This is a genomic window from Bifidobacterium sp. ESL0790, assembly GCF_029395435.1.
Taxonomy (GTDB): Bacteria; Actinomycetota; Actinomycetes; order Actinomycetales; family Bifidobacteriaceae; genus Bifidobacterium.
The window spans coordinates 980,416-1,038,086 of the sequence record NZ_CP113915.1 but is presented as its reverse complement, the minus strand read 5'-3'; the positions used below and the strand labels follow the sequence as shown (position 1 = coordinate 1,038,086).

Here is a 57,671-nt window from a genome sequence, read left to right as displayed (position 1 = left end):
CTGCTGGCCGTCGCCGAGAAGGCCTTCAAGTCGACCAACAAGATCAACGCGATTTTCGCCGGCAAGCAGCCCGCCGCCACCTGGCAGACCCTCGACGAGGCCCGTGCCGAGCTCGAGAAGGGCGCGGCCGAGTGGAAGTGGGCCTCCACCGCCAAGAACAACGACGAGACCCAGATCGTGCTCGCCTGCACCGGCGACGTGCCGACCCTCGAGCTGATGGCCGCCAGCGAGAAGCTGCAGGAGTTCGGCATCAAGTTCAAGGTCGTCAACGTGGTTGACACCCTGAAGCTGCAGAGCCCCAAGGAGAACGACGAGGCGCTGAGCGACGAGGAGTTCACCGAGCTCTTCACCGCCGACAAACCCGTCCTCTTCGCCTACCACTCCTATGCCAGCGACATCCGCTCCATCATCTACGACCGCCCGAACCACGACAACTTCAACGTTCACGGCTACAAGGAGCAGGGTTCCACCACCACGCCTTACGACATGGTGCGCGTCAACGACATGGACCGCTACGAGCTGACCGCCGAGGTGCTGCGCACGCTCGACGCCGACAAGTACGGCCATGAGATCGACAAGCTCGAGCAGTTCCGCAAGGACGCCTTCGACTTCGCCGTCGAGAAGGGCTTCGACCACCCGGACTACACCGGCTTCGTCTACGCCGACGTGAAGAATCAGGACAGGGAGGCCACCGCGAAGGCCGCCATGAGCACCGGCAGCGACAACGAGTGATGCGCTGATCGGGTTCGTTCCCGCACGCTGATGTGGCGTGTATGCAATAGGGCGTCAGGCTTCGGCCTGGCGCCCTTTCGCATACAACACAACAATCCCCGCCCACGTCACGCCTCGGCCTAAAATGAAGGGGATCGATATCAAAGTTGATCACCGTAAAGGTGCCGGAACGCACAAAGGAGTTTGATCGTGGCAAACGAAGTCATTTACATCGCCAGTCCCGAAGGCAAGAACGGACGCAACGTCGTGGCCTATGGGGTGGTGAGGGCGCTCTCGGCCCAAGGCAAGACCGCCGTCTTCCGTCCCGTCGCCTGCAAGAAGGAGCAGCTGACCGGCGAGCTGGCCAAGGCCGCCAACGCCGGGCAGAGCGCCGACGAGGCACGTGGGTTGTGCCCCAAGCACGCCCGCGCCGACAAGGCCGCCGCGCGTGGCGACATCGTCGCGGCATACAACGCCGAGCTGGAGCGCACCAATCCCGAGGCGATGGTGATCGTCGGCGCCGACGGCTCCAAGGTCTTCGACCCCGACGCCTTCACCTTCGACGCCGAGATCGCCGCCGACCTCAAGGCCAAGACGTTCCTGGCCGTGTGCACCATCCCGCGTGACGGGCAGCAGGTCAAGGCCACCGTCGAGGCCTGCACCAAGAGCGTCGAGGATGCCGGCGGCAAGGTGGCCGGCGTCTTCGTCACCGGCTGCACGCCCGAGAAGGCCGCCGACGCCAAGGAGGCCTTGAGCGACTCCCTCGTTCCGGTCTGGACGATTCCCGCCGCCACGTTCCCCGACGACACCGATCCCGAAGCCGCGGGCAAGGCCGCGAAGGCGTTCGACGACAACGCCCCGGCCAGCGAGGTCGTCGCGGCCGCCCGCGCGCCGTTCGACGCGCCCACCACGCCGTACGCCTTCCAGAACGACCTGCTCGTCAAGGCGAAGGCCGGCAAGAAGACCATCGTGCTGCCCGAAGGTAGCGAGGACCGCATCATCAAGGCCGCCGACTATCTGCTCGAGCGCGGCATCGTCGACCTCATCATCGTCGGCGACAAGGACGCCATCCTCGCCCGTGGCAAGGAGCTGGGCCTCAACTCACTCGACAAGGCCAGCTACCAGCCGATGGACGACGAGGAAGTCCTGAAGCCCATGGTCGCCAAGCTTTGCGAGCTGCGCGCCAAGAAGGGCATGACCGAGGAGCAGGCCCGTAAGCAGCTGACTGATCCGAGCTACTTCGGCACCATGCTCGTCGTGCTCGGCAAGGCCGACGGCCTGGTCTCCGGCTCCATCAACTCCACCGCCAACACGGTGCGCCCGGCGCTGCAGGTCATCAAGACCAAGCCCGGCGCCTCGCTGGTCTCCGGCGCGTTCCTGATGTGCTTCAAGGACCATGTGGCCGTCTTCGCCGACTGCGCCATCAACCTCAACCCGAACGCCGAGCAGCTGGCCGACATCGCCATCCAGTCCGCCGAGACCGCCCGCGCCTTCGGTGTGGACCCCAAGGTGGGCATGCTTTGCTACTCCACGCTAGGCAGCGGCAAGGGCCCGGACGTCGACCTGGTCGAAGAGGCCACCAAGATCGTGCACGAGAAGGCACCGGACCTACCGGCCGTCGGCTCCATCCAGTTCGACGCCGCCTGGTCGCCCACCGTGGCCGCCACCAAGGCCAAGGGCAACGACGTGGCGGGCCATGTCAACGTGTTCGTCTTCCCGAGCCTGGCCGCCGGCAACATCGCCTACAAGGCCGTGCAGCGCACCTCCGGCGCCACCGCCATAGGCCCGGTGCTGCAGGGCCTCAACAAGCCCGTCAACGACCTCTCGCGCGGCGCCCTGGTCGAGGACATCATCAACACGGTGGCCCTCACCGCCGTCGAGGCGCAGCAATAATAGAGATTTATCATCCTCATGCGGAATCCTGCCATACTTGTTATATGGAGTATGGCAGGATTTCGCATATTCTGAACAGGACTGTACCCATAGATCTGCAACACCTCGGATATTCGTATCAAAAAGCCTGCGCTTTCATCGCCCTGACTCTTGTAACAGCTCGTGAGTAAACTAACAATTTGGTAGCCGTGGTAACATCTACGGATCAATTTATCTATTTGGAGGATGCACACAATGGCGAAAACCGTCCTTGTCATCAATTCCGGTTCCAGCTCGATCAAGTATCAGCTGGTGGATCTGGGAAGCGGGGAAGCTCTCGCGAGCGGCCTCGTCGAGAAGATCGGCGAACCGATCGATGGCCACTACAAGCACGAGTTCAATGGCATCAAGCATGAGCTCGAGGAGCCCATCAAGACCCACGCCGACGGCCTCAAGCGCGTCCTCGGCTTCTTCAAGGAATACGGCCCCGACCTTCAGGAATCCGGCATCGTCGCCGTCGGCCACCGCGTGGTGCAGGGCGGCTCCGTCTTCCCGCAGCCGGCGCTCGTCAACGCCAAGACCATCCAGCAGGTCAAGGACCTCGCCGTGCTCGCCCCGCTCCACAACGGCCCCGAGGCCACCGGCGCCGAGGTCATGGAGCAGCTGCTGCCCGACGTGCCGCAGATCTTCGTCTTCGACTCCTCCTTCTTCTTCCAGCTTCCCAAGGAGGCCAGCACCTACGCGCTCAACAAGGAAGTCGCCGAGAAGTACAAGATCCGTCGCTATGGCGCCCACGGCACCAGCCACGAGTACATCGGCGGCGTGGTGCCCGGCGTGATCGGCAAGCCCGCCGAGGGCCTCAAGCAGATCGTGCTGCACATCGGCAACGGCGCATCCGCCTCCGCGCAGATCTCTGGCAAGCCAATCGACACCTCCATGGGCCTCACCCCGCTCGAGGGCCTGATGATGGGCGGACGCACCGGCGACATCGACCCGGCCGCAGTCTTCCACCTCATCCGCAACGCCCACATGAACGTGGACGAGATCGACGAGCTCTTCAACAAGAAGTCCGGCATGACCGGCATGACCGGCTACGGCGACATGCGCGAGGTCGACCGCCTGATCAACGAGGGCAACGAGGACGCCATCCTCGCCATGGACGTCTACATCCATCGCATCGTCGGCTACATCGGCAACTACACCGCGCAGATGGGCGGCGTGGACGTGATCACCTTCACCGCCGGCGTCGGCGAGAACGACGACAAGGTGCGCGCCCGCGTCTGCGAGCGTCTCGCGCCCTTCGGCGTCAAGCTTGACAAGGAGAAGAACGCGACCCGCTCCAAGGAGCCGCGCGTCATCTCCACGCCCGACAGCTCCGTGGTCATCGCCGTCATCCCCACCAACGAGGAGCTGGCGATCGCCCACAAGGCCGACAAGATCGCGACCGCGGGCAAGGATTCCTACGGCAACGTCTTCGAGAAGTGATTTCAGGTTGGCACTTTCGGTTGGATAATCTCTTGATTATTTGACCGGCAAACAACCCAAAGGCCCGTTTCGCATGATTTGGATTTCATACGAAACGGGCCTTTGCCGTATCTTGTTCAGCCATCACGAGGTGGCCGGAACCATTCAGCCAAGCATGTCGTGCCACATGCCTGGGAAATCGGGGATGGTCTTGCGGGTGGTGGCGATGTTGCGGATCTCGACGCCCGGTACCGCCAGGCCGATCATCGCCGCGAACGTGGCCATGCGGTGGTCGGCGTAGGTCTCCATGACCGCGCCATGCAGCTGGCCCACCGGTTTCGGCTCGATGAGCAGCCCATCCGGCCGCTCCTGCGCGCCCGCCCCGATACGTGTGATCTCGTTGACCAAGGCCTCCAGACGGTTCGTCTCATGGCCACGCAGATGGCCGATGCCCTCGAGGTCCGAAGGCGAATCCGCGAGCGCAGCCAGCGCGGCGATGCTGGGCGTAATCTCGCCGGCCGCCGACAGATCGAACGTGCCCAGCCCGTGAATCGGACCATCCATGGAGACGGCGAGTGTGGCGTTGCGGGGCACGTCTCCCCCAAGCTTGGCCGCTTCCATCGCCTCGTCGTAGGGCCGCCCGTCGTAGGTCACCTTCGCGCCCATGCGCTGCAGGATATCGGGCAGCAGGCCTCCGGGCTGGGTGGTCGAGGCGGGCCAGTTCGGCACACGCACCTCGCCCCCGGCGATCATGGCGGCTCCCAGGAACGGCGCCGCGTTTGACAGATCGGGCTCGACAACCACGCCTTCGGGCAGGCGCAACGCGTGATGTGGGGCGATCCAATGGCCGACCTCCGGCATGGCCACTTCCCCACCGGCGGCGTTCACGTCGGCCATGGTCATGCGGATATGCGGCATGCTTGGCAGCTTCGCGCCGTTGTGGCGCAGATCGAGCCCTTGCGGCAGACGAGAACCGATGAGCAGCAGCCCCGAGATGAACTGGGACGAGGCCGAGGAATCGATGGTGACCTGTGCCGGAGCCTGAGACGCCACGCTCTCCCTCACGGGAGGGGTGAGGGTGAACGGCAGAAATCCTTCGGAACCTTCGTATTCGATGTGCGCGCCGAGCTGTGTCAACCCTTCCAGCAACGGGTGCATGGGCCGGGCGTAGGCCTGCTTGTCACCGTCGAAACGCACCGGCCCGTCGGCGAACATCGCCAAGCCCGGCACAAAGCGCATCACCGTGCCCGCCAGCCCGCAATAGACGGTCGTGCCGCCACGGAAGACGCCCGACGTCGGTGGCGTCACCGTCACACGGGTCTCGTCCGCCTCGTCATAGGAGACCTCGACACCCAGCGCACGCAACGCGTCGGCCATCAGGTCGGTGTCTCGGGAACGCAGCAACCCTGAGATCGTCACGGGGCCGTCCCCGAGCGCGGCCAGGATGAGGTATCGGTTCGACAGCGATTTGCTCCCGGGAATCGTCACTGTGGCGTCCAACGCATGGCCGGCCACCGGTGCCGGCCACGGATCGCGGGGCTCTGAATGTTGGGGAGATTGTGCGGAACGGGCCACACTCGAATGGGCTTCAATGCTTGTCATAGTGGCGATTTTAATGGAACTCCCCTACAGTCGCCAGCGATGATCGCCCATGAATCCAAAACGTGATATGCAAGCGCGTCTCCCCCGTCTTGCCAGGCTCACCTCTAGTGGGCACGCCCACACAGACTGTCCAGCGCGTCCATCGCGTCGTATTCCGAACGCGCGTTGGTGCCGAAATTATCCATGTAATCGTCGAAGATGCCCGCGGGCTTGTGATTCGTGTTGTCCTGCAGACGCGAAAGGAGCTCATAGTATTGCTTACTATGCGCCCCGTTGCCCGCCTCGTCGGCGGAGCCCAGCCCCTTCATCTGCTCGACGATCCTGGAGGTCAGGGAGAGGTTGCCCGACATGCTGGTGTAGAGGTCCTGGGCCTTGCCGTCCTTGACCTCTTTGAGCGACTGCAGGCTGGTCGAACAAGCGGTGACATAGTTGGAATACTGAGTGTAGCTGGGGTCCGAGGGGACCTGCACCGGCAGCGTGGAGCAGGCCGCATCCGCGTTCGAGACGGCCAGCATGCTGGAGGCGTATCGGGTGATCAGCGCCTTGTCTTTGGCGGAGGCCGCGAGATAATCCTTCAGATCCTTATCGCCCTGTTGGCCGTCGGCCTTCATCTGCGCCTCAAGCACGTCGTTGGCCTGCTCGGCGGCTTTGAGCGCCGCGTTGAGGTCGTCGACATCGGAGGGCTCAAGGCTCTTCTCCCCATCCCCGGTGACCGCGCTCATCGTAGAGTTCAGCACCGTCAATCGCCTGGCGACATCCCGCAGCGCTTTGGCGGTCGCCTTGGCATGCTGGTCGTCCATGGACTGCCCAGGCCCGTCCTCGAGGAACGACTTGCTGAGACTCTCGCCATCCTCCTGGGAATCCGCCTGCGCCTGTTGGGTGTCGCAGACACGGTAGAACGCCCATTTGATATGCAGCGCGTCGCGTTCCGCCGCCAGGTCACGGCCGTATTGCTTGACGTCGTCGGCCACGCGCTTGGACGGGCCGACATCCTTCCGGGAATCCTTCTTGCCATTCTGGCCTTGCTGCGATCCGGTCGTGCCATTCGCGTCATTGTTCGCCGCCGGGTTCTTGACAACGGCGTCGCTGGCCTGCAAGGCGGAGTTGACCGAGGCGACCAGCGTCTTCATCGCGGGGTCGTTCGAATCGGCCAAGGGTTGCAGCATGGCCTGGCACGACGCCATCATCTGGTCGTGCACCGAGGTGTCCTTCTCGCCCGCCACGTCGTTCCAATCCGCCCCGCAGGTCTTGTACATCGTCGATATGGCCGCGGCGTGGCTGCCGTAGTCCTGCAGAATCGCCTTGTCGGCGGCGTAGGCCCGGGAATAGCGGTCGAGCTGGGGTTTCACCGCGGCGGCGTCCATGCCTTTGATTCCCGTGAGTTTGGCGTTGTTGGCATCGGCCTCGGCGATGAGCTTGTTGAGCTGCGCGACGTCATGCCGGCCCACATGCTTGCTCTCGACCATGAGCTTCAACGTGGATTGAAGGTCGGAACTCGTGGCGTCGAAGGCCTTGCGCTGCCCTCGCACCGTGTTGGCCTTCGGCGGGCCGAGCTCCTCCTCGAGTTGCTGCGCGATCTTCTGGTTGCGCTGGTGTTTCTGGTACGCCCTGTGGCCGAGGACGCCCGCCAGCACCACGACGATCGCCAGGATGATCACGATGAGGACCGCGACCGCGTTCTTGAGCCTCGTGGTCTTCTCATCCTCCTGGTCGTTGGGCTGGGAAGTCCGCAGGAACGCGTTGGGCGAAGACGGACGTCCGGCATCGTCCACCACCCACTGCGAAGGCGCGGCGGAACCCGCATCGGCACCGGCCGCCGGATTCTGGCCATTGGGCGCAAAACCACCCGCATTCCGGTCATGGGAATATTTCGGGGCGTTGTCGTCGAGGAACTCCTGCTGATCATTGCCAGACATACGATACAAACCTACCCATCAATTGCTAGTCATTTGTCTAATAATATGCCATAAAAACAAAGCACCTCCGCCATCTGAGTGGACACGAATTGAATCCATGACTGCTCACGATGGCAAAGGTGCTTTATCCGATTGTCGGGCGTTAGAACACCGAGCCGCGCTTGGCCCTCGCGCCATTGTCGACGGCGGTCTTGAGCGTGTTCAGCTTGCTCGTCGGATCGATGCCATCGACGTCCTTGGTGATGGCATCCTGCAAGGTCGTCGCGCTTTCGGTCGGCGGTTGGATGGCGTTGAACTGATCGACGAGGGCGTTGACCTGGTCAATCTGGGCGTTGGAGGTGAAGGTGTCGGGATCGCCCAGCGCCTCCATCTGCTTCAACACGCCATTCTTCTTGTTGAGGTAGTCCTGCATGCTCTGCATGAAATCAGCGACGGGCTTGTTGGGCACCTTGCCGGCATCCTGGATCTTGGCCTGGCAGCCGGAGATATAGGTGTCATAGGCCTGGTAGAAGTGGTTGCTGACGGTCTCGCTCTCGACGTTGTTGGTGCAGGCGTCCTTCATGTTCGACAGGTCCTGCATGGACTTGATGAGGTCGCCCATGTAGTCGTTGAAGCTGTTGGCCTTCGGCACGTAAGCGTCGTAGGCGGCCTTGACCTTCGGGTCCTTCATCACCTTGAGGCTCTTGAAGGTCTGGTTGGCCTGCTCGTTCTTCTTCATGCTGCTCTTGAACTGGGTGAGCTCGTCCTGGCTGATGCCGTCACCACCGGCGGAATAGGAGGCGGTGACGAAGTCGGCGGTCATCGAGGTGAACGTGTGCTCCATCTGGCTGATCTCGGCCTGCGCGGCCTTGTAGTCCTTCTCCTTGGGGCCGCCGATGACGCCGGCGACGTCGAGGCCCAGCACCACGGCCACCACCACGACGACGGCGATGACGGCGGTGATCACGATCTTGGCCGTCTTGCTCATGCCCTTCTTGGGCTCGACGGGCATGCCACCCTGCATCGGCGGGACACCGTCGGCGCCGGGCATCATGCCTTCGGGCGCGTAGCCCGGCTGACCCGGCTGACCACCTTGGGGAGCTTGGGCGTCATAGGGAGCGGCGGCGGGCTGGCCCGAATAGGGCATCTGGCCCTGCGGCGGCACCTGGCCGGCCTGGTCGGGCATCGTCGGCTGCGGCGGCACTTGATTGTTCACCGGCGCGTCCTGCTGTGGAGCGCCATAAGGACTGCCCTGAGCACTGGCGTCGAAAGGCACCTGGCCCTGGCCCATCGCGGGCTGGGGGTTGTTGGTTCCCGGATTCTCTCCGGCGGGGGTGTTGCCTCCCATATTCTGTGGATCTGCCATCTGATCTCTCCTCTTCGATGCCGTGTTGCCTCGTAATTAGACAACAACGGCTATGTAACAAAAGCAACTGTTTAATTATCCCACGGAAAAAACGATTAATCCAGCTGTGTTCACCATACTTCGACACTGTTGGCCGACGCCGACAAACACCGACTTGGCATGACAGCGAAAACCGCGAATCCCGTGCCCCCACGCCCTGGAATCATCGTACGGACATGACATCGGCGCGCAGTTGCTCGACCGACTTGTTGATGTCGATCTTCTCGCGCTGCTTGTCGATGCTGTCGCCGAAACGGCCGAACAGCGAATCGATATCCTCGGTATGGGTATAGCTTTGCAGCTGGTTGCGCAGCTTCGTGTAGCTGTCGTCAAACTTGCCGTGCTCCCCTTTCTGGGCGATGTAGTCGTTCATCTGCGAGATGGTGCTCTCCATGGTGTCCATATGGGCGCTGGTCATGGCGTAAAGTTTGGCCAAAGGCTCGATCTGCGTGTCCTTGAACGGCGCCAGGGCCGCCCTGCACGAGCTGATGTAGTTGGTGTAGACACTGGTGTCATCGTCGACCATCGCGAAAATCGGCACGTTGTCGCACGCCGCCTTCGCGTTGGAGACCTGAACGATGTTGGCCGCGTAGCTCTGGACCACCTTCGAGTCCTGGTCATACTTCTGCGAGTACTCACGCCAAGTGCCGACGACCTTTGGATCGGATGTCACGGAAAGCTTGGGAGCCTCGTCGTTGACCTGCGCGATCGCGGCGATGTCGGCCTGCAGGTCGGCCTCATCATCGGCGTCCAGGTATTCCATGCCGGTGGTGTCCATGTCTCGGATATCCTCATCAAGATTGCCGTACGACGCCCTCAGACCATCAAACGTTTTCAGGGCTTTTTTGACTTCCGTTTTATCGCTCGAGTAGGCCGAACTGGAGTACATGCTGGGGTCGGTGGACATGGCGTTGACCAACTGCGAAAGCTTCCAGCTGGCATGGCAGTCCTTGCGCGCCTTGTGCAGACCGTCTTGGAGCGTGTTGCGCAAATCGCTGACCTTCATCCTGGTGTTGGTGTCATTCATGGCCTGTTCCGCCTGGGGGCTGAGCTTGGGCCCTTGTTCCTGGTCCTTCAGGGAGTGCAACGTGTCGGCGGCCGCCTGGGCCGAGTCGGCCATGCCGTTGATATTGGCCGCGAACTGCTGAATCGGCTGGGTCTTGGAGTCTTGCATCGGCTTGACGGCCGCGCGGCACGAAGCCACCGCCGCCACATACTTCTGGTAGGTGGCGTCCTCCATAGGGTCGAAGGGGAGGTCGCCGCATGTCTTCATCGCCTTGGACACGTTTTTGGCGTTCGCCAGGTAGTCCTTGCTCATGGCCTCCTCATTGCCGAAGGCTTTGAGGTAGCGGTCGAGACGTTGCTTGGCTCGGGGGCGCTTGATCTCGGAGTGGTTGGGAAAGTCCTTGTTCTCCGTCTCGATCTTGTCGTAATCTCCCTTGACCGTGTCGATGGCGGACTGGTCGACTTTGTCGTTGCCGACGACATCGCTCATCTTGCTGTCGATGTCGTTGTTGAGCTTGTCGATCCTCTGTTGCGCGCTGAAGGGGTACTGCGACGATATGGAATCGTAGTGCCTATGCGTCAGCCTGTGACCGGCGTACGAACGTAGGAAGAGCATACCGCCCACCACCAAAGCGATGGCGACGATCGCGGCGATGATCGCGATGACGGGGCCGCGGGAACGCTTGGTGGCGGTTTTGACATAGGGGTTCGGCTGGAATTGGCCGTTGGGCTGGTACTGGCCATCGGGCTGGTACTGGCCATCGGGCTGGTACTGGCCATCGACCTGATATTGGCTATCGGGCTGATACTGGTCATTTTGCTGATACGGCCCATCAACCTGCTGGTATTGTCCATCGTTTTGATATTGACCATCAGCTGGGTACTGGCCATCAGGTTGGTACTGGCCATTCGCCTGGCCACCCATATCATCCTGCGGTGCCTGGCCCGGCACGGAGTAGTCGGGAGCGGACTGCGTATAGCCATCAGGAATATTCTGGCCGTTATATGCAACGTTTGCAGCGGTGTAGGGCGCGGGATTGGGATCGGCGCCGTTGGGCACCCAGTCCTGATTGGTGGGCGCGTTCTCCTGCCAGCCGGTATATCGCTGCGGCTGATAGGCCTGCTGCCCCTGGCCCGCGCCGGCCTGGCCGCCCGGGTCGTTGGCGTTCACGCCATAGTTCGGCCCATAGGCACCATTCGCGCCATTCGGATCGGCCTGCCCTGGAACGGCGGTATTATTGGGGTCTACAGCGAATACACCTTCACCAACACCATTCCCTCCGACGTTCGCGCCTTCGTCGCCATTCCAGCCCTGGTCGAACGGCTGCTGCGCCGCGGGCCCGTCGAAAGACTCCTGATCCTGCTTCTGCGCCATGCCAACTCTCTCTTTCGTCTCGGCGTTCTCTTGCCTGCTTCGGTTAACACTTGCCCCCAAGTATATCCTTTCGCGCTACCAACTCCCCCATCGTGTCTGTCACGATTGACTATCAACGCTCGGAACCGCTGAATGCATCACCTTGCGATTCTTCAGGCAATTCCAACGATTCCAACGTTCCGCGACACCAGCGAGGCCATCGCCCCGAGTTCCCCAACTAGAATCGAAAAAGTGGATAAACGTGAGACAAGGAGCGTTCCATGAAGTTCGGCATGCGCAAACCCAGCCCGAAGAGGTCATTCAAGGCGATGACCACGGGACGTGCGAAACGTGGGGTGAAGCGGGCGGTGATTCCCGGCTACGGCAAAAAGGGCATGGGCTGGGTGCGCAATCCACGCAAGGCCCTGTACAACAAGGTCTATCGCAAGACCAGCTTTGGTTGGCGAGACCTGTTCAAGTAAGACCGAGACCGCTAAAAGCAACGATGCTGAATTGGGCGCATCTCGCGTAAAAAAACAAGCCATGGGCCCCACAAAAGATTCCGGCCAATCATCCATCAGACCCCACTTCCATGACCGCAGACAACACGCAAAACGCTGGGCCGCAACCCGAATGATCAGGTTGCGGCCCAGCGTATGCGAATCACCAATCAGCGGCTAGCGCTCACCTCTTGGTCTCCTCCATCGAGCGGTGGCGGGAGATGATCAGCGGCTGCTGGCGCTTGTAGGCGAACAGCAGCAACAGGAGCAGCAGCGCCAAGGGCAGCAGCCACAGCGGCGGGATGGCATGCGTCGAACCAGACACCGTGGCCTTCGCGTTGCCACCATCACTCGCGCACACATACGCCGCAGGCTCCGCGGTCCCCTCAAGGTAGCTGACAGGCTTGCAACGACGGTTGTTCTGGTTCCTGCCGGTCACCGGACGGCCAGAAGCGCTGGCGTTATGGTCGGCACCACCCACGACTCCGGTGTTCACGCCAAACACGTTGACGATTGCGGTTTGGGGACCGGGTGCCGGCTGCGGAGTGGCAGGAGTCTGACCCGAAGGCACCGGACCGACCGGGCTCTGCGGCGCCGGCATCATCGGCGTCACCATCACGATCTGTTCCTTCCAGGTCGCATACAGGGTAAGATCCTGGGTCATGACGTCAGGAGTATCGCCCGGGTCGTAATGACGGCCCGTGCCGTCCGGGTTGGTCGACCAGCTGGAGAACAGATACTCGGACGAGGTGTCGTTCTTCAACTCGAACGTGTTCTCAGGCAACTTGACCGACCTGCCGATCGCACGATAGTTCGCAACCGGCTCCACGATGTGCCCATCCCCATCACGCGCGGTGACGTAATTGATCGCGACCTTCGCCCCAAGCGTCTGAGGTGTCGCGTTCTTCACCGTCACCCCGGACGGCAGCGGCGACTGCGGCTTCAAGGTGATGGTGCGGTTCCTCAGCCACACATACGTGCCCACCCGCTCAGGGGCGGCGCCCCGCGTGCGGTCCGTCAGCGACACGTTGTCATAGGCCACGGTCTGGTCCACGTTCGCGGACGGGGTTCCAGGCGTGGCCAGCTCAACCCACTGACCGGCGTATGGCACATTGCTATTGAAATTGGTATTGAGGCTTTCAGACTTCAAGCTGGTATTGGGACCAATGGTCAGCTGCTCAAGCGTTGAAGGGAGCATGCCTTCCATGTTCCAAACGGTGTGGGTGTCGAACCCGCTGAGATCCAAGCTCTTCATCTTCCAGCATTCAGCGAACATCTCGTGCATGTCCCTGACGAACCCGGTGTTGAACTGGCTTCCGAAATCGATGCCATAGAGGCTGGAGCAACCGGAGAACATCAGGCTCATGTCATAGACATGACTGGTGTCGAACTTGTCACCCAAATCGAGGTTGACCAAGTTCTTGCAATTAAGAAACATCCAAGCCATGGTCTGAACGTTACGGGTATCGAACTTATCGGGGAGCTTGATGTCCGTCATGCTTGTGTCCGCATTGAACATCGATCCCATCCCGGTGACTTTGCTCGTGTCGAACTTGTCGCCATAATCGATGCTGGTCAGCTTGAAGCATCCCTGGAACAGGGAATCCATCAATGTGACGTTATGGGTGTCGAACTTGTCACCCAAATCGAGATGCGTGATGCCCTCGCAGTCGGAGAACACACTTCTCATGTTCCGTACTTGTGACGTGTCGAAGTGATCGCCAAGATTGATTTCACTCAGACCACGGCAACTCTCGAACAACTCCTGCATGTCCCGGACATTGCCCGTATTGAACTTGTCGCCCAGATTGAGAGTCGTGAGGCTGGAGCAGAGCGCGAACAGCCCGGGCATGTCGGTGACGCTGCTGGTGTCGAACTTATCCCTCAGATTCAAGCTGACAAGTCCCGAGCAACGGCAGAACATTTCGCTCATGTCCCAAACGTTGCTGGTGTCGAACTTGGCGCCCAGATCCAAACTGGTCAGGCTGGAGCAATTCTCGAACATGCTCCTCATGCTGGTGACGCCATGGGTATCGAACCTGGCGCCCAGATCAAGGCTCGGCAGACGGGAGCAATTCTGGAACATCTGAGACATGCTCATACCGCTGACGCTGCTGGTATCGAACTTATCGCGCAGCAGCAGGCTGGTCAAGCCTGAACATCCCGAGAACATCGAACTCATGCAGGTGACCTTGCTGGTGTCGAACTTGTCACCCAGATCAAGGCTGGTCAGGCTGGAGCAATCCTTGAACATCGTGCTCGTATCCGTCACGTTCAACGTGCTGAACTTGGCGCCCAGGTCGAGGGCCCTCAGGCTGTTGCATCCCGAGAACATCCCATTCATGTGCTTGACGTTGGAGGTGTCGAACTTGCCGCCCAGATTGAGCGTTGTCATCTTCTGGCAGTCGGCGAACATCGAGCGCATGTCGGTGACGTTGGAGGTGTCGAACTTGTCGCCCAAATCGAGGCTCAGCAAAGCACGGCAACCTTGGAACATGCTTTCCATGCCATCCGACTCATACCCATAATTCGTGACGCTTGTCTTCCTCACGTTGGAAGTGTCGAACTTACTGCCCAGATTCAGGCTGCGCAAGGCGCTGCAATCCTGAAACATAGAGACCATGTTCGTCACCTTGCTGGTGTCGAACCCGATGCCTTGGCTCAAGTCCAGGCTGGTCAGGCCGCAACCATAGAACATGGTCTCCATGTCGGTCACCTTGGACGTGTCGAATTTGGTGCCGAAATCAAGGCTGGCGAGCTTGGAGCAGCCAAAGAACATGCCGCCCATGTCCGTCACATTGCTGGTGTCGAACGCGTTTCCGAGGTTGAGGTTTGTCAGCGAGCTGCAACGATAGAACATGCCATCCATGTTGGTCACTTGGCTGGTGTCCACATGGTCGAGCCCGGTGACGGACGTGAGTCCGCTCAGCCCTCCAAAGAGGTAGCTGGAGTCGGCGGGCAGCTTCGTCGTGCCGCCGGTGAACGCGATGGTCGTGAACGCCGCAGTGGCCGAGCCACAGTACGCCGGATTCGCGTTCTGCAGCACCGCCGCCAGGGCGGCCTTGTCAAGCGTGCCGCCACCAGCGGGGGCGTTGATGGTCACCGTCTTGCCGTCAGGGCTTGCGGTAATCTCCACCTCGTCGCTCTGGGCACTCGGCTGCATCGCGGGAGCCGGCGTCGACCCCTCGGTCTCGTCCTGCGCCTCTGGCGTCTGATTGGCGTTCTTATCCCCATGCCCTACTGGAGCGCTCCCGGAATCGGAACCATGGCCCTGATCGGACGGAGCCGCCTGCATCTGCACGGTCTGCGTGGATTCCTGCGGCTGGGCGCGCTGAATATCCTGGGCGTTGCTCAAGGTCGGGACCATGATCGTCGCCGCGGCAGCCAACGCTCCCAACGCAATCTTAAGGTCTCTCCTCATTTTTCTCCTTCATCGCCTTTCATCACTACGAACCCGCAGATGCCATACCCCAAAATCGACACCTGCCGGAGGTACGGCGGACGAACCACGCTGCCGCACCTCGTACTGTGATTTGTATTACCTATAGTAATCGAATCGCGAAACTACGTATTACCTAAACCTAGAAAAACCCGAGAAATATCGGGAATATTGCTACAGGTGAAAGTTTCTCAGTCTTTAGTAGACTTCTCGATTATTTCTATCTAATTAAGTTTCAGGGCCCTCACTCCATCTCACCCCTATGACACTGTCGCCATCTCACCTTCCAGTATCGGTGCACCGGCACAGTGTCGATCTCAACCGAACATTCGGCTAGCACACAAAGCGCTGGGCCCCAACCCGAATAATCAGGTTGGGGCCCAGCGCATCTCACGTGTCGGATTCAGTGTTCAGCTCGACTCACCGCTTGGTCTCCTCCATCGCACGGTGGCGGGAGATGATCAGCGGCTGCTGGCGCTTGTAGGCGAAAAGCAGCAACAGGAGCAGCAGCACCAAGGGCAGCAGCCACAGCGGCGGAACCGCGTGCGTCGAGCCCGACACCGTGGCCGTCGCGTTGCCGCCATCACTCGCGCACACATACGCTGCGGGATCGGCGGTCCCCTCAAGGTAGCTGACAGGCTTGCAACGGCGATTGCTGCGATTCGTGTTGCCCACTGGACGGCCGGGAGCGCTGGCATTATGGTCGGCACCAGCGGTGACGCCCGTATTCACGCCGAACACGTTGGCGGCTGGAGTCGCTGCCGGAGCCGGAGCCGGAGCCACCGGCTGCATCGCTACAGGCGACTGGGGCGCCGCAGGCAGCTGCGGCGTGGGGGCCGGCGCGAGCGGGTTGCCCGACACCGGCGTCAACGACGTCACAATCTCGATGTACTGCTTCCATGTGGCATACAGGGTAAGATCCTGGGTCATGATGTCAGGAGTATCGCCCGGGTCGTAATGCCGGCCCGTACCGTCCGGATTGGTCGACCAGCTGGAGAACCGGTAGTCGGCCGAAGTGTCGTTCTTCAACTCGAACGTGTTCTCAGGCAACTTGACCGACCTGCCGATCGCACGATAGTTGGCAACCGGCTCCACGATGTGCCCCTGCCCGTCACGCGCAGTGACGTAATTGATCGCGACCTTCGCCCCAAGCGTCTGAGGCGTCGCGTTCTTCACCGTCACCCCGGACGGCAGCGGCGACTGTGGCTTCAAGGTGATGGTGCGGTTCCTCAGCCACACATAAGTGCCGACACGGTCGGAGGCCGTGCCACGCGTGCGGTCCGTCAGCGACACATTGTCATAGGTCGCGGTCTGGTCCACGCTTGCGGAAGGGGTTCCAGGCGTGGGCAGCTCCACCCACTGACCGGCGTATGGCACATTGCTATTGAAACGGGCGTTGAGGCTATCAGGCTTCAAGCTGGTCTTGGGACCAACGATCAGCTGCTCGAGCGTCCCGGGGAGCATGCCTTCCATGTCCCAAACGCGGGTGGTGTCGAACCCGCTGAGATCAAGGCTCTTCATCTTCCAGCACTCAGCGAACATCTGGCTCATGTTCCCGACGCCCCTGGTGTTGAACTTGCCGCCGAAATCAATGCCGTTCAGACTGGAGCAACCGGAGAACATCAGTTCCATGGTATAGACATGACTGGTATCGAAATTGGGGCCCAAATCAAGATTGACCAAGTTCTTGCAATTAAGGAACATCCAAGACATGATGTTGACGTTACGGGTATCGAACGTATCGGGGAGCTTGATATCCGTCATGCTTGTGTCCGCGTTGAACATCGCTCCCATTTGGATGACGTTGCTCGTGTCGAACTTGTCACCGTAATCGATGCTGGTCAGCTTGGGGCACCCCTCGAACAGGCCATCCATATATTTGACGTTGGAAGTGTCGAACTTGTCACCCAAATCGAGATGCGTGATGCCATCCAAGCCGGAGAACACAGTCATCATGTTCCATACTTGTGATGTGTCGAAGTGATCGCCGAGATTGAGTTCCTTTAGCCCACTACAATTGTCGAACAACTCCTTCATGTTCCCGACATTGTGCGTATTGAACTCCTCACCCAGATTCAGTGTCGGGAGACTAGAGCAGAGCGCGAACAGCTCGTGCATGTCGGTGACGCTGCCGGTGTCGAACTTATCTCTCAGATTCAAGCTGGTAAGGCCACTGCAACCGCAGAACATCTCGCCCATGTCCCAGACATGACTGGTGTCGAACTTATCGCCCAAGTCCAGACTCGTCAGGCTGGAGCAATCCTCAAACATGCTCCTCGTGCTGGTGATCTTGTGGGTGTCGAACTTGTCGCCCAGGTCAAGGCTGGTCAACTTGGAGCATTTCTGGAACATCTCGGACATGCTCATGTACGAGACGTTGCTGGTGTCGAACTTATCGCGCAGCAGCAGGCTGGTCAGGCCGGAGCAACCCGAGAACATCGAACTCATGCCGGTGACGTTGCGGGTGTCGAACTTGTCACCCAAGTCAAGGCTGGTCAGGCTCGAGCAATTCTCGAACATCGAGCTCATTTCCGTCGCGCTCGACGTGCTGAACTTGGCACCAAAATCTATGGCCCTCAGGCTGTTGCATCCGGAGAACATCGAAGTCATAATCGTGACGTTGGAGGTGTCGAACTTGTCGCCCAGCTTGAGCGTCGCCATCTTCTGGCAGTCGGCGAACATCCCGCGCATGTCGGTGACGTTGGAGGTGTCGAACTTGTCGCCCAAATCGAGGCTCAGCAAAGCACGGCATCCCCGGAACATGCCACTCGTGCCATTCGAGGCAGAGTAATAGGAATTTGTTTTCCTCACGTTGGAGGTGTCGAATTTGTTTCCCAGATTCAGGCTGCGCATAGCGCCGCAGTCCTCGAACATGGAGACCATGTTCTTCACCTGGCTAGTGTCGAACCCGAGGCCATGGCTCAAGTCCAGGCCGGTCAGGCCGCAACCACGGAACATGGACTCCATGGTGGTCACCTTGGACGTGTCAAATTTGGTGCCGAAATTAAGGCTGGCGAGCTTGGCGCATTTAACGAACATACCAGACATGTCCGTGACGTTGCTCGTGTCGAACGTGCTTCCAAGATCAAGGCTTGCCAGCGAGCTGCAACCAGCGAACATGTTATGCATGTTGGTCACTTGGCTGGTGTCCATATGGTCGAGCCCGGTGATGGACGTGAGGCCGCTCAGGCCGTCAAAGAGGTCGCTGGAGTCGGCCGGCAGCTTCGTCGTGCCGCCGGTGAACGCGACGGTCGTGAACGCCGCGGTGACCGGGTTGAAGTGCGACAGATCCGAGTTCTGCAGCACCGCCACCAGGGCGGCCTTGCTGAGCGTAGCGCCACCGGCGGGGGCGTTGATAGTCACCGTCTTGCCGTCAGGGCTCGCCGTGATCTCCACCGCGTCGCTCTGGACGCTCGGCTGCATCGCCGGAGCCGGCGTCTGGCTTTCCGAAGTCGAATCGGCAGACTCATCCTGCGTCCCGGGCGTCGGATTGGCGTTCTTGTCTCCGTGAGTCACGGAATCCGAAACCTGGCCCGGACCGGACGGAACCCCCTGCATCTGCACGGTCTGCGTGGACTCCTGAGGCTGGGCACGCTGAATATCCTGCGCGTTGCTCAAGGTCGGGACCATGATCGTCGCCGCGGCAGCCAAGGCTCCCAACGCAATCTTAAGGTCTCTCCTCATTTTTCTCCTTCATCGTCTTACATCACTACGAACCCGCAGACGCCACACCCCAAAATCGGCACCTGCCGGAAGCACGGCGGACGAACCATGCCGCCGCATCTTGTACTGTGATTTGTATTACCAATAATAGTCATATTATTAACTTATTTGCAACACAAACGGATTAAAAAAGCACCCCCAGCATCTTTGAAGAACAACCGAAAAGGCATGTATCGGATATTGGATTACGTATGCCCATCCACCATTCCCCGAAACGCCACCGACTCCCCAATTCCCTGAAATACCAACGATTAGAGTACTTATGGTCAAGAACGACGGAGCAAACACCGACTCTCAACCAAATTAGACAGCGCGAAGATATTTACCGGTAAACGATTTTTAAATCAGACAAACAGCACGCCATTGTTAGGTATTTTTTCAATATGTTGAAAATCTCTTATTTAGAGATAGTTTCAAAGTAATTCTCTAAAAGCATAATCCTCTCAACGTCGCTGGAGACCAAACGCACCAGCCTACTGATTCGGCATCGAGACAACGGCATCTGGTGCCCTATGGGACGATGCATGGACGTCGCCAAACCACGACACACCGATGGTTGTTGACCCTGACATATTGTCAGGGCATAGCTTTTCTCTTGCGACCGCAAACCGGCCGCGGACGACACGACGAAAGAGGAATGGGATGCGTGAGACAGACAAGGACGAAGCGCCTTGGCGGCCAGCCGAGATGTTCGGGCTGACCATTGGCGAGGTCTCGAGAATGTTTCACGTGAGCGTGCGCATGCTCCGGCATTGGGAAGACCTCGGTCTGCTCTCGCCGGCACGCGACGCCAGCGGATATCGGGCTTACGGGCCAGCCGACCTGAACCGCCTTCGTCGTCTGCTCGTCTACAAGGAGCTGGGCGTGCCGGCCACGCGCATCGGGCGTCTGCTCGACGCGCCGGCGCCGGTTGTCATCAAGGAGCTCAAGGCGGGACGGAGCGACCTCGAAAAGAGGTTGCGTCATCTTCGCAAGATCCTTGAAGATACAGACCGGCTCATCGACATGGCAGAGAAAGGAACGACCATGGCAACTACCAAGGACTCGGACGTCTCGCGACAACGCGAAGCGAAGGACCGCTGGGGCGACACCAAGCAGTGGATGGAATTCGCCGAGCGACAGACCACCACGGACGAGGACACCACAATGAATCAGGAACAGCATATGCTTGACGTCGAGGCGAAACTGGCCGATGCCAAGCGCCGCGGCGTCAAGCCTGGCAGCGACGAGGCCAACAAGCTCGCCGAAGAACACCGCGCATCACTCTATTACTATGAGGTCAGCCCGTCAATGCAGGTCGGCCTGGGCCGTATGTACATCGTCGACAAGCGCTTCAAGAAGCACTACGACGACATCGAGCCCGGCCTGGCCCAATGGCTCCACGACATCATCGAGGCCAACGCCGCCGCCCAAGGTATCGACCTCGACAACGTGCAGTGGGAGTGAGCTCAGATTATCGAACAGGCCGTTTTAGCCCATTATGAACACACGGTTAAACGGCCTGCTCGAAACTTCAATCAAAAAGCCTTTAGGCTTCAAAGTCTTGTGCGAATAAAGGCACTACTTCTCGTCTTCATCCTCCACGACCACATTGATGACCTCATTATCGCCGCTCTCCCCAATAATGGCGTTGATACGATCTTTCTTTTCCGTCAGGAAACGCTTGTGGTAGAAGATATCCGCATATTGCAACACTTGACTCATTTGCGCAGTATCGAAAAGAGCCCCGAAACCAGCTGAAACAACCGGAACCGCATGGTCTATGACCTTAAGCGTCATTTTTCTTCCGACCTGTTCGAAGATTGTTTTGAAGACGCTGTTTTCCAATCCTTTTTGACCGACCTTTTGCAACGCCTTCTCCGCGGCGGCATTCGCGAGCGCCCTGATCTGCGCCAACATCAGAGCGGGCCCGCCTTTACCGGCCATCGCTGCCCAACCCTTTTTAGCCGTCTGCTTTATGCTTTGCGCTTCGGCGATCGCCATGAATTTGGCGACTGAATCCGGTATACCGGCTCCGTTGCTCCCATGAGGATTCAACGCCGCCGAGAAAACCCCACCCGCGATAACCAGTTCGTCTGGATCATTCTTGACATCATATCCATATGCCATCGCTATGGTCTGCACAGCGCGATACTCAAGGAATGTACTCATCACAAGGCTTAGGGGAATGCCGGCCACACCCATCGCTCCTGTGCTCGCGCCCTCGACGACCGCAGCGCCGACATTGTGGGAACTATATTTATTGGCCGCTTTGCTCACGTCATAGCTTCTCATGAAACAGATGTCGTCGATGCGATTGACCGTCTCATCCTCCAGTACGGCGTTCAAGTTCTTCACCACTCCGGCTTCGTTGACGCTGTATTTGGCGGCTTGCTCCTCAAGGACGTGGAATCCCTTCGAGGCTATTTCCATCGCGCGCTTGTAGATGTCTCGTTCGGAAATACTGTCTTTAAACGTCTCCGCCTTTTCCTTGATGTTTTCGGGCACGTGCTCAGCCAATGTCTTGCCTACGCTCGCGACGCGACCCGGAGTGGTCAGTTTCTTGAATCTATTGTCAAGGGCTTCAAATTCCTCGCATTCCTTGGCATCCAATATTGGATTCGGCACCACTGGTTGTTCTCTCGGTTGTTCTCTGTCTTTCTCTTCCATAGCAGGCTCCTTTACCGTTCGCAATCATTGGCTTTCTCTCAAAAATAATAACATTTTAATAAGGCATTATTACAAATACGGTTTGAACCACGGAAATCGTCTCGCGGCGGCACTCACGTGATCATGAAAAGAAAACCTATGGCAGAACTAGTCAAAGGCACCGAGATTGGTCGTGAATTCGACAATGGTGAAGATGTTGGGCGGATACCCTCGATATAGAACACAGCACCTATAATCCCGGTGAACAAGCCAACCATAAGGTTAATCTGAGTTCCCCATCCAGAGATGGAATGGTCGGATAGTGAAGCCGATTCAAAGGCCGAACGGAACCAAGGTGAGGTGGCGGATACCACTTTCATGCTCAACAGTCACCGCACCAAGCGTGCGGGCGACCTCGACTACGGATTGCGTTGGCGAATCAAGCAGCGCTCGGGTAAGTAGGCCGCGGTAGTGCTTGGCCATGTGGGAGACGGTTTTGTTGTGGGAGTTGGCGATGCGGACGTCGTACCATTCGCCGTTGTCATGTGACAAGGCCGGCTTGGTGACGCGATATAGTTCCGAACGCAAATCCACCGTCACGTCAACGTTGCGTGTGGAGCCAGATATCGACGATTCTTGTCGCGCTGTCATATCGCCGATTGCTTTATTAACACTCCCCTGATGCGGAGTCTCCAATTCCTCCGCAAAGCCAGTATCCGGGCTCCAACCCGCGAGCGCCTTGCGCCAGAACGTCTTCAACGGGCCGATGCTCGGCAGGGAGACATTCATCGACAGACGGTAAGAAGGAATCGGGTCCTCCCCCGACGTCACGCCGAACAAACCGGAGAAGATCAGCACGTCATCGTTATGCCGCAATTTCGCAGCTTCGTATAGCACTCCCGTATACACCTCACGAGCTGGCGCACACGGCGCGTTCAACATATCACGCTGCGCGATGATTTCTTGGGAGCCTTTCGCTCTGACCTTCAGAATCTTTGCCGCGTCGTCGCGCCGCGACACCTCAATCAACGCCGACAGCACCGTTTCCCTCGACTCGTTGAGCTCGGGAAACGACAAACGATCCATATCGAAAGCGGGACCGTCGGCCGGAGCCGACTTGCCTTCGGAGGGTGGCAGGAGAAGATGCATATCCACCAGTGTATCCAAATCGCAACCCGAGGCGGCAACCCCTCCGCGTGGAGAAAACCACACCGTTAGAAACATCACAAACCCTTGTGTGGCAAGGCTCGCATTGTTATCTTCTTCATACTACGTATGAGAAGGAAAGGAAACGTATGACTTCCAACATACTCAACAACGCGTCCGGCCAGCCTTGGGCCGACAACACCCATTCGCAGACAGCCGGCGTGCGTGGACCTGTGCTGCTGCAGGACTACCAGCTGGTCGAGAAGCTCGCCCACTTCAACCGCGAGCGCATCCCCGAGCGCGTGGTGCACGCCAAGGGCGCCGGCGCCTACGGCACCTTCAAACTCACCAAGGATATGAGCGAGTACACCAAGGCCGACGTGTTCAACGGCGAGGGCAAGGAGACCCCGATCTTCCTGCGCTTCTCCCAGGTGGCCGGCGAGCTCGGCTACCCCGACACCCTGCGTGACGTCCGCGGCTTCGCGCTGCGCTTCTACACCCAGCAGGGCAACTACGACATCGTCGGCAACAACACGCCGACCTTCTTCATCCAGGACCCGCTGAAGTTCCCCGACTTCATCCACTCCCAGAAGCGCGACCCGCGCACCCACCTGCGCAACGCGACCCGCCAGTGGGACTTCTGGGCGCACTCCCCCGAGACCGTGCACCAGGTCACCTACCTGATGGGCGATCGCGGCAACCCGGCCAGCTACCGCACCATGAACGGCTACGGCAGCCACACCTTCAAGTGGGTCACCGCCGACGGCACCGCCTTCTGGGTCAAGTACCACTTCATGAGCGAGCAGGGCGTGGTCAACATGAGCGAAGAGACCGCAGCCAAGGCCGCCAGCGAGGACACCGACTACCTGCTGCACGAGCTCTTCGACGCCATCGAGTCCAAGAACTACCCGTCCTGGAAGGTCTGCGTGCAGATCCTCCCCTACGAAGAGGGCCTGAACTACAAGCACGACATCTTCGACATCACCAAGGTCGTCTCCCACAAGGACTACCCGCTCATCGAGATCGGCGAGTTCACCCTGAACCGCAACCCCGACAACTACTTCGAGGACGTCGAGGAGTCCGCGTTCGCGCCCGCCAACTTCGTGCCGGGCATCGAGCCCTCCCCCGACAAGATGCTGCAGGGCCGCCTCTTCGCCTACAAGGACGCCGCGCGTTACCGTCTCGGCGCCAACTACGAGCAGCTCAAGGTCAACCGCCCCATCAATGAGGTGCACAACTACGAGCGTGACGGCTTCATGTCGAACAATGCCCAGAACGGTGCTGTCGACTACGAACCGAACAGCTTCGGCGGCCCGACCGAAGACACCTCCGCCCGCAACCACGGCGACCAGCTCGAGGGCAAGACCGGCAACTACGCGGCTTACGAGCCCGACAACTTCTCTGCTGCCGGCGCGCTCTACAACGTGCTGAGCGAAGAGGAGAAGCAGCGTCTGGTTGCCACCATCGCCTCCAACCTGGGCCAGGTAGAAGGCGAGCACGCCGAGGAGATCAAGATCCTCGAGACCCGTCAGTTCTATCAGGCTGATCCGGATTATGGCACCCGCGTCACCGAGGCGCTCAGGCTGAATCTCGACGACATCAAGTGAGGCTGAGGTAACGCCTGAGTTCGGCGTTGCAACAGTGTAAAAGGGAATCCTCTCTCGTCAATATAGAAAGAGGATTCCTTTTATTATATTTGCGCTACATATATATTTGCGTAACAAAAAGAGTTCCTATCCTCCACGTTTTCACGCGACGGATAGGAACTCCCCGATATCAGGTTGCTATCGAGTTCAATGTACCGATAGCAACCTGGACGTATCAACTTACAAGTACATCTCGGCCAGATATTTGTAGGTGTTCTTGCGCGCCTGGAGACTGTAGATCGGGACATGAACCATCAGCTCGTCAATCTGGTAGGCGGCGATCTCGTCGTCCAAAATATCCTTGACCTGCTGCTTTGTGCCCTTGATCAGAATCCGGTTAGCGTAGGCGTGCTTCAACCGTTCCTCATCGGACTCAGTATAGACATACGATTCGGCCCTATCCGGGGAAATCAACGTGGCTTGCGGGTGACCAAGCGTCAGATACGACAGCTCGAACGACTTTTCGTGACGCCGCAGCTCCTCTTCAGTTTCGGTGATGAGCACGCGATAATCCATGCTGACGATTGGATGGTCGAAGAAGACGCTCGGTTTGAAGGATTCGCGGTATTCTCGGAAAACGCTGGGCGAAATGCCTGGATTGTAGCCAAACCATTTCACGAAGCTATAACCCAGACCGAGCTCGGCGGCTTTCAACGCCGATTGACCGCTCGAGCCCAACATCCACGGCTCCGGTACATCCTCACCGGTATCGGGAGCCGCGAACACGTTACGATACAGCGGACTAGCCTCGGTGGCCTGAGTGCCTTTGAGCAGCGCGAGAATATCGTTGATCTTGCCGTACATCTGAGGGTCACGGTCAAATTGCGGCCGTCCTTCGGACAACGCCATGATTTCCGTGGGACCTCCGCCGGGAGCACGCCCCAGACCCAAATCGATACGGCCGGGCGCGATGGCCTCGAGCGTCTTGAAGGTCTCCGCAAGCTTTAGCGGCGAATAGTGCATGATCATCGTGCCGCCGGTGCCAAGCCGGATGTTCTTCGTGGCGGCCGCATAGTAGGCGACGAGCAGCTCGGGTGCGATGCTGGCGCTGGCCGGGAAACCATGGTGCTCGGAGAACCAATACCGGCTGTAGCCAAGGCTTTCGACGTATTGGACGAGCCCCTTGGTCTTCTGCACGTTCTCTTTCGGGGTCTCCCCGGTGTTGAGCATCAACAAATCATGGACGGCTAGTCTCACGGTCACTCTCCCATCTCTCGAACGCAATTCGGTATTATCGACGTTTCCGTAAATCGACATGGCGTTGCAATCATTCGCGACCGAACTGGCCGAATCGCTACGTTCCGTATCGCCAACGCTACAGCAAGCGAGGCCGGAAAATCAACGATTTGCGCCAACACCCGAAAAGTGCTCCTCACACACCTGCGACTTTCATCGAGGAAATGTCCGAAATGACAAAAATCAATTTGCCTTAATTGTGATGATATTGAAAAACGATATGTCTTATATCGAAAAACAATATGAAACGAATATGATATGAAACAGAAAGAAATTTATCCAGCTAAGGAGACCAGATGGGATCTCAACAGTCCAAAGACACCCGGGACGCCCGGATTTCGCGGCGGGAACCAGGAAACGACAACGGCGGGCGCGGCGCGCACATGTCGCACCACACGCTCGCCATCCTGCTCGAGATCACCGACGCCTGCGTGGTCGCCGCGTGCCTGGCGCTGGCGATCATCGTGATTCCCGCAGCCGAAAAAGCCGGTGAGCTCAAGCAAGGCTCGGCCATTCTCACCGCTATCGGAATGCTGCCTTTGGCCGTGGTGGCCGTATGCGCGTGGAGGCTGTTCTCGGCGATCGGACGCGAGGAGACCTTCACGCCCGGCAACATCCGCCGCTTGCGGATAGCCGCCATGGCCTTCGCCATCTCGGCGACGGTGTGGCTGGTGGAGCTCATCGTGGCCCTCGTCGTCACCACCGACAGCAGGCGCCTCGTCATCCTGGGGTTGGGCATGGCGTTCCTCTTCTGCCTGGTGCTCGCCGTGGTCTCCTCGGCCCTCGCCTCGCTGACGGCCGCCGCCACCGAGCTCAAAAACGACAACGACCTGGTGATCTGACATGGGACACATCACGGTAACCCTGGACGACATCCTCGCCGAACGGCGCATGACCCTCACCGAACTCTCGCAGCGCGTGGGCGTGACGGTGGCGAACCTCTCCATCCTCAAAACCGGCAAGGCCCGGGCGGTGCGCTTCACCACCCTCGCCGCCATCTGCGAGGAGCTCGATTGCCAACCCGCCGATCTGCTGCACTATGAGCGGGCGAGCCCGGAAGATGCGGAAGCACCTAGCGCTTCCAAGTCGTTCGCAAGAAAATAACACCTCGAAAATACATCGAAGCAATTAATCACTCTGGCTAACATCCAGCCAAAATAAAAAGGACATAACCATGGATCAGGATAAGTGCGCCCAAAATCGCCCCAATCCGGCGAATAACCAACCTCAGCAGCCCCAAAACAGCGCAACTGGAATGGCATTGAACAACGGAGCCGAAGCACAGTCCGGAGCCGCGATGGATAATGAAAATCCCAATGCAACGCCTCCGACACAGAGTGCGCAAACGGCCCCAATGCAACCTGGACAGATGCAAGGCGCTCCGATGCAGCAGGGGCCAGCGCAGACCACCTACCCACAAGGAAGCCCAAATCAACCGGGACCGATGCAAGCAACTCCATACGCCTACACGATGGGCCTCGCCAACGGAATCGCCGGCCAACCGATAAACGGGCCTGCAAGACAGCCAATCCACGGTCCGACCAACCAGCCGAACATCAGACCAACCGGTCAGCCAATCAACGGACCAATGGTCGGACCAACCGGTCATCCAATCAACCAGCCAATGGCCAGGCCAACTGGACGACCGATCAACAGACCACAGGCGAGCGCCCCCACGGCCCCTGTCGAGCCGCTGACCAAAGCCGACAGGACTTCCCTCGCCTGCGCGGTGGCCCTCGCCCTGCTCTGGACCATCTGCGCCTCGCAATCATTCCTGTCAACCATCTACATGTTCATCGGCGGCCTGTCGCTGTCCGTCTGCCTGCTGGCCTTCCTTGGCTGCGCCTGGCTCCTGAGGCAAAAGCGCAACCCGAAGCAACCGAACGCCAACATGTCAAAATGGTCGTACGCGCTGATCATCTGCACGGTGCTGCTTATTGTGCGTGCCCGCGTTCTCGCAGGCCGTCTGGATCCACGCCCTCAACGCCTGCGCCCTCGCCGTCACGCTGCCGATGACCTATCTGCTGGTCTGCGGCGAGAGTGACGCCGAACTCTTCCGTCTGCGTGGGCTCGGGCACGGCATCGCCACCTTCTTCATCGAACAGTTCCGGAATTGGCCGACCATGGGCCGCGTCGTCTCGTCGTTGGCGCATGGACACGGGAAGGCGTTGGGCGGCGCGGCGGCCGGAGCGGCGTGCGGCCTGGGAATCCTGGTCATCGTCATCCCCGCGCTCTCCTCCGCCGATGGCAATTTCGCCTCAATCATGAACCACCTCTATGACTTGCTGCTGAACATCAATATCGGCCGTCGCCTTCTCGACATCGCTCGTTTCGCGCTGATCGTCCCCATCGCGTTCTCCCTGCTCTACGCCCTGCGCCACCACCGCAGGAAAGCGAAACCGGTCACAGGCCCCGCCACACCATCACGAAGCTCGGTCTCCGCTGCGGCGCTCAACACGATGCTCGCCATTCTCGATGTAGTCTATCTGGTCTTCGTGGCCATCCAATTCTCCTACCTGTTCGGCGGAACGGACACGCTCAAGCGCTTCGGAGGCTATGCCGCCTACGCCCGCGCCGGCTTCTTCCAACTCGTCGCGGTCACGGTCATCAACCTCGTCGTCGTGATGGCCTGCGTCTACCTGCGCCAAAGCCAGAAGCGCTCGACGCCACTGCTCTGCCTCGAACTGGTGCTCGTCGCCTCCACAGCGGTGATGCTCATCTCGGCGGTCTGGCGCATGAACCTCTACGTCAACGAATACGGCCTCACCCGCCTGCGTCTGCTGACCTACTGGGGCATGGCCGCAATCGCGTTCCTTCTGGTCGTCACCGTGGTGAAGCTCTTCCGTCCACGTACCGGCCTGTTCCGCCTGGCCGTGTTCGGCGTCGTCTGCCTGTGGCTCATCTTCGCCTTCGCGCAGCCGGACTATATTATAGCCAAGGTGAACGTCGACGGTTACCTCAGCGGCAGCATTGAGCAGATCGATGTCGACTACCTAGGCGAACTGCCGGCCCAGGCCTCCGGACCGCTCAACCGTCTGAAGAACGAGGCGTCGAGCAAGACCGTGCGCAAGGATGCCGGGCACGCCCTTGACGGCATCAACGAGAAGGCCAGTCACACGGATTGGTCGCTATGGGGTATCTAGCGAGATAGGCGCTCGTCTATTGCAACAAAAACGGAAACCGGGAACGGTTGGACGGTGATTCTTGGGATGATAACGAGGATATCTCTTCTGTCATCACCTGAATCGTCGTTCAACCGTTCCCGGTTTTATACGGACTGCGTCAACGTCACTTCAACATCGCTTCGACTTCATACCAGCGTCTCGTCACCACAGCGCAAACGCTTTACTTGCCGCTGAACACCTGGAACTGCTTGGCGTCGCCGTAATCGTTGAAGTGCGGCATATTGTGCAGCGTGGCCATGTCCTCGTCGCTGATCTTGAAATCAACCTGCGCGTTGGCCGTGATATGCGCCTGCGAGGAGGCCTTGGGCAGCGGCACCGTGCCGAGCTCGAGGCAGTAGCGGATCATCAGCTGCGGCACCGAGACGCCGTAGCGCCCGGCCATCTCATTCAGGGTCTTGTTGCCGGCCATTTTGCCGTGTGCGATGGGCGAATACGCCTCGACCAGGATGTCGTGCTTCTTGGCATAGTCGAGCAGGTCGAAGCGCGTGTTGCCCACGTGGGTGAGCAGCTGGTTGACCACCGGCTTGACCTCGCCGTGCTCGAGGATGTTGTCGAGGTCGACGTCCTCGAAGTTGGAGACGCCGATGGAGCGGACCTTGCCCGCCTTCCGCGCCTCCTCCATGGCCTGCCAAACCTCCAGGTTGCCGGCGAAGCAATGGTCGCCCTCATGGAAATGCGCCCAAGGTTCCGGGGCGTGGATGAGCAGCAGGTCGACATAGTCGAGGCCCAGCAGCTTGAGCGATTCGTCGATGGAGTCCTTGGCGGTCTTGTAATCCTTGTATTCGGCCTGGACCTTGGTGCACACGAAGAGGTCGTCGCGCTTGGCGTCGGACTCGCGGATGCCCTCGCCCACGCCACGCTCGTTCTCGTAGGCCTGGGCCGTGTCGATATAGCGGTATCCGGATTTGATCGCCATCTCGACGGCCGCGGCCGCCTTGTCGTCGTCGATCAACCAGGTGCCAAAGCCCAGCTTGGGAATCGTCAGGCCATCGTTCAGCCGGTAATCCTCGTCAAGTATCGTCATCATCGTCTCTTTTCCACTTGTCCGTTTCGCGTTTCGCGCGCCGTTTTTATGTTATCGACAGCAGCATCTCATCAGCGACAAACACCACCGACCTCCACTCTAAACACGTCAAGTACTCGAAGTCAAAAGCTTTGCGCCGAGCACGGCCGCATTTTCGTGCTTATCACTGAATGATACATAATTATGCACTGTATATAAAAGTTACCGAATATATGACCCCACAAATCAAGCCGGAACAACATATCCCTACAGACAACCGTTCCGGCTTGTGGATTCGATGAGGATGCTAGGGCAAAAACCTTAAGTCTCGTAGATGGTTGAGTTTATATGTAATCCATCGTTTTTGACTATTCGTTCAAAAACTGCTATCGTGCCAAGTATGGCAAGACCACGAAGTTTTGATGAGCACCAAGTGCTCGAGCAGTGTCGCGACGTTTTCTGCGAGCACGGCTACGACGCCACCTCGATCGATGACCTCGTTGCCGCGACCGGGCTCAAGCGCGGAAGCCTTTATCAGGCGTTCGGCAGCAAACACGGGATATTCCTGAAAGTGTTGCGAGGCGCACTTGATGCCACAACCAATCGATTTTCGGATGACGCTGTGACCCTTGTAGCTATCGCCTGTCTGGAACTTGCGCCCCATGACGCGAAGGTCCGCGACATCATCGCCAAGTGGCGGTCTCAGATTCCGCCGGAGCATGCGGCACTGCTGCCGCAAGCCCTCGGAGACAATCTACTTAACCGTGCCGGAATTAGTGCAAAACCGACGACTGACTAAATCAGTTCAATATACATACCCAAATCAATCAAACTTTTTAACAACCAAAATCACGAAAAGGAAGTATCGCCATGTCCGAAACACAGAACAACCGGAAGGGCAGCAACACCGTAACCATCGAGGGAAAGACCCTGAAAGTCGTCCCGAACGGCCTCAACAAACTCTGGTCGTTCAAGGGCAATCTCGAGATTCCGCTGGCTCACGTGGCGGGCGCGACGCTCGACCCGGGATTCAACATGTCCGGACGCCCCGCGTTCCGCGATCCCGGTCTGGCCACCTCGGGCAAGAAAGCCGGCACATTCAAGTTTCCCGACGGTGACATCGAGTTCTGGAACATCGCCCAACCCGAGCAGCCCCTGGTCATCCAGCTTCATGACGAAAAGTTCGACCGCCTGGTGCTAGGCGTCGCCGACCCGCGTCAAGCAGCAGACGCCATCAATGCCGCTATTGAGTAATAACCTAAGCTCGCATCCGCATTGATACCACTCCCTGCCCCACCATGGCGATGGCCTTCATACCATTCGAGGCTTACCGCCTTACCTCCAAATTGCTGTCATATTTACGATGCTGCCTTCATTTGCAACACCGTAAATATGTTTCATCGATTCACAACCCCAGACCGTCCACCCACGAGGCGAAGGTCTGCTCGGTGTCCGAGGCGGCGAAGCGGCGGCCGACCTTCCAGTCGGCATTCGAGGCGCTATCATGCAAGCGACGTCCATCCGCGCCATTGATGCTCGAACCTGACGTGGCGAAGGTGACGATGGTCTTACCCGAGAAATCCTGGCTTTCCAGGAACGTGCGCACGATCAACGGAGCGCTCTCCCACCACAACGGGAAGCCGACGAAGACCACGTCATATCCATCGACGTGGACCGGCTCGGCCATCTTCGGCCTGATGCTTTGGTCGCGGTGCTCGACGCTGGTTCGGCTCGACGAATCGTTCCAGTCGAGGTCGGCCGCCGAATAGGGTTGCGCGGGGACGATCCGCTTGATGTCCGCGCCCGTGGCTTTGGCAAGCTTTTTGGCCGCGCTTTCCGTATTTCCGGTGGCGGAGAAGTAAACGACAAGTGCTTTCTTGTTCATATCATTCCTTTACGATTGGGCTCGTTCCCACTCCCGGAACGTTATTATCCACAATATTAATTTCAAGTGCTCGAAGTCAAAACGGCTCATCCCAATTGCTCTCAGATCGCCATTGAATCTCTGACAACCCACGGTACACCAATGCAAACCTGCAACATTACTCGACGAACCCCACCAAAACACTTTGCTTCAAAGCACTGATTTCGGCGCAGTTTCATCCCAGTTTCCTACCGGGAAATTTTCAAAGACGCGTCACTCAACGAATCTATTCGAACATCCCCTCGACTTTGCCCACGCCAAGCACCTTGCCGTCCAATTCGGCTTTGAGTCTGCGATAAGAGGCCATCGGCCCGAGCCCGAGTTGCCGATCGACTGCATAGACGGTGAACTCGTAACGGTGTCTGATCCCTTTCGGCGGCTTCGGCCCGCGGTAACGATGCCAGCCGTACGCCATTCCCTGCACCGCGTCGCCGATTCCAGGCCGCGCTCCCCTGGCGATGCCTGCCGGCAAAGTCTCCGCGACCGGCAGATCCCAAATAATCCAATGCGTCATTTCGCCGAACAACGGATGACTCATGTCGCGCAGCACGATGGCCAGCGACTTGGCTTCATCAGGAATGCCCGAAAACGTAAATTCAGGCGACATATCGCGCCCTCGCCCCGTGAATTCCGTCTTAAACCGGCCATGCTCATCAATCCCGCCGCAAGCAACCCCAATCCGCTCCATCGCGATTCCCTCTTTCTCGAATCCTCAATTATCTTGTAGGCAGTAGATTATCATTTGTCTGGATAATCGAAAAGGATGGGCGCAAAGGTACTTATCGCAAAAGTCACCACTTCAATTGTCTTTTCACCGGGGCAATGATAGAAACCTCTCGTGGCACTCAGCGATTCAGACAAATGGGCCACAGCCGTTAGTCACGAGCCAAATCTTACCGGACACGATCTTCAACTCGCCGCCCAAATTCGTCAATGTTGATGTTACCGGAGATGTATTCATTAGCGTCGGCCATAAATTGTTCATCGACATGTTGACCTGCAAGTTCAGTGGAATAGACGGCCTGATAGACGTCTTCCGCACGTTTCTCAACAGGAGTCATAGCCGGCACCTTTCTTCTTGGACAACAAGCGTCTCAGATGCATTCAGAATATCGCAGCCAAGGTATACAGACGTCATCCAAGCAAATAAATCACATTGTCCAGATTGCGTTAATTCAATTTAGCTCTACTAAACCAGTTGACATAAGAAAACGAAACAGGAATCTCGGCAGAACGCATAAGGTTTCCGCCGAGATTGACGATGTTACTTTGCAATACAAGATTTTATTTAGGGATAAGGCTTTTGCTTCGCATCAATGAGTCAAAACCATGCTGACGGAAATCTGCATCAACATCAGCGGATTTCTCCATTACACTCATCATGTTTTTCCCCTCCCGTACCAGCTTTTTGACTTGGTCCCATGAGTCAGGTAGAGGTACGGGGAGCCCCCAAATGTGTCTCGGCTGCAAATGCTGTTGCACGGAACCGAACTCGTCCAGCTTCATGAGCGACATGGCGGTAGAGGACATCAGGAAGGTCAATAGATAAGCCCTCATATCCTCGTCCGGTACACGAACGCGAATTAAATCGTCACTGATGACATAGTGGTCAGCCAGTTGTTCCGTTGCATAAGTGACGTTTCCGATAGTGCCTGAACGGGTGATAAGAATATCACCCTGCTTGACTTTCAAGGACTGGATGTAAGCCTTCTGTGTTTTAGAGGCATGGGATTCGTCAAGCCATTTTATGGTCATTCTCCGTTGTTCAAGCGCGGCTCGCGCCGTGAGATATGCGGTGTATCCTTTTGTGGAAAGAGGATTTTCGACTACCAGATTTGACGATTTCCACCGTGGCCCCATATATATCTCGATGTTTTTGTCCAATTGGCCTATCGTGGTTACGGACCAGCCTTCAATGTTATCGAACTCATTCACCCTGTCAAGAATTTGATTAAGGCGCGGCGAATAATGCTGGGGATTGATATTCAGGTTCGCGTCAAGCTGGGAACGTTTCGTTGTAAAGCACAGTTCCGATTCGTTGAACTTGCCTTCGTTTTTGAGTTGCAGGTATCTTTCCGCTATCTGACTGAGGTCTTCGTCTAGGTCGGAGGTGGCATGTCCTCTCTCATCCAAGGCGTACACGGGTTCGCCTTTGGAGTCCTTACCGATGCGCCTGGACTGCGCCATGAAAATGGTATAGTCATCAGGGATTCTTTCAACGGATCCGTCTGAACTGATACCGGGCTTCGATAGGAAGAGGATGCATGTTCGCACGCCGGTATCTGGCTGGAAAGTATTCTTGTGCAATGTGACGACCCCATCAAGGCGGCAACGTTCCAGCACCCAACGTCGATACGGGATGTAGGTCTGGTTATCCAACACTCCTTTGGGGAGTACGATTCCGATTCTTCCACCGGGTTTCAGCCAATCAATGCATCGTTCGAGGAACAGAAGCTCAGGTGCCTGCCGTGGCAAAACGTCTTCGTCCTCTCCTGGAAGACGGAATTCAAGTTCACCGTTTTCCCCATGTCTTAAGCCGTGTCCGAAACTGAACTGGCGTAGTATTTCTCGGTCGGTAATCATTGACTCGCGTTTTTGCCCCGAGAACGGCGGATTGGTCACGATGACATTAGGCGTCCCTTTGGGACAGTGGCTCGTAATCCATCCGTCGAACCGATTGTAGCTGTCCAATGAATTACCTTTTGTCATGCCGGTGTTTCCGTCACCAGTCAGAATCATGGCGGTTTTGGCGATTTTTACCAGACGTGGGGAAATCTCCACCAGGAAAACACTGTTCTTTGCTTCACCTATCTGCCGTGAACGTTGCGCCGATGATTCGGTTGTCGCTTCGATGGCGCGGCGTCGCAAATGCCGAAATACTTCTGTCGCAAAGCCGCCTGAACCTCCTGCGGGATCTAACGCTATATCGCCAATCTTCGGATTCAGCATCTGCACCATTGACTTCACCACAAGACGGTTCGTGAAAAATTGTCCTTGCGAGCGTTTGAGTGTGACATGTGTGAACTGCTCGTATGCAGCTCCCATTAGATCCCAGTCATCGGCATCGGCTTCCCCGCTGATGAACGAGTATTCCTGAAGCACACTCACGGCTTCGATCAAGGTGTCATCACCCACTGAAATGGTTTCGGTCGAATCGAAGACCGTCGGGTAGTGGTCGGCATAATCGCGGAACATTTTACGAACTCTAGCGGCGACTATTGCTCTGCCTTCTTGAGAGTCATATTGTTTATTCGTCACCCAGAACTGCGGGTAGGCTTCCTGCGAGGTTTCGGTCTCGTCCTGAATCTTGGCGAGCAGTATCCTAACCATGTCCATCGTCAGGTCGGCATCCGCGTTTTCCATCCCACGACCGTACAGTTTGTTGTGGCAGATCGCAAACAGACGGCGCACGTTCTGCGGCTTTTTAAGCTCTCCGAGTTTCGGGACCCGATCTTCATCCCATGCCTGCCCGAAACGAGGCAGGAACGCCACTTCCTTGAGATTCTGGTTAGCTTTCCCGTTTACTCTTCTGTAATATGCGATCTCATCTCCATTGGTCCATACCCCACCGTTCGCACTGGTATTGAAAAGATATGAAATGAGCTGTGCGTAACCCTCTTTGACGTTGCGTCTCTTACACTCGACAACGAAGTTGATGTTACCCTGGTCTTGTGTGGCGCACGCAGATGACGAGGAATAAACGACTATATCAGCGCGAATAGGATTCCCGTCATCATCTTTACGAAGGCTTGAACCTTGTTGGATGCCGACTTCCCTGCGAATATGATTTTTGGGATAACCATAGTCATCAATCAAGGTCGAGATGAACTGCTGTCGCACACGCTCCTCGGGCGTATTGCTCAAGGATTTTCCGCTTAACACATCGAGGATGTTCCCAGCCCCGTCAAACCTAATGCCATAATCTTCAACAGACAATGAACGCCTCCTAAATTCAAAACGAGAATGGCAACCGGGACTGTTCCTGTTGCCTTTGTCTAATTATATTAAAATAGCCGATTATATTCGTTCGATTCTATTGTCGAGTCTGATATTGAACGACATGCCCCGCTCGCGGACAACTGCCTTCAAAAGACAGTAATCACACCAGTCATGCTCAAACCCAACGGTTTGAGTACTTTGTTCATCTCATGTTTCAACTGTAGGTCAAGCCTCATCGTAGTCGTGGGCGTATCAGCCATAGGATACCTCCAATATCAGGTTGCATAAAAGTACATTGTAATTCGCCCTTGGCCTACAGCTATGTGTTCCGAGTTCTATTTAGAACTCGGAACACATAGGAACGCATTGAAAATAGTACTAAACAACACGCATAGCGAATAAGGAGAATCAGGGCTTACCATCTAAGACATTTCGAAAAGACCTAAATTGATAATATAATTGAAAATAAATTGAATGGAGATTATCTATGAGGAGCTCTCGAACATACGACGGAGGTTCAAAGGAACGAACCTTCTATGCAAAACTCGATAATATCAGTAGCAACAAGTCCGGCTATACTATTACTTTTTCCGCAATTAATGCCCTTTCAAAAGGATTCTGGCAGGATGAGAACCATGAACCGCAATCAGCATTCGCGATTCATAAATCAAATGATCCACATATAGTTTTGGACGACATTTCTCTGGGAATCGATGAAATTGAATCTAACGTTGGTGAATATTGGGAATCGATTTTCAATCCAGAGGAAGATAGTCCTGTCTTCGGATCTGAAAATGACCCTTTTAAAAGATTCAGCACTTGCAGCATTTCAATTTTTTTCAGCAAAGACCATTTACCACAATATTTCCTTAATGACGATAATCGTTATAGGAAATGGTATCTTATTAAACTGGGTCAGACGCTTCAGGGTAATCAAGAAATAAATCAACCCGGAACAGCTACATCCGTTTGGCAATATCCCTGCAGCCCTATTAACAGTTATCTGTTATACGCTAATTATCAAGGACAGAATACAAGAGAATTATATACAATTAAATCTTTTGATATCAATAGCCAAATGGATAAAACATTAGAGGCAGTATGCGGCACAAAAAACTGGAAAATAAGTTCGGTAAGTGAAATTAAAAAAGAAATAAGTACCTCACTGGATACAGAAAAATTCGAACAACTTATTTGTTTTAATGTAGGCCAGGGGACTTGTATCGGTCTAGCAGACAAAGATGGCAAAGTCTTGATGTATAGCGACTTTGGCTGTGGAATTATACCGAACGCAAAGACCACGCCAAAAAAATTGCGATATTGCACAGATGAACACCCAATTGTAATTCTTTCCCACTGGCATCGAGACCATTGGCAAGGAGCATATCGTTTGGCTGGAAGAGCGATATGTGAAAGCACATGGATATTACCTCCTGTTCCTAACAGTCTGGACTTCGGGAAAAGTCAGTTAGTGGCTTTACTCGGCAGCCAAAAACAAGGGCGAGTATTTTTATTGGCTCCACGTACATCCCTAAGTGCATCTATTGGAATCAATCAACAACCTATCCCGAATCTGCCCAACAGAACGCAAAAACTTCATATCGAACCATGCAACGGATCCCTCTCCGGTAATCCGAACGAATGTGGAATAGCCTTGCTCATAGAAGACGTTGAATCCCAAACATCCAAGCAGTGGATTCTTCCAGGAGATGCATCATACACTAGTTTTATCAACCCTTTGCCAAATAGCCAAGTCACCGCTGTCGTCGCCGCTCATCATGGTGGAATAATCAATCCAGGACAATACCCACAAAGGCCAACCACTGTTAATCAAACATCTTACGCACGGCTTCTGTTCTCATTTGGAGGTGACAACAGTTACGGAATTCCAAAAGATAAGGATCAAAACGGGAATACATCAAGACAAAATTACCAAGCTGCAGGATGGAAATTCGTAAGCGGCTGGCCGGCTGTCATTCCGTCTGCGTCCAAAACTGGTACAGATGTACTATCAACCGCTGAATACCATACACGAAATAAACCACATCGCCCATCAGAAAATCCTTTAGTTCATATCGCAGCATCTTGGGACAACGGAATCAAACCCTCTGATACTCATCTGCGGACCTGCTTTAAGGGGCTAAAATATAAAATCCTGAGATAACTAAAGATAGACACATATATTAAACAGTATAGTTAGAAGCAAACCTTAGACTCTACTTTTTATCGAACCGATTCTAGGGATATCAACAAAATATGTGTCTGACCAGTTGCTGGTATTCCCCGCCTATCTGTCCGCATGCCTTATTTTATGCGCCGAGTTTTACTTCTCTGCTTCCGACAGCTTGATGAGTGGCTTGCGGTTGCCTTTGACCGCGAAGGGGAGGGTGTTGGCCTGGTTGTAGATGTTTTGAACGAGTTGATTGATTTGATCCGCATGGCCGGTCGAAGACAGGAACTGGGAGACGGCCTGGTCGTAGTGGTTTTTGTTGTCGGTATTCAGTTGCTTCCAATTGATGTTTTTGAAATGCTCCAACAGCGATCGGGAATCCGGCGGAAGACTGATCCTTCCCTGCTCGATGAGCACCGCGATGATGGGGTAACCGGCATAATGCTGCCAGTACGTCGCGTTGTCGTTGGAGGTATACAATCCGTCGGAGATCGTAACCGTATAGCGTTTCGTATGAGCTGATGAAGTCACGATGGCTTTTGAGTCCGCGCCGCACAATTCCACACGACCATCCGCCACCGCGCTCAACGCCTCATATATTTTCGCGATCGGGGTTGGCTTTCTGAGAATATCAGACATATGAGAATCTCCTTTCGATACGTCATCGGCAAGGGCCTAGCTTCCCGAACCGGCCGAAGCCGAATTACGGCAACGTGTCTGAATCGTATAGGAAAAAATAAAAACAGATGAAAATAAAGCAAATAAAACGCTGGAACCGCAACGTTCTAAGTCGGGATGACAGGATTTGAACCTGCGACATCCTGCTCCCAAAGCAGGCGCGCTACCAAGCTGCGCTACATCCCGATGCGCTCCACACGCTTCGCAAACGGCACATAATATGACGCTACGCGGCGTTAGAACACAGTTTTCCAGTATAACCCATAATGTGCCAACGACTCGCTAGAATGACAGCGGCGAGACTAACGCGTTTGCTACAGCCGAACAGCATGCGCAAGCATCGACCACGACCGAACAGATTGAGCAACACCGGCCACGGGCGAGCAGCGTAAACCGTGTATCGACCAAGGGCAATCATAGTCAGCTAAAAGGCCACGACCACAAACCAATCACGAACAACTAACCAACAACCAATCACCAGCCAACACCAACGCACCACAAGGAGCCGGACGCACATGGGACTGCACCAACGCACGGAGACATCGGGACTGCTCTCCTTCATCATCTGCGCGGCCATCGGCGCGGGCGCGATGCAGGCGTGCGTCTCGCTGCTTCCCGCCGGCCTCATGCTCAGCCGCCGCCTCTTCGTGGCCTGCTCGATCATCATCGCGTCGTGCGGCACGGTCTCGTTCATCATCGGCTACGCGCACCGCTCCAACTCGCTGAACCCGCGCAACCGCTGGTTCGCCATCCTGCGCCGCGTCTTCGAGATTCTCGCATTGGCCACGGTCTACGCCTCCACCCTCTTCCTGACGGCCTTCGCGGCGCTGAGCTTCGTCAACAACCTCATGGGTGCGATGTTCCGCGACTACCTCGTGGCCGTGTGCGCGGGCGCGTCGGGCGTCGCCGGCTACCTCACCTTCGTGCAGGCCGAGCTGATGGACGCCAAAACGCTCGCCAGCCTCCTCCCCTTCTTCGTGGTCTCGGGCGTCAGCGTCGCGGGCCTGACCACCGACGACCCGAACTGGTTCAACAACAACTTCTCCCAGCTCGGCGACCGCACCACCTTCGCCGCGCGCATGTTCGACTCCACGCTCATCCTGGCGGGCATCTGCATCGTCATCGTCAGCTACTTCGCGGTCTCCGAGCTCGTCACCACCTACCGCCAGCGCCAGGTATGGCACCAAAGCCAGGGCCCGCTGCAATCCAGCAAAATCAAGCACTACAAGGCGCGTCTGATCTGCCTTTCGGCCATGCTCACCTTCTCCGGCGCGGCGTTCGTGGGCGTGGGCACGTTCCGCTATACGCCCCACCCGAAGCTCCACAACTTCTCGGCGCACAGCCTGGTGGTGGTGATGGGCCTGTTGCTCATCCTGCTGCCGTGGCTCGCCCCGCAGCTCTCGCTGGCCATCTACGCGGCCGGCTACCTTGGCATCGCGGTCTGCGGGGTCGTGCTGGTGCAATGGCTCAACGGCACGAACACCATGACCAACGTGGAGGCGTTGGCCGGGCTCGTGTTCCTGGGCTGGTTCATCATGTTCTCGCGCCAGATCGCGGCCATCGAGGCGGACCGTGTGATCGCCCAGGTGCTGCACCAGAATGGCGTTATTTCGGGCGAGAAGTCGGGTACGGATATGGGTATGGATACAGATACGGTCAGTAAAGCGGATACCGACAAGACAGGCAAGGGCAACAAGCCGAACAACCATCCCGTCGAGGAGATTCCCGACACCATCGAGATTCGTCATCGTCTGCATTCGCGCATCGCGTCAACGTTGTAAAAGCACGGCTATGGCACGAACGATAACGTTGGATTTATCGTTCGTCGTCAGCTTGGTTTTCGACATTCGTTTCGTCGTTCGACGTCGTCTTTTCATTATTTATTGACGCCGATTATATTATCGATTACCTCGCACGCATGACTTATTGCGAGCGCCGACACGACTTGCGATTGCGCCGAAACCCACCAACCCTTATCACTTGCTTTGCAGGTATCTACTTACTTCCCGAGCTCGCTCTTGAGGCGGCGCAGTTCCTCGGACTCGATGGCGACGACGGAATTGGCGCCTTTGAGCCCGACGCCCTTCAGCTCGTCCCAAGTGACCCACGCGGACTGCACGTGCTCATCGCGGTCGAAGTGCCTCGCCCCTTGCGTGAAACCATCCAGGTCCACACCGAGCACATGCGACAGCTCGTCGGTCATACCCTCGGACGAGTATGTATTGGCGATGTTCCTGATACGAATCGAATCCTCGCCGTCAGGCACGACGCCGGTCTCCTCGCGCAGCTCGCGCAACGCGGCGGTTTTCACCGATTCGCCGTCATCAATCAGCCCAGCCGGCAAGCCGTATGCGAACCCGTTGGGCCCCACGCGGTACTCGCGCTCGACCAGGTAACGGTCACGTTTGACGTCGCGCACCAGCATGACCACCGCGCCCGGATGACGCACGATCTGCCGATGAATGCAAATGGCTCCCCCGTCGCGCTTCTTGAGCTCCACCACCATGTCGTCCACATGGAAGATGGCGCCGCGGTATTTGGTCTCGCTGCTGACGATGCTGGCCGGAGCCTCCATGTCGATGTCGTCCGGCGACTCGTCCAGCCGTTGGTTGACCTCACGCTGCAGTTGGGCCACTTCAGAAGAAGAATCCGCCGTCATCATCACATCACTTTCAGAGGTCTTGTCACCGTTCGCTTTGCCATCATTCATTTCGCCATCGGTCACTTCAGGCTCGCTCATCGCATCGTCTCGATTCCACATTCGTATCGGCACACATTTCAGTCACCGCTTATCCGACTATATTCTTTTATTTCGAAGTCAGCGTAATAAAGCTAAATTCATCACCGAACGAAACGCGGAGCTCAAGCCATTCGCGGAAAAATGTCACCGACTATCCCCGAGCCCCAAAACCATCTGCCACGGGTCGGTACTTTCCTTGAGCCACAAGGTCTCCGGACGATAGCCGGACTTCTCAGCGACCGCGCCGGCGATGTCGTCAAGGGCATAGTTGAACCACATCGATTCGATGGCCGAATGCGGGGTGTTGATCAGCGCCGGGCGCATGGTCGAGGGCGACACAGCATTCACGTCATCGGCACTTGCACTAGTAGCATCGTTATCCATGCCAATGCCGTCCCGGCGCAGCGAGGCCTCATACCGCGCCTGTTCCAGCGCGTCGGTGGCTGGGTGATGACGCAGATCGCTGGTGACATACACATCCGCCCCACAAGCCCGAACGTCGTCGAAATTCGAATCCCCGGAACCCGGCAGCACCGCGATCTTGCGCACCAAGGCGTCGAGGTCGCCGGCCACTTGAATCCCGTATGTGGTCGAGGGCACGAACCTGGCGACGGTCGAGGCGAAATCACGCAGGCGCAATGGCTGCGCCAACTCCCCCACACGCCCGAGCCCGACGGCCTGGCCATGCTGGGTGACGCCGGAGTCGACGAGCGGACGCTGGTTGGTCAGCCCAAACGCATCAGCAGCGGCCTGCGCGACGCCACGATAGGCCACGTCGGCGTTAGTGTGCCCCACCCACAGCGCGCAGTGCGCCCGGTAGAGCTTGCCGACGATCGCACCGTGCACGCCGTTGCCGGAGACCTCGTGCACCGAGCGGAAAAGCAACGGGTGATGGCAGATCAGCAGGTCGGCCCGCGCGGCCAGAGCCCGGTCGATGGTGGCCATGGTAGGGTCGGCGGCGAAGACGATACGGCCGACATGGTCGCGCAAATCACCCACGATGAGGCCGGGATGGTCCCAATCCTCCGCGTATTCCAGCGGATACAATGTCTCCAACACCCCGACGACCCGCGCCAGACTCGGCTTCTCCTGTTCCGTCATCGTCCATTCCTCCCAATCCTCGTTACCGTACTCCACTATCAACGTTGATAACTCAACGCCCCGCGCGAAACCCCATCAGTGCGCGGCGGACTGCCAGTCGTCGCCGATGCCGATGGAGACGTCCAGCGGCACCTTGAGGTCGACGGCGTGCTCCATGGCGTCGCGCACGAGCTTGCTGACCTGCTCGCTCTCCCCCGGCGCGACCTCGAGCACAAGTTCGTCGTGAATCTGCAGGATGACCCGACTTTTCACCCCGGCCTCGCGCAGGGCGTGGTCGGCACGGATCATCGCGATCTTCATGATGTCGGCGGCGGAGCCCTGGATTGGCGCGTTCAACGCCCCGCGCTCGGCGGCGTCACGGATCACACGCCTGTTGGAACGCAGCCCCGGGAAATAGCGACGGCGACCGAACATCGTCTCGGTGTAGCCCTTCTCGCGGGCGGTGGCCACCAGCGACTCCAGGTAATCGTGCACCTTGCCGAACGTGGCGAAATACTTGGCCTTGAGCACGTCGGCGGCGGCCGGACTGATCTTGAGCTGCTGCGAGAGGCCGTAGGTGCTCAGCCCGTAGGCCAGCCCGTAGCTCATCGCCTTGACGTGGCTGCGCTGGTCGGGGGTGATTTCGTCGACGGGGATGCCGTAGACGAGGCTGGCGACGTAGCGATGGAAGTCGGCGCCGGACTTGAACGCCTCGATCAGCGACTCGTCGCCGGAGAGGTCGGCCATGATGCGCAGCTCGACCTGCGAGTAATCGCAGCTGAGCAGCGACTCGTAGCCCTCGCCCGGCACGAACGCGGAGCGGATCTCGCGACCGGTGGCGTTGCGGTTGGGGATGTTCTGCAGGTTCGGGTCCACCGAGCTCAGACGTCCGGTGGCGGCCACGGTCTGCTCGAAGGTGGTGTGGATGCGCCCGTCGCGCGGGTTGACCGAGTCCGAAAGCGTCTGCACGATCTGCTTGAGCTTGTTGGTCTCGCGGTGCCGCAGCAGCGCGCCGAGGAAGTTGCTGGCCTTCTCGTCGTTGGCGTATCGCACATAGAGGTTCTGCAACGTGGCGGCGTTGGTGGTGTAGGAGCCGGATTTCGTGCGGCGGGAGGGCTTGAGTCCCATCTCGTCGAAGAGCAGTTCGCGCAACTGCTTGGGGCTTTGCAGGTTGAGCTCGTGACCGGCGGCCTCGAAAGCGATGGACTGGGCCTGCTCGGCCTCGGCGGCGAACTCCTCGAGCAGCTCGTGCAGCCTCGCCATGTCGACCCTCGCGCCGGCGCCCTCCAGCCCGTAGAGGACCTGCGAGACAGGAATCTCGATGGAACGCAGCAGGCCGAACTGGCGGCGTTCGTCGATCGGTTTCTTGAGCGTGTCCGCAAGCGCGCGCACGATGGCGACATGGGTGGCGTAGGTCTTCTCGTCGGTCTTGTCGATTTCGGTTTGTGCGGCCCCGCCGTCCAGATCGAGCTCGCCTTGCGCCTCCAGCCCCAGGTCGGCGACGTCGACGCGCAGGAAATGCTCGGCGGCCTTCTCCAGGTTCTCGGCGTGGAAATCAGGATGGACCAGATAGCCGGCGAGTTTGGTGTCGAAGAGCGGCCGACGCATCCGAAGCCCCGCGGCAGCGAGGATATGCAGGTGCTCCTTGTACCCGTTGACGACCATCGTCGAATGGAACCTGTCAAGCAGATTCTGAATCTCATCGCGTATCGCCTGCAAGCTGCCATCCGCATCGGCGGGTTTCAGCAGCTCCCCGGAGACGCCACGGGTGAAGTTGAGCGGAGCGGCGGGCAGCATCGCGGCCTCGTCGCCCGAAAGGATGGTGACGGCCTCGAGGCTCGACCTTCCCGGTTTGGCGACGCCTTCGGCGTTGAGGATCCAAGACTTGGTGACGGCCTTGGCGCAGAGCATGTCTCGGTCGATGAGCTCGGGGCCGGCGGGCCCGTCGATGAAGGCCTGCTCGTCAAGCTTGTCGACGTGCTCGCTGGCGTTGTCTGCGGTCGGCTCGGCGGTGAAATTCGCGGCGATATGCTGCTCGATCCAGGCGTGCAGCGCCTTCGCGTCGGCGATATGTGTCACCTTGGGCTCGACCAGGGTGACCTCGTCATCCTCGTCGTCCGTATCCCGCTCGGAGGATTCGGCGGGATCGACTCCCCCATTGAACGCCTTGGTGATGCGCCTCTTGGAGCGCGCGCCGAACTCGAGCTTCCTGAAGATCTTGTCGACCTCGGCCATGTCCATGCCGCCGAGCGTGAAGTCGTCGATGGTGGCCCCGAGGTCGAGGTCGCGCAGCACGGCGTTGACCTTCCGGTTGAGCTTGACCTGGTCGATGTTGTCGCGCAGGGATTGCCCCTTCTTGCCACCGATCTCGTCGGCGTGCTCGATGACGCCTTCCAGGCCGCCGTACTGGTTGATCCATTTGGCCGCGTAGCCGTCGCCCACACCGGGCACGCCGGGAATGTTGTCGGCGGTCTCGCCGCGCATGGCCGCCAGGTCCGGGTATTGCTGCGGGGTGACATGGTATTTGTCGATGACCGCTTGCGGGGTCATGTGCTTCAAGTCCTTGAAATGGTGGCCCGGGTAGAGCACGGTGATGTCGTCGTCGATGAGCTGGAAGGCGTCGCGGTCGCCGGAGAGCACGAGCGTCTTGTAGTCGGCGTGCTCGCCCATGCTGGCCATGGTGCCGATGATGTCGTCGCCCTCGTAGCCCTTCTTCTCCACGTATTTGACGCCCAGCGCCTTCAGCATCTCCTGGATGATGGGCAGCTGCGAGAGCAATTCCTCGGGAGCGGCGTCGCGGGTGCCCTTGTATTGCGGCAGCATCTTGTTGCGGAACGTGCCGCCGGCCATGTCGAAGGCGACGGCCAAATGGTCGGGCTTCTCGCTCTCAAGCACCTGGGCGAGCATGTTGGCGAAGCCCCACACCGCGTTGGTCGGCTGGCCCGACGAGGTGGAGAAGTTCTCCACGGGCAGCGCGAAGAAGGCGCGGAAGGCCAGCGAATGGCCGTCCACCACCAGGAGCGTGCCCTTCGAGCCCTTGCTCGCCTTCGCGCCGCTAGGTTCCTGAGATTCCTTGGAATCCTTGGCGTTCGCGGCATTCACGGCCGTTGTGGCCTCGTTGTTGTCCTGGGTAGTCTTGTCGCCTTCGTCGCCGTTCACAGCTTGCTTGTCGCCCATATTCACACCGTTTCGTCTCGTATCACTTCGCGCGTTGCCCGCGCACTTGCCACTCTACCGTCCGCTTTACCCATACACCCCGTGCCACGGGTTCGTTTGGTCATATTGCTCACGCCCATGCCCACCCGGATGGTTCGACATACTGGAATGGCGCTGAATACAAATCTCGCCCGCCGATTCCCCGAAAGAGGATTCGACGGGCGAAACTCATCTAAGCCTGATAAAAGCTTGCTCAGCGCTCGGTCGGCTCCGGCTTCTTGTCGCCGTACTTGGCGATGATCGCCATGGCGAGGCGCTTCTTGGGGATGCGCTGGTCCATGGAGGTCTTCTGAATCCAGCGGAACGCGCCCTGCTCGGAGAAGTCGGCCTTGTCCATCAACAGGCCCTTGGCGCGGTCGACGAGCTTGCGCTCCTCGAGCGAGCCCTCGGCCTTCTTGAGCTTCTCCTCAAGTTCCTTGACCTGGGCCTCGGACTTCTTGAGCTTGTTCTCGCCGGTCTCCACCGAATCAAGCAGGTCGTTGATCTCGGCGAAGCGGCCCATGGCCACCTCGAGGGCGGGCAGGAGCTTGGACTCCTCGTAGGGCTTGGTGACGTAGGCCATCGCGCCCGCGCCCGTGGCCTGCTTGACCAGGTCGGTCTGCGAGTAGGCCGTGAGCATGACCACGGGGGCGATGTTCTCGTCGCAGATCGTGCCGGCGGCGGTGATGCCGTCCATGCGGGGCATCTTCACATCCATGCACACCACGTCGGGGCGGAACTTGCGCGTGAGCTCGACCGCCTCCTCGCCGTTCGCAGCCTCGCCGACGACCTCGTAGCCGTTGTCCTCGAGCATGGCCACCAGGTCCATGCGGTTGACGGACTCGTCCTCCGCCACCACCACAGTGGGCTTGCGGGGCTTGCCGTCCTCTTCTTTCACGACCTGCTCGACGTTCTTGGCGACGTCCGCCCCATCACTCTGGGCGGCGGCCTTCAATTCCTCATCTGTAAGAATCTGATCCATAACCATTTCCGTTTCCACTTTGATACTTGTTACCAACATCCTAACCCCATAATGGCAGGAAAATATGGGAACAAGCTGAATGCCACAAAACTCCCAAGACGGGAAGCGGGCTGTGTGCCCTTGGTGGGACTCGAACCCACACTGCACAGATTTTGAGGCTGTTTCCTCTACCAATTGGGATACAAGGGCTTGCATCGGCCGCGGAAGCGCCCGCGACAGTTAGCAAAGATAGCATAATCGAGGGACGAGGCAACCAGACACCAAGGCTTTGCGTGTTGTGACGCAACCGCCGCGCCAAACGGAGCGCTACGCCCCTCCCAGTCGCCGAAATCGCGCGACCAAACCCCAAAAACCCAAAAAGAATCGTCGCGCCGCCAGGTTTTCAACGCCCGGCGGCGCGACGATCATCAGTACTCAGCGAAGCGCTCAGTCGTTGTCGCAGGCGCCGACGGTGTGCACGTAGACCGAGTCGGTGCGACCGGCTTTGTGCTCGCCCTGGGCGGAGCTCAGCACGACGATCTTGTCGCCGTTGACGACCTTGCCGGCCTTGCGCAGCAGGTTGTCGGTGAAGATCATCAGCTGGTGGCGGTTCTTCTCGTGGTAGTCCTCGCTCACGCAGAAGGCCTCGGTGCCCCAGCTCAGAGCCAGCCAGTGATAGGTGTGCTCGTTGTTGGTGATGCCGTAGATCGGGGCGGCCGGACGCTCACGGGAGACGCGGTGCACGGTGGAACCGGTCTGGGTGTAGGCCACGATGGCCTTCGCGTTGATCTTGTCGGCCAGGTCGACGGCGGCCGAGGAGACGGCGCCGGTGCTCGACATGTCGAGGTTGGAGATCGACGGGATGCGGTCGAAACCGTGCTCGGTGGCATAGCCGGAGATGCGGGCCATGGTATTGACCGTCTCGGCGGGATACTTGCCGACAGCGGTCTCGTTGGAGGTCATGGTGGCGTCGGCGCCGTCAAGCACGGCGTTGGCGCAATCGGAGGCCTCGGCGCGCGACGGAATCGGCGAGTTGACCATGGAGCCCAGGACCTCAGTGGCCACGATGACGGGCTTGGCGTACTCGCGGGCGAGCTCGATGCAGCGCTTGGTGACCAGCGGCACCTCCTCGAACGGCATCTCGACAGCCATATCGCCACGGGCGACCATGATGCCATCGAAGGCCTTCACGATCTCCTCGAGGTTCTCGACGGCCTGCGGCTTCTCGATCTTGGCGACCACCGGGATGCGGCGGCCCTCCTCGTCCATGATCTCATGGGCGCGGTCGATGTCGGTGGCGAAGCGGACGAACGACATCGCGATGATGTCGGCGCCGGTCTGGATGGCCCAACGCAAGTCGGCCTCGTCCTTCTCGGTCAGCGCGGGCAGGCTCACGGCGACGCCGGGCAGGTTGATGCCCTTGTGGCTGGAGACCGGGCCGGCGACGACGACCTTGGTGTGCACGTTGTTGCCTTCGACCTTGGTGACCTCGAGACGGACCTTGCCATCATCGATCAGAATCGGGTCGCCGGGATGGCAATCGCCGGGAAGTCCCTTGAAGGTGGTGGAGGTGATGTGCTCGTCGCCCTCGATGTCGTCGGTGGTGATGACAAACTCCTGGCCGGCCTTGAGCTGCACCTTGTCCTCGCCATCGGCGTTCTTCTTGAACCAGCCGCAGCGAATCTTCGGGCCCTGCAGATCGACGAGGGCGGCGACGTTGCGGCCCGTGGTCTTGGAGGCCTCGCGGACGTTGTTATAAACCTTGAGATGATCATCGGTGGTGCCGTGCGAGCGATTGAGGCGCGCGACATCCATGCCGTTCTTCACCAGTTCGGTCAGGTTTTCCAGCGATTCGCTCGCCGGCCCGATGGTGTCTACGATCTTTGCTTTCCTCATGAATACCTGCCTATTCCATTGATGACATATTTGACTACGGGAACGAACCCGCAACACCTATACAGTCTACTAGCATCCATCACCGTCGTCAGGAGGAACGCGCGTTTTTATGTTAACGCTAACATTCCCGATGATGCCGCAATATCACTTGGCCTTGGCTGCATCCGAGCGCATTTTGAGGACGCTGGCGAGCGCGGCGGTGCCGATGGCCACGATGATGACCGCCAGCGAGACCCACGTGGGAATCTCAGGCACCTGATGAATCGGCTGGCCGTGGTTGATGAAGGGCAGCGAGTTGCCATGCAGCGCCTCCATCACGAGCTTCACGCCGATGAAGCCGAGCACCACCGCCAGGCCATAGGGCAGGTACTCGAGCTTGTCGAGCAGGGCGCCAAGCAGAAAGTAGAGCTGCTGGAGGCCAAGCAGGGCGAAGACGTTGGAGGTGAAGACGATGAACGGGTCCTTCGTCAGGCCGAAGATGGCCGGGATGGAATCAAAGGCGAACATCACGTCGGTGGTGCCGATCGTGAGGAAGACGATGAGCATGGGTGTGAAGAACTTCTTGCCGTCGATCGTGGTGCGCAGCTTCTCGCCGTCGTAGTGGTCCGTGATTTTTACCACTTTGCGCAGTGCGCGAATGATGGCGTTCTCATGGTATTCCTCGTCGTCATCATCTCCGGCCACCAATTTCACGGCCGTGTAGATGAGGAAGGCGCCGAAGATGAAGAAGACCCAGGTGAAACGCTGGATGACCGCCGCGCCGACCAGGATGAAGAGGCCGCGAAGGATGAGCGCGATGGTGATGCCGACGCTCAGCACGTATTTCTGCAGCTTGCGGGGCACGGCGAAGTTGGTCATGATGATGACGAAGACGAACAGGTTGTCGATGCTCAGCGAATATTCGGTGAGCCAGCCGGAATAGAACTCGAGGGCCGGCTGCGAGCCGGACACCCACCATACCAAGCCGCCGAAAATCAGGGCCGCGACGACGAAGAAGGCGATGTGCTGCACGCATTCCTTGGTGCTGGGCACATGTGGCTTACGCCCGATGACGAAGAGGTCGACGATGAAGAAAATCGCGAGCACCACATAGGTGGCGATCATGAACGCAAGGGGTGTTTCGGCCATATCACCACCCTACGGGGTGCCGGTGACCTGAAACGATGAAAGTTCGTTATCGGACAAGATCTCGAGGTTGACCGTTGAGAAGGATTGGACAGACCGCACTGGACGCGCCGACTAGGTCATCGGGCGAACGGTCCAACGGTCAAATTGTGATGCGGAATAAACGCGGCTCTCGGGCAAGAAGGCAAAGACACTGAATACCGCCTAAGCCAAACCCATGCCTGAGATGAGAATACGCATCCGGTCCGCAACTCATACGGCACCACGCGAGCCCTTTGCCGCTACTTCTGGGCCTCGGTGATCTGGCGGAGCTCCTTTTTGAGGTCGCGGATCTCGTCGCGCAGACGGGCCGCCAGCTCGAACTGGAGCTGCTCGGCGGCGGTGTGCATCTGGTCGCTCATCTGGCGGATGAGGTCGGCCAGGTCTTGGGCGGGCAGGCCGGCCTTGACGATGGCGTCATGGTTCTTCTGCAGATCCGCCTCGTCCAAGCTGGTGAGGGCGATGCGCTTGTCGCTGCCGGCGCGCTTCTCGTCGCGGTAACCTCCGGCCAAGAGCGTCTCGGTATCGACGTCCTCCTTGGCCAGCATGTCGGTGACGTCGCTGATCTTCTTGACCAGCGGCTTCGGGTCGATGCCATGCTCCTTGTTGTAGGCGATCTGCTTCTCGCGGCGGCGGTTGGTCTCGCTGATGGCGGTCTCCATCGCCTCGGTGATCTCGTCGGCGTACATGATGACGGTGCCCGACACATTACGTGCGGCACGGCCGATGGTCTGAATCAACGAACGATGCGAACGCAGGAAACCTTCCTTATCGGCATCGAGAATCGCCACCAAGGAGACTTCGGGCAAATCGAGGCCCTCGCGCAGCAGGTTGATGCCGACGATGACGTCGATCTTGCCCTCACGCAGCTCACGCAACAGCTCCACACGGCGAAGCGTGTCGACGTCGGAATGCAGGTATTCCACCTTGATGTCGCGCTCGAGCAGATAGTCGGTCAGATCCTCGGCCATCTTCTTGGTCAGGGTCGTGACCAGCACACGCTCGTGCTTAGCCACGCGGTCCTTGATCTCGCCAAGTAGGTCATCGATCTGACCTTTGACCGGGCGCACCTCAACCTTCGGATCAAGTAGACCGGTGGGCCTGATGACCTGTTCCACCACGCCGTCGGACAGTCCGAGCTCATAGTCGCCCGGAGTGGCCGACAGGTAGACCGTTTGGCCTACACGGTCGAGGAACTCCGGCCATTTCAGGGGTCGGTTATCCATCGCCGAGGGCAGGCGGAACCCGTTCTCCACCAGCGTGCGCTTACGGCTGGCATCGCCCTCGTACATGCCGCCAATTTGTGGGACGGTGACGTGTGACTCGTCGATGACCAGCAGGAAGTCGTCGGGGAAGAAATCAAGCAAGGTATGCGGCGGGCTGCCGGGCTTGCGCTGGTCGAAGTGGCGGGAATAGTTCTCGATGCCTGAGCAGAAGCCGACCTGCTGAATCATCTCGAGGTCGTAGTTGGTGCGCATCTCGAGGCGCTGCGCCTCCAGCTCCTTGCCCTGCTTGCGCAGCTCGGCCGTGCGGTCGATGAGCTCCTCTTTGATGGTCTTCAACGCGTGCTCGGTGCGCTCCGGGCCGGCGATATAGTGCGAGGCCGGGAAGATATGGACCTGAGACTCGTGGGCGATGACATCGCCGGTGAGCGGGTGCAGGGTGGAGATGCGGTCGATCTCGTCGCCGAAGAACTCGATGCGGATGGCCAGCTCCTCGTAGACAGGAATGATCTCGACGGTGTCGCCGCGCACGCGGAAAGTGCCGCGGGTGAAGGCGATGTCGTTGCGCTTGTACTGCATCGCGACGAATTTGCGCAGCAGTGCGTCGCGGTCGATCTGGTCGCCCTCATGCAAAAAGAGCATGCGGCCGGCGTATTCCTCCGGGGTGCCCAAGCCGTAGATGCAGGAAACGGTGGCCACCACCACGCAGTCGTCGCGCGTGAGCAGGTTCGCTGTGGCGGCGTGGCGCAGGCGCTCCACGTCGTCGTTGATGTTCGAATCCTTCTCGATGTAAGTGTCGGTCTGGGGAATGTAGGCCTCGGGTTGGTAGTAATCGTAATAAGAGACGAAGTAGCTCACGGCGTTGTCGGGCATGAGCTCACGGAACTCGGCGCACAGCTGCGCGGCCAAGGTCTTGTTGGGCTCGAGAATCAATGTGGGGCGTTGCAGCTTCTCGATGAGCCATGCGGTGGTGGCCGTTTTGCCAGTGCCGGTGGCACCCATGAGCACGACGTCGTTCTCGCCGTTGTTGATGCGTCTGGCGATCTCGTCGATCGCCTCCGGCTGATCACCCGACGGCTTGTAGGGAGCCTTCACCTCAAACGGGTGATGCGTGCGCTCGATATTGAACCCCATGCCTGCTTGAAACCCTTCCTGTCCACGACGTTCGTTGTCCATCTTCAGGCTGGAAATCCAGCCTCGCTCGTCTTTGTCTGAAACCCGCCTCCTCTTATCAGGAGACTGGCCTCGGCCTACTGTATGGCAAATCCAGCCTTGTTCACCGCCATTGTGCGAACAGCTTATCAAGACGCTCGAACATTTGTTCGATTGACTGTGTCGAGTCGACGACCACGTCGGCGATGGCCTCGCGCTGCTCCCGACTGGACTGGTGGCATATCCTACCCTCGGCCTGCTCTCGGCTCATTCCCCGGGTCTCGATCATCCGTTGGATGCGGACCTCCTCGGGCGCCTCGACGGTGAGGATATGGTCGAAGCTGAACGGAATGGTGTCGATGACCTCGGCCAACAGCGGCACGTCATGGACAATCACATGACTCAAAGAGAATGTTCCCGCTGAACATGGATGAACAATATCGGAATTCTCGATGTTATCAATTGAGTTGGTGGCATTGGTGCTATCAGTGATATGAGCGGTATCGGCGGTATCAATCGTCCCAGACTTAGCAAGACGCTCATCATCCAACCGACTGCTAGCGCCTTCGTTATCCTCAACAATCTGCTCTTCAAGCTCTTGGGCACGACGATAAATCAGAGGATGCTCGATATCGTCAAGCCGCCGCCTGGCATCTGGCGCGGCCTGCGGCGAGAAGACATGCGCGGCCATCCATGCGCGGTCCAACGAGCCACCGGCTTCAACCGCTTCAGGACCAAATTCCTCGGCAATCCGGCGGATCCCCTCACCCCCAGACTCGACGACCTCGCGGGCGAGCTGGTCGTAATCGATGAGGAAGGCGCCAAGGTCCTTCAGATGCGCAGCGACGGTGCTTTTGCCCGCCGCGATGCCCCCTGTCAACCCAATGCGCATATGCTCATCATCTCCCCTACACCCATTACTCATAAAACCCAATGGTCTTGATCCCGGCAAGATATATGAGAAGGTCCGGCGCAAGCCTTGTGGCCTGTGCCGGACCTTCTACGAACCTCAACGAGGCTTAAGCGAGCTCAGCTCACTTCTTCTCGTTCAGAAGCTGCTCACGCAGAGCGGCGAGCTGGTCGGAACCGGCGAGGGTGCCCTCGGACTCATCGTTGGACGAGTACTTGGTGGCGGACTCCTGTGCCTTCTCGGCGCGCGGGCCCTGGCCATCCTCGGCGGCGGACTCGGCCGCGCCTTCGATCTCCTTGGCGACGAACGCCTTGTGCTGCTCCCACAGGTCGTGGGCGGCCGCATACTGGTTCTCCCACTCCTCGCGCTGCTTCTCGTAGCCGGCGATCCACTCGTTGGTCTCCGGGTCGAAGCCTTCGGGGTACTTGTAGTTGCCATCCTCGTCATAGTCGGCGGGCATGCCGTAGAGCGCCGGATCGAAGTCCTCGCTGGACGGATCGACGGAGTCGTTGGCCTGCTTGAGCGACAGGGAGATGCGGCGACGATCGAGGTCGACGTCGATGACCTTGACGAAAATCTCCTCGCCCTGCTTGACGACGGTCTCGGGGTTGTCGACGTGACGGTTGGCGAGCTCGGAAATGTGGACCAGGCCTTCGATGCCGTCCTCGACGGAGACGAAGACACCGAACTGCACGATCTTGGTGACCTTGCCCTTGACGATCTGGCCGGGAACGTGGGTGCGAGCGAAGCGCTGCCACGGATCTTCCTGGGTGGCCTTGAGGGACAGCGAGATACGCTCGCGGTCCATATCGACATCGAGCACCTCGACGGTGACCTTGTCGCCGACCTTGACGACCTCGGACGGGTGATCGATGTGCTTCCAAGAGAGCTCGGAGACGTGGATGAGGCCGTCCACCCCGCCCAGATCGACGAATGCGCCGAAGTTGACGATGGAGGAAACGGTGCCCTCACGAATCTGGCCCTTCTTGAGCTGGGCCATGAAGGTCTCACGGACCTCGGACTGGGTCTCCTCGAGGTACTGACGACGGGAGAGGACCACGTTGTTGCGGTTCTTGTCGAGCTCGAGAATCTTGGCCTTGATCTTCTGGCCGATGTACGGGGAGAGATCGCGGACGCGACGCATCTCGACGAGAGATGCGGGCAGGAAGCCACGCAGGCCGATATCGACGATCAGGCCGCCCTTGACAGCCTCGATGACGGTGCCTTCGACAACGCCGTCGTCGTTCTTGATCTTCTCGATGTCGCCCCAGGCGCGCTCATACTGGGCACGCTTCTTGGACAGAATCAGACGCCCTTCCTTGTCTTCCTTGGTGACGACAAGGGCCTCGATGGTGTCGCCGACCTCGACGACATCCTCGGGATGGACATCCTTCTTGATGGAAAGTTCGCGGGAGGGAATCACACCCTCGGTCTTGTAGCCGATGTCAAGCAGCACTTCGTCGTGGTCGACCTTGACGACCGTGCCCGTGACCAAATCACCATCATCGAAATTCTTGATGGTGGAATCGACTGCCTTGATGAAGTCCTCTTTGGTGCCGATGTCGTTGATCGCAACCTTGGTGACTTCGCTATTGTTTTCTGCCATTAAACGTGGTTTCTTTATCTTAAGTTGGTGGATATTTATCGTTATTCAGTTATATGCGGTGGCATAAGCCCTCGCAGTAGAAAAGGATACCTGAGCCCCTGCCCAAATCATCCCGCCCATTTCGGGCGTGTCCAGGAGCTTTCAGCTCATCGCGCAACCGCGCCACGAAGCCGTTATTCGGCACCCTCGCCAAGGCCCGCGGCGCGCTCGGCGGTCTCGACCACATTGGCCAGCAGCATCGCCCTCGTCATCGGACCGACGCCGCCCGGGTTGGGCGTGTAAGCCGAGGCGATCTCGTAGCAGCCCTTGTCTATGTCGCCCTTGACGCGCCAGCGCTGCTCCTGCTCGTCGTAGACGCGCGAGACGCCGACGTCGACCAGCACCGCGCCCTGCTTGATGTCGCCGGGCTTGACGAAGCCGGCCTGGCCCGCCGCCGCGACCACGACATCGGCCCGGCGCAGGTGCTCGGCGACGTCGCGCGTGCCGGTGTGGCACAGGGTGACGGTGGCGTTGACGTTGCGGGCAGTGAGCATCAGGCCGATGGTGCGGCCGATGGTGATGCCACGGCCGACCACGCAGATGTCCTTGCCGTTCAGATCGATGCCATAGTGCCCCAGCAGCGCGATGACGCCGCGCGGGGTGCAGGGCAGCGGCGTGGAAAGCCTGCCGTCGATGTGCAGCACGAGCTCGCCGAGGTTGTAAGGGTGCATGCCGTCGGCGTCCTTGCGCGGGTCTACATGCTCGATGACCCTCTGCTCGTCGACGCCCTTGGGCAGCGGAAGCTGGACGATGTAGCCGGTGCACTTGGGGTCGGCGTTGAGGCGCTCCACGGCCGCGATGATGTCGGCCTCCCCCGCGTCGCCGGGCAGCTCGATGCCGATCGATTGGATGCCGACCTCGGCGCAGTCGCGGTGCTTGCCCGCCACGTATTTGCGTGAGCCGACGTCGTCGCCCACGAGGATGGTGCCCAGCCCCGGCTCCACGCCCTTGCGCTTCAGTCGGTCCACCCGCAGCGCGAGGTCCTCCTTGATCGACGCGGCCACGGCCTTGCCGTCCAGTCTTTGCGCCATGCCCATTCCTTTCCGTTCGTCCTCGGCTTCAGCTCCGAAAGCCCGTATCGTTCTAGGGTAACTTGGGGACACAACCCACTCGCCCGAACGTCTCGAATCAGGGCTTTTGAATCCGTACCGTCTATTTGACAATCATTGTCAACGTAACACTTGATAATGGACGCAAGACACAAAACCGGCCGAAACCAACCGAATCGCAAAGCCAAACCACAGCGGGGTCCATCATGAAACACCTTATGAATCACAAGTCCACTTGGTTCAGGCTCGTCGCCTTCGCGGGCGCGGCCTGCATGGCCCTGGGGCTCGCGGCGTGCGGCGGCTCGAACGCGAACGACGACCAGGGCAAGACGCAGGAGAACGCGAAATCCAGCGGACCGATCACGGTGGTCGCCTCGATCAACCAGTGGGGCTCCCTGGCCCAGGAGATCGGCGGCAAGGATGTCAACGTCACCTCGATCGTCAACACCGTCTCCGTCGACGCGCACGATTTCGAGCCCAAGACCAGCGACATCGCCCACATCCAGAAGGCTCAGGTCGTGGTGACCAACGGCGCGGGCTACGATTCGTGGGCCAGCAAGAGCATCGTCAAGGGCGCGACGTCCGTCTCCGCCGCCGACGCCGTGGGGGCCGGCAAAACCGACAACGCCCACCTCTGGTTCTCCAAGGACGCGCGCCGCGCCATGGCCGCCGAGCTCGCCGACGCTTTCGCCAAGGCGCGGCCCGCCAAGGCCAAGACATTCCAGGCGAGGTTCAAGACCTGGCAGGGCAAGGAGAAGAAGCTCGACGAGACCATGAAGGACTTCGCCGACAAGCACAAGGACGCCTCGTACGGGGCCACCGAGGCGGTCGTCTATTACCTCATGGACGACATGGGCTTCACCGACAAGACGCCGAAGGGCTACGCGCAGGCCGTCAACTCCGAGGGCGAACCGGCCCCCGCCGACCTGCAGTCCTTCCAGCGGCTGATCGGCAAGCGCGGCATCGACGTGCTGGTCAACAACACGCAGGAGTCCAACGAGACCACCAAGCTGCTCACCGACGCGGCCAGGCAGAGCAAGGTGCCCATCGTCGACGTCACCGAGCAGATGCCCAGCGACCAGAAAAACCTCACCGAGTGGGTGGGCTCGCTGGTCGAGAAGCTCTCGCAGGCCATGGATGACGACGCCAAAAGCGGGAAGGACAACGCCAGGGGCGACGCGGACAATGGGGCCAAGGAGTCCGGCTATCGGCTGGACTCGGGGAATCGCGTGACGTCGGCGAACGCAATGTTGGCTGGCAAGCGCTGACAGATATACATATAGGTAGACAGCAACAAGCACATGGTCGAAAACAGGGCGCTCCCCCCGTTTCCTTCGTCATTTCCATCTTTGCCATGAGCCGATTCTGATTTATATAAGGTTCTTTGCGCGTTGTGTCAGGGTTTCAATCTTATGGAGCGGCGTGCGGACTTGCCCTCTTTCTCCATGAATAGAGAAGTGCGGGACTGCCCGTGGAACGGCCGTCAGGAAGCGACTGGGCGTTAAGTGGGTGCATTAGGGGTTAAGTGGGTGCCTGTTCTATCGAAATACTGGTGAAAATGCCTTGTTTTCGACATTTTTAGCTTGAATGGGCATCCACTTAACTTTGAAAGCACCCACTTAACGGGTTTGGAAAGGTTTTCCAATATGGGAATTGGTATCGGAGTATTCAGCTATTTGAAAATGATTGTCAATGTCAGGATTCAGGATGTAGTGAGCATTCATATCCATACCAAGCCATCACGGAAGGCGAACGAGGTATGCAACCACATCTTTCAGGCGGAGCGCCAGGCGCGAGCAGCCACGCCACGGCGACCGGCCTCAAAGCCCGCAAAACCGCCAAAACGAGCGGAACCAGCACCGGCACCGCGGCGAACCGCCTCGACGACCATGCCCAGCCGGCGCTGAAATTCACCGACGCCAGCATCCGCAGGGGCGAGCGCACCATCTGGAGCAACGGCAACTTCTCCATCCGCGCCGGCTCGATCACGGCGATCGTGGGCACCAACGGCGCGGGCAAGACCACGATGATGAAGGCGGAACTGGGGCTGCTGCCGTTGGCCTCGGGCACGCTTGAGGTGCTGGGCGGCAAGCCGGGCTCGATGAACCACGCCATCGGCTATGTGCCCCAG

The 57,671-nt window shown here is 58.5% G+C and carries 41 protein-coding genes and 2 tRNA genes (2 of these 43 only partly in view); 16 read left to right on the top strand and 27 right to left on the bottom strand.

Annotated elements, in window-relative coordinates:
- The 3 genes from OZY47_RS03760 to OZY47_RS03750 form a co-directional block, all read left to right on the top strand.
- Positions 1-732, top strand: the end of a protein-coding gene (locus OZY47_RS03760) for a phosphoketolase (protein WP_277178879.1). The gene continues 1,749 nt to the left of window position 1, outside the view; 732 of the gene's 2,481 nt are visible here — the last part of the coding sequence; the start codon falls outside the window, past its left edge; it ends in the stop codon at positions 730-732.
- A gap of 189 nt (positions 733-921) precedes the next feature.
- A complete protein-coding gene (gene pta / locus OZY47_RS03755; protein ID WP_277178878.1) occupies positions 922-2,604 on the top strand; it encodes a phosphate acetyltransferase in 1,683 nt (560 codons plus the stop codon).
- A gap of 234 nt (positions 2,605-2,838) precedes the next feature.
- Complete coding sequence (locus OZY47_RS03750; RefSeq protein WP_277178876.1) at positions 2,839-4,068, top strand: acetate kinase; 1,230 nt, start codon at positions 2,839-2,841, stop codon at positions 4,066-4,068.
- Between the two features lie 144 nt (positions 4,069-4,212).
- Here the strand turns inward: OZY47_RS03750 and aroA are convergent, their stop codons facing one another.
- The 4 genes from aroA to OZY47_RS03730 form a co-directional block, all read right to left on the bottom strand.
- Positions 4,213-5,649 (bottom strand): 3-phosphoshikimate 1-carboxyvinyltransferase, encoded by a 1,437-nt coding sequence (gene aroA / locus OZY47_RS03745; RefSeq protein WP_348519395.1) that lies wholly within the window; start codon positions 5,647-5,649, stop codon positions 4,213-4,215.
- Positions 5,650-5,753: 104 nt separating this feature from the next.
- Entirely contained in the window at positions 5,754-7,565 is a 1,812-nt protein-coding gene (locus OZY47_RS03740; RefSeq protein WP_277178874.1) for a hypothetical protein, read from the bottom strand.
- A gap of 142 nt (positions 7,566-7,707) precedes the next feature.
- Entirely contained in the window at positions 7,708-8,910 is a 1,203-nt protein-coding gene (locus tag OZY47_RS03735) for a hypothetical protein (RefSeq protein WP_277178872.1), read from the bottom strand.
- A 202-nt stretch (positions 8,911-9,112) separates the two neighbouring features.
- Positions 9,113-11,329 (bottom strand): hypothetical protein, encoded by a 2,217-nt coding sequence (locus OZY47_RS03730; RefSeq protein ID WP_277178871.1) that lies wholly within the window; start codon positions 11,327-11,329, stop codon positions 9,113-9,115.
- Between the two features lie 260 nt (positions 11,330-11,589).
- Here OZY47_RS03730 and OZY47_RS03725 point away from each other — a divergent pair, with 260 nt between their 5' ends.
- Positions 11,590-11,790, top strand: a complete 201-nt coding sequence (locus OZY47_RS03725; protein ID WP_277178869.1) for a hypothetical protein — start codon at positions 11,590-11,592, stop codon at positions 11,788-11,790.
- A 202-nt stretch (positions 11,791-11,992) separates the two neighbouring features.
- Here the strand turns inward: OZY47_RS03725 and OZY47_RS03720 are convergent, their stop codons facing one another.
- Both OZY47_RS03720 and OZY47_RS03715 read right to left on the bottom strand, forming a co-directional pair.
- On the bottom strand, positions 11,993-15,229 hold the full coding sequence (locus tag OZY47_RS03720) for a BspA family leucine-rich repeat surface protein (protein ID WP_277178866.1): 3,237 nt from the start codon (positions 15,227-15,229) through the stop codon (positions 11,993-11,995).
- A 438-nt stretch (positions 15,230-15,667) separates the two neighbouring features.
- Positions 15,668-18,931, bottom strand: a complete 3,264-nt coding sequence (locus OZY47_RS03715) for a BspA family leucine-rich repeat surface protein (protein WP_277178865.1) — start codon at positions 18,929-18,931, stop codon at positions 15,668-15,670.
- Between the two features lie 681 nt (positions 18,932-19,612).
- Here OZY47_RS03715 and OZY47_RS03710 point away from each other — a divergent pair.
- Positions 19,613-20,416 carry a MerR family transcriptional regulator gene (locus tag OZY47_RS03710; protein ID WP_277178863.1) on the top strand — a complete coding sequence of 268 codons (804 nt, stop codon included), beginning with the start codon at positions 19,613-19,615 and terminating at the stop codon, positions 20,414-20,416.
- 114 nt (positions 20,417-20,530) lie between these two features.
- Here OZY47_RS03710 and OZY47_RS03705 read toward each other — a convergent pair whose 3' ends face one another.
- Entirely contained in the window at positions 20,531-21,619 is a 1,089-nt protein-coding gene (locus tag OZY47_RS03705) for an EcsC family protein (protein ID WP_277178861.1), read from the bottom strand.
- Positions 21,620-21,931: 312 nt separating this feature from the next.
- Entirely contained in the window at positions 21,932-22,822 is an 891-nt protein-coding gene (gene yaaA, locus OZY47_RS03700) for a peroxide stress protein YaaA (RefSeq protein ID WP_277178859.1), read from the bottom strand.
- A 71-nt stretch (positions 22,823-22,893) separates the two neighbouring features.
- Between yaaA and OZY47_RS03695 the strand changes: the two genes are divergently transcribed.
- Positions 22,894-24,351, top strand: a complete 1,458-nt coding sequence (locus OZY47_RS03695) for a catalase (RefSeq protein ID WP_277178857.1) — start codon at positions 22,894-22,896, stop codon at positions 24,349-24,351.
- 219 nt (positions 24,352-24,570) lie between these two features.
- Here the strand turns inward: OZY47_RS03695 and OZY47_RS03690 are convergent, their stop codons facing one another.
- Positions 24,571-25,593: an MsnO8 family LLM class oxidoreductase gene (locus OZY47_RS03690; RefSeq protein ID WP_277178855.1), complete on the bottom strand. Its 1,023-nt coding sequence runs from the start codon at positions 25,591-25,593 to the stop codon at positions 24,571-24,573.
- Between the two features lie 329 nt (positions 25,594-25,922).
- Here OZY47_RS03690 and OZY47_RS03685 point away from each other — a divergent pair, with 329 nt between their 5' ends.
- The 4 genes from OZY47_RS03685 to OZY47_RS03670 all read left to right on the top strand — a co-directional run bounded on the left by OZY47_RS03685 (position 25,923) and on the right by OZY47_RS03670 (position 28,769).
- Positions 25,923-26,468, top strand: a complete 546-nt coding sequence (locus OZY47_RS03685; RefSeq protein WP_277178853.1) for a DUF2975 domain-containing protein — start codon at positions 25,923-25,925, stop codon at positions 26,466-26,468.
- A 1-nt stretch (position 26,469) separates the two neighbouring features.
- Positions 26,470-26,730, top strand: a complete 261-nt coding sequence (locus OZY47_RS03680; RefSeq protein ID WP_277178851.1) for a helix-turn-helix transcriptional regulator — start codon at positions 26,470-26,472, stop codon at positions 26,728-26,730.
- 520 nt (positions 26,731-27,250) lie between these two features.
- Positions 27,251-27,670, top strand: a complete 420-nt coding sequence (locus tag OZY47_RS03675) for a hypothetical protein (protein WP_277178849.1) — start codon at positions 27,251-27,253, stop codon at positions 27,668-27,670.
- Positions 27,570-28,769: a DUF4173 domain-containing protein gene (locus OZY47_RS03670; RefSeq protein WP_277179131.1), complete on the top strand. Its 1,200-nt coding sequence runs from the start codon at positions 27,570-27,572 to the stop codon at positions 28,767-28,769. Before OZY47_RS03675 ends, OZY47_RS03670 begins: the two co-directional genes overlap by 101 nt.
- A 202-nt stretch (positions 28,770-28,971) precedes the next feature.
- Here OZY47_RS03670 and OZY47_RS03665 read toward each other — a convergent pair whose 3' ends face one another.
- Positions 28,972-29,838, bottom strand: a complete 867-nt coding sequence (locus OZY47_RS03665) for an aldo/keto reductase (RefSeq protein WP_277178847.1) — start codon at positions 29,836-29,838, stop codon at positions 28,972-28,974.
- Between the two features lie 376 nt (positions 29,839-30,214).
- Between OZY47_RS03665 and OZY47_RS03660 the strand changes: the two genes are divergently transcribed.
- Together OZY47_RS03660 and OZY47_RS03655 are read left to right on the top strand one after the other, a co-directional pair.
- Entirely contained in the window at positions 30,215-30,613 is a 399-nt protein-coding gene (locus OZY47_RS03660; protein WP_277178845.1) for a TetR/AcrR family transcriptional regulator, read from the top strand.
- 71 nt (positions 30,614-30,684) lie between these two features.
- Entirely contained in the window at positions 30,685-31,068 is a 384-nt protein-coding gene (locus OZY47_RS03655; protein ID WP_277178843.1) for a hypothetical protein, read from the top strand.
- A 151-nt stretch (positions 31,069-31,219) separates the two neighbouring features.
- On the opposite strand, the gene OZY47_RS03650 is transcribed toward OZY47_RS03655, so the two are convergent.
- The 4 genes from OZY47_RS03650 to OZY47_RS03635 form a co-directional block, all read right to left on the bottom strand.
- Positions 31,220-31,699 (bottom strand): flavodoxin, encoded by a 480-nt coding sequence (locus OZY47_RS03650; protein WP_277178841.1) that lies wholly within the window; start codon positions 31,697-31,699, stop codon positions 31,220-31,222.
- Positions 31,700-31,964: 265 nt separating this feature from the next.
- Positions 31,965-32,426: a YbhB/YbcL family Raf kinase inhibitor-like protein gene (locus tag OZY47_RS03645; RefSeq protein WP_277178839.1), complete on the bottom strand. Its 462-nt coding sequence runs from the start codon at positions 32,424-32,426 to the stop codon at positions 31,965-31,967.
- A 205-nt stretch (positions 32,427-32,631) separates the two neighbouring features.
- A complete protein-coding gene (locus tag OZY47_RS03640) occupies positions 32,632-32,799 on the bottom strand; it encodes an antitoxin VbhA family protein (RefSeq protein ID WP_277178837.1) in 168 nt (55 codons plus the stop codon).
- 223 nt (positions 32,800-33,022) lie between these two features.
- Positions 33,023-35,674, bottom strand: a complete 2,652-nt coding sequence (locus tag OZY47_RS03635; protein WP_277178835.1) for an N-6 DNA methylase — start codon at positions 35,672-35,674, stop codon at positions 33,023-33,025.
- Positions 35,675-36,164: 490 nt separating this feature from the next.
- Here OZY47_RS03635 and OZY47_RS03630 point away from each other — a divergent pair, with 490 nt between their 5' ends.
- On the top strand, positions 36,165-37,841 hold the full coding sequence (locus OZY47_RS03630) for a hypothetical protein (RefSeq protein ID WP_277178833.1): 1,677 nt from the start codon (positions 36,165-36,167) through the stop codon (positions 37,839-37,841).
- Positions 37,842-38,000: 159 nt separating this feature from the next.
- On the opposite strand, the gene OZY47_RS03625 is transcribed toward OZY47_RS03630, so the two are convergent.
- Together OZY47_RS03625 and OZY47_RS03620 are read right to left on the bottom strand one after the other, a co-directional pair.
- Positions 38,001-38,486 (bottom strand): hypothetical protein, encoded by a 486-nt coding sequence (locus OZY47_RS03625; RefSeq protein ID WP_277178831.1) that lies wholly within the window; start codon positions 38,484-38,486, stop codon positions 38,001-38,003.
- A gap of 151 nt (positions 38,487-38,637) precedes the next feature.
- Positions 38,638-38,711 (bottom strand) — tRNA-Pro (locus OZY47_RS03620).
- A 329-nt stretch (positions 38,712-39,040) separates the two neighbouring features.
- Between OZY47_RS03620 and OZY47_RS03615 the strand changes: the two genes are divergently transcribed.
- Complete coding sequence (locus OZY47_RS03615) at positions 39,041-40,306, top strand: ABC transporter permease (RefSeq protein WP_277178829.1); 1,266 nt, start codon at positions 39,041-39,043, stop codon at positions 40,304-40,306.
- Positions 40,307-40,524: 218 nt separating this feature from the next.
- Here OZY47_RS03615 and OZY47_RS03610 read toward each other — a convergent pair whose 3' ends face one another.
- From OZY47_RS03610 to OZY47_RS03560, 11 genes are all read right to left on the bottom strand, one after another.
- Positions 40,525-41,184, bottom strand: a complete 660-nt coding sequence (locus OZY47_RS03610; protein WP_277179129.1) for an NUDIX hydrolase — start codon at positions 41,182-41,184, stop codon at positions 40,525-40,527.
- A gap of 225 nt (positions 41,185-41,409) precedes the next feature.
- Positions 41,410-42,366 carry a Nif3-like dinuclear metal center hexameric protein gene (locus tag OZY47_RS03605; protein WP_277178827.1) on the bottom strand — a complete coding sequence of 319 codons (957 nt, stop codon included), beginning with the start codon at positions 42,364-42,366 and terminating at the stop codon, positions 41,410-41,412.
- A 75-nt stretch (positions 42,367-42,441) separates the two neighbouring features.
- Positions 42,442-45,522, bottom strand: coding sequence for a DNA polymerase I (polA, locus tag OZY47_RS03600; protein WP_277178826.1), 3,081 nt, complete (start codon positions 45,520-45,522; stop codon positions 42,442-42,444).
- A gap of 232 nt (positions 45,523-45,754) precedes the next feature.
- Positions 45,755-46,528 (bottom strand): response regulator, encoded by a 774-nt coding sequence (locus OZY47_RS03595; RefSeq protein WP_277178824.1) that lies wholly within the window; start codon positions 46,526-46,528, stop codon positions 45,755-45,757.
- A 109-nt stretch (positions 46,529-46,637) separates the two neighbouring features.
- A tRNA-Leu gene (locus OZY47_RS03590) sits at positions 46,638-46,711 on the bottom strand.
- A 237-nt stretch (positions 46,712-46,948) separates the two neighbouring features.
- Positions 46,949-48,397: a pyruvate kinase gene (gene pyk / locus OZY47_RS03585; protein WP_277178822.1), complete on the bottom strand. Its 1,449-nt coding sequence runs from the start codon at positions 48,395-48,397 to the stop codon at positions 46,949-46,951.
- A 144-nt stretch (positions 48,398-48,541) separates the two neighbouring features.
- Positions 48,542-49,525, bottom strand: coding sequence for a TerC family protein (locus OZY47_RS03580; protein ID WP_277178819.1), 984 nt, complete (start codon positions 49,523-49,525; stop codon positions 48,542-48,544).
- A 278-nt stretch (positions 49,526-49,803) separates the two neighbouring features.
- On the bottom strand, positions 49,804-51,918 hold the full coding sequence (gene uvrB, locus OZY47_RS03575; protein WP_277178817.1) for an excinuclease ABC subunit UvrB: 2,115 nt from the start codon (positions 51,916-51,918) through the stop codon (positions 49,804-49,806).
- Positions 51,919-52,060: 142 nt separating this feature from the next.
- Positions 52,061-52,828, bottom strand: coding sequence for a dephospho-CoA kinase (gene coaE, locus OZY47_RS03570; protein ID WP_277178815.1), 768 nt, complete (start codon positions 52,826-52,828; stop codon positions 52,061-52,063).
- A 142-nt stretch (positions 52,829-52,970) separates the two neighbouring features.
- The gene (rpsA, locus tag OZY47_RS03565) at positions 52,971-54,452 is read right to left on the bottom strand and encodes a 30S ribosomal protein S1 (protein ID WP_277178813.1); all 1,482 of its coding nucleotides are present in this window, start codon (positions 54,450-54,452) and stop codon (positions 52,971-52,973) included.
- 173 nt (positions 54,453-54,625) lie between these two features.
- Complete coding sequence (locus OZY47_RS03560; RefSeq protein ID WP_277178811.1) at positions 54,626-55,522, bottom strand: bifunctional methylenetetrahydrofolate dehydrogenase/methenyltetrahydrofolate cyclohydrolase; 897 nt, start codon at positions 55,520-55,522, stop codon at positions 54,626-54,628.
- A 236-nt stretch (positions 55,523-55,758) separates the two neighbouring features.
- Between OZY47_RS03560 and OZY47_RS03555 the strand changes: the two genes are divergently transcribed.
- Positions 55,759-56,808 carry a zinc ABC transporter substrate-binding protein gene (locus OZY47_RS03555; protein ID WP_277178809.1) on the top strand — a complete coding sequence of 350 codons (1,050 nt, stop codon included), beginning with the start codon at positions 55,759-55,761 and terminating at the stop codon, positions 56,806-56,808.
- Between the two features lie 491 nt (positions 56,809-57,299).
- Positions 57,300-57,671 carry the beginning of an ABC transporter ATP-binding protein gene (locus OZY47_RS03550; RefSeq protein ID WP_277178807.1) on the top strand. It continues 678 nt past the right edge of the window, so only the first 372 of its 1,050 coding nucleotides appear in the window; it begins with the start codon at positions 57,300-57,302; its stop codon lies off the right edge, out of view.

Coding starts and splice junctions, on each gene's coding strand:
- OZY47_RS03660 (WP_277178845.1), top strand. CDS start 30,215: ATGGCAAGACCACGAAGTTTTGATGAGCACCAAGTGCTCGAGCAGTGT.
- OZY47_RS03705 (WP_277178861.1), bottom strand. CDS start 21,619: ATGGAAGAGAAAGACAGAGAACAACCGAGAGAACAACCAGTGGTGCCG.
- OZY47_RS03560 (WP_277178811.1), bottom strand. CDS start 55,522: ATGGCGCAAAGACTGGACGGCAAGGCCGTGGCCGCGTCGATCAAGGAG.
- OZY47_RS03680 (WP_277178851.1), top strand. CDS start 26,470: ATGGGACACATCACGGTAACCCTGGACGACATCCTCGCCGAACGGCGC.
- yaaA (WP_277178859.1), bottom strand. CDS start 22,822: ATGTTTCTAACGGTGTGGTTTTCTCCACGCGGAGGGGTTGCCGCCTCG.
- OZY47_RS03685 (WP_277178853.1), top strand. CDS start 25,923: ATGGGATCTCAACAGTCCAAAGACACCCGGGACGCCCGGATTTCGCGG.
- OZY47_RS03655 (WP_277178843.1), top strand. CDS start 30,685: ATGTCCGAAACACAGAACAACCGGAAGGGCAGCAACACCGTAACCATC.
- OZY47_RS03580 (WP_277178819.1), bottom strand. CDS start 49,525: ATGGCCGAAACACCCCTTGCGTTCATGATCGCCACCTATGTGGTGCTC.
- OZY47_RS03605 (WP_277178827.1), bottom strand. CDS start 42,366: ATGACGGAACAGGAGAAGCCGAGTCTGGCGCGGGTCGTCGGGGTGTTG.
- OZY47_RS03730 (WP_277178871.1), bottom strand. CDS start 11,329: ATGGCGCAGAAGCAGGATCAGGAGTCTTTCGACGGGCCCGCGGCGCAG.
- OZY47_RS03625 (WP_277178831.1), bottom strand. CDS start 38,486: ATGTCTGATATTCTCAGAAAGCCAACCCCGATCGCGAAAATATATGAG.
- OZY47_RS03710 (WP_277178863.1), top strand. CDS start 19,613: ATGCGTGAGACAGACAAGGACGAAGCGCCTTGGCGGCCAGCCGAGATG.
- polA (WP_277178826.1), bottom strand. CDS start 45,522: ATGGGCGACAAGCAAGCTGTGAACGGCGACGAAGGCGACAAGACTACC.
- uvrB (WP_277178817.1), bottom strand. CDS start 51,918: ATGGGGTTCAATATCGAGCGCACGCATCACCCGTTTGAGGTGAAGGCT.
- OZY47_RS03615 (WP_277178829.1), top strand. CDS start 39,041: ATGGGACTGCACCAACGCACGGAGACATCGGGACTGCTCTCCTTCATC.
- OZY47_RS03675 (WP_277178849.1), top strand. CDS start 27,251: ATGGCCAGGCCAACTGGACGACCGATCAACAGACCACAGGCGAGCGCC.
- OZY47_RS03610 (WP_277179129.1), bottom strand. CDS start 41,184: ATGACGGCGGATTCTTCTTCTGAAGTGGCCCAACTGCAGCGTGAGGTC.
- OZY47_RS03725 (WP_277178869.1), top strand. CDS start 11,590: ATGAAGTTCGGCATGCGCAAACCCAGCCCGAAGAGGTCATTCAAGGCG.
- OZY47_RS03640 (WP_277178837.1), bottom strand. CDS start 32,799: ATGACTCCTGTTGAGAAACGTGCGGAAGACGTCTATCAGGCCGTCTAT.
- OZY47_RS03555 (WP_277178809.1), top strand. CDS start 55,759: ATGAATCACAAGTCCACTTGGTTCAGGCTCGTCGCCTTCGCGGGCGCG.
- pyk (WP_277178822.1), bottom strand. CDS start 48,397: ATGAGGAAAGCAAAGATCGTAGACACCATCGGGCCGGCGAGCGAATCG.
- OZY47_RS03650 (WP_277178841.1), bottom strand. CDS start 31,699: ATGAACAAGAAAGCACTTGTCGTTTACTTCTCCGCCACCGGAAATACG.
- OZY47_RS03715 (WP_277178865.1), bottom strand. CDS start 18,931: ATGAGGAGAGACCTTAAGATTGCGTTGGGAGCCTTGGCTGCCGCGGCG.
- OZY47_RS03750 (WP_277178876.1), top strand. CDS start 2,839: ATGGCGAAAACCGTCCTTGTCATCAATTCCGGTTCCAGCTCGATCAAG.
- coaE (WP_277178815.1), bottom strand. CDS start 52,828: ATGCGCATTGGGTTGACAGGGGGCATCGCGGCGGGCAAAAGCACCGTC.
- OZY47_RS03645 (WP_277178839.1), bottom strand. CDS start 32,426: ATGGAGCGGATTGGGGTTGCTTGCGGCGGGATTGATGAGCATGGCCGG.
- aroA (WP_348519395.1), bottom strand. CDS start 5,649: ATGACAAGCATTGAAGCCCATTCGAGTGTGGCCCGTTCCGCACAATCT.
- OZY47_RS03735 (WP_277178872.1), bottom strand. CDS start 8,910: ATGGCAGATCCACAGAATATGGGAGGCAACACCCCCGCCGGAGAGAAT.
- OZY47_RS03720 (WP_277178866.1), bottom strand. CDS start 15,229: ATGAGGAGAGACCTTAAGATTGCGTTGGGAGCGTTGGCTGCCGCGGCG.
- OZY47_RS03740 (WP_277178874.1), bottom strand. CDS start 7,565: ATGTCTGGCAATGATCAGCAGGAGTTCCTCGACGACAACGCCCCGAAA.
- rpsA (WP_277178813.1), bottom strand. CDS start 54,452: ATGGCAGAAAACAATAGCGAAGTCACCAAGGTTGCGATCAACGACATC.
- OZY47_RS03695 (WP_277178857.1), top strand. CDS start 22,894: ATGACTTCCAACATACTCAACAACGCGTCCGGCCAGCCTTGGGCCGAC.
- OZY47_RS03595 (WP_277178824.1), bottom strand. CDS start 46,528: ATGGTTATGGATCAGATTCTTACAGATGAGGAATTGAAGGCCGCCGCC.
- OZY47_RS03630 (WP_277178833.1), top strand. CDS start 36,165: ATGAGGAGCTCTCGAACATACGACGGAGGTTCAAAGGAACGAACCTTC.
- OZY47_RS03665 (WP_277178847.1), bottom strand. CDS start 29,838: ATGATGACGATACTTGACGAGGATTACCGGCTGAACGATGGCCTGACG.